This window comes from Mycobacterium sp. NGS17 (genome assembly GCF_059813205.1).
The window spans coordinates 171,525-229,195 of the sequence record NZ_JCALED010000008.1; the positions used below are offsets into that span (position 1 = coordinate 171,525).

Annotated in this window: 51 protein-coding genes, 2 tRNA genes, 3 rRNA genes and 1 pseudogene (1 of these 57 only partly in view); 14 read left to right on the forward strand and 43 right to left on the reverse strand. The window is 65.5% G+C overall.

The genetic code is table 11. From position 1 onward, the window contains the following. Positions 1–61, reverse strand: the 5' portion of a protein-coding gene (locus tag AC5Y7E_RS18520; RefSeq protein ID WP_499921343.1) for a hypothetical protein. It extends 71 nt beyond the left edge of the window; 61 of the gene's 132 nt are visible here — the first part of the coding sequence; the start codon lies at positions 59–61; the stop codon falls past the left edge of the window. A 362-nt stretch (positions 62–423) separates the two neighbouring features. On the opposite strand from AC5Y7E_RS18520, the gene AC5Y7E_RS18525 reads away from it, so the two are divergent. Together AC5Y7E_RS18525 and AC5Y7E_RS18530 are read left to right on the forward strand one after the other, a co-directional pair. Beyond that, positions 424–1,170, forward strand: a complete 747-nt coding sequence (locus AC5Y7E_RS18525) for a ubiquinone/menaquinone biosynthesis methyltransferase (protein WP_499950245.1) — start codon at positions 424–426, stop codon at positions 1,168–1,170. After that, positions 1,121–1,789, forward strand: a complete 669-nt coding sequence (locus AC5Y7E_RS18530; RefSeq protein ID WP_499950247.1) for a methyltransferase domain-containing protein — start codon at positions 1,121–1,123, stop codon at positions 1,787–1,789. The genes AC5Y7E_RS18525 and AC5Y7E_RS18530 overlap by 50 nt, the downstream gene beginning before the upstream one ends. Before the next feature lie 24 nt (positions 1,790–1,813). Here the strand turns inward: AC5Y7E_RS18530 and AC5Y7E_RS18535 are convergent. Continuing rightward, positions 1,814–1,897, reverse strand: a tRNA-Leu gene (locus AC5Y7E_RS18535). Positions 1,898–1,993: 96 nt separating this feature from the next. Here AC5Y7E_RS18535 and AC5Y7E_RS18540 point away from each other — a divergent pair. Next, positions 1,994–2,374 (forward strand): hypothetical protein, encoded by a 381-nt coding sequence (locus AC5Y7E_RS18540; protein WP_499950248.1) that lies wholly within the window; start codon positions 1,994–1,996, stop codon positions 2,372–2,374. Next, complete coding sequence (locus AC5Y7E_RS18545; RefSeq protein WP_499921335.1) at positions 2,371–2,721, forward strand: DUF3817 domain-containing protein; 351 nt, start codon at positions 2,371–2,373, stop codon at positions 2,719–2,721. The genes AC5Y7E_RS18540 and AC5Y7E_RS18545 overlap by 4 nt, the downstream gene beginning before the upstream one ends. A 170-nt stretch (positions 2,722–2,891) precedes the next feature. On the opposite strand, the gene rdgB is transcribed toward AC5Y7E_RS18545, so the two are convergent. From rdgB to clpS, 8 genes are all read right to left on the reverse strand, one after another. Next, on the reverse strand, positions 2,892–3,512 hold the full coding sequence (gene rdgB, locus AC5Y7E_RS18550) for an RdgB/HAM1 family non-canonical purine NTP pyrophosphatase (protein WP_499950318.1): 621 nt from the start codon (positions 3,510–3,512) through the stop codon (positions 2,892–2,894). A gap of 44 nt (positions 3,513–3,556) precedes the next feature. Then, a complete protein-coding gene (gene rph, locus AC5Y7E_RS18555; protein ID WP_499921332.1) occupies positions 3,557–4,336 on the reverse strand; it encodes a ribonuclease PH in 780 nt (259 codons plus the stop codon). A 42-nt stretch (positions 4,337–4,378) separates the two neighbouring features. After that, on the reverse strand, positions 4,379–5,161 hold the full coding sequence (locus AC5Y7E_RS18560; protein ID WP_499921331.1) for a cyclic nucleotide-degrading phosphodiesterase: 783 nt from the start codon (positions 5,159–5,161) through the stop codon (positions 4,379–4,381). Between the two features lie 72 nt (positions 5,162–5,233). Further along, the gene (gene murI / locus AC5Y7E_RS18565; RefSeq protein WP_499950250.1) at positions 5,234–6,049 is read right to left on the reverse strand and encodes a glutamate racemase; all 816 of its coding nucleotides are present in this window, start codon (positions 6,047–6,049) and stop codon (positions 5,234–5,236) included. Then, positions 6,046–6,729: a rhomboid family intramembrane serine protease gene (locus AC5Y7E_RS18570; protein WP_499950251.1), complete on the reverse strand. Its 684-nt coding sequence runs from the start codon at positions 6,727–6,729 to the stop codon at positions 6,046–6,048. Before AC5Y7E_RS18570 ends, murI begins: the two co-directional genes overlap by 4 nt. 62 nt (positions 6,730–6,791) lie before the next feature. Continuing rightward, complete coding sequence (locus AC5Y7E_RS18575; RefSeq protein WP_499950253.1) at positions 6,792–7,841, reverse strand: P1 family peptidase; 1,050 nt, start codon at positions 7,839–7,841, stop codon at positions 6,792–6,794. Continuing rightward, the gene (aosR, locus tag AC5Y7E_RS18580; protein ID WP_499921323.1) at positions 7,838–8,425 is read right to left on the reverse strand and encodes an oxidative stress transcriptional regulator AosR; all 588 of its coding nucleotides are present in this window, start codon (positions 8,423–8,425) and stop codon (positions 7,838–7,840) included. The genes AC5Y7E_RS18575 and aosR overlap by 4 nt, the downstream gene beginning before the upstream one ends. Positions 8,426–8,449: 24 nt before the next feature. After that, positions 8,450–8,755: an ATP-dependent Clp protease adapter ClpS gene (clpS, locus tag AC5Y7E_RS18585; protein ID WP_067127731.1), complete on the reverse strand. Its 306-nt coding sequence runs from the start codon at positions 8,753–8,755 to the stop codon at positions 8,450–8,452. A 66-nt stretch (positions 8,756–8,821) separates the two neighbouring features. Between clpS and AC5Y7E_RS18590 the strand changes: the two genes are divergently transcribed. Then, a complete protein-coding gene (locus AC5Y7E_RS18590) occupies positions 8,822–10,147 on the forward strand; it encodes a nicotinate phosphoribosyltransferase (RefSeq protein ID WP_499950254.1) in 1,326 nt (441 codons plus the stop codon). A 17-nt stretch (positions 10,148–10,164) separates the two neighbouring features. After that, complete coding sequence (locus tag AC5Y7E_RS18595) at positions 10,165–12,162, forward strand: ATP-dependent DNA helicase (RefSeq protein WP_499950255.1); 1,998 nt, start codon at positions 10,165–10,167, stop codon at positions 12,160–12,162. A 9-nt stretch (positions 12,163–12,171) separates the two neighbouring features. Here AC5Y7E_RS18595 and glgP read toward each other — a convergent pair whose 3' ends face one another. Further along, positions 12,172–14,826: an alpha-glucan family phosphorylase gene (gene glgP / locus AC5Y7E_RS18600; protein WP_499950257.1), complete on the reverse strand. Its 2,655-nt coding sequence runs from the start codon at positions 14,824–14,826 to the stop codon at positions 12,172–12,174. 223 nt (positions 14,827–15,049) lie between these two features. Here glgP and AC5Y7E_RS18605 point away from each other — a divergent pair, with 223 nt between their 5' ends. Together AC5Y7E_RS18605 and glgB are read left to right on the forward strand one after the other, a co-directional pair. After that, positions 15,050–17,143 (forward strand): alpha-1,4-glucan--maltose-1-phosphate maltosyltransferase, encoded by a 2,094-nt coding sequence (locus tag AC5Y7E_RS18605; protein WP_499950260.1) that lies wholly within the window; start codon positions 15,050–15,052, stop codon positions 17,141–17,143. 23 nt (positions 17,144–17,166) lie between these two features. After that, positions 17,167–19,362, forward strand: coding sequence for a 1,4-alpha-glucan branching protein GlgB (gene glgB / locus AC5Y7E_RS18610; RefSeq protein WP_499950261.1), 2,196 nt, complete (start codon positions 17,167–17,169; stop codon positions 19,360–19,362). Positions 19,363–19,370: 8 nt separating this feature from the next. Here the strand turns inward: glgB and AC5Y7E_RS18615 are convergent, their stop codons facing one another. Continuing rightward, a complete protein-coding gene (locus AC5Y7E_RS18615; protein ID WP_499950263.1) occupies positions 19,371–20,288 on the reverse strand; it encodes a co-chaperone YbbN in 918 nt (305 codons plus the stop codon). Positions 20,289–20,465: 177 nt separating this feature from the next. Next, on the reverse strand, positions 20,466–21,647 hold the full coding sequence (locus AC5Y7E_RS18620) for an acetyl-CoA C-acetyltransferase (RefSeq protein ID WP_499950266.1): 1,182 nt from the start codon (positions 21,645–21,647) through the stop codon (positions 20,466–20,468). Between the two features lie 89 nt (positions 21,648–21,736). Here AC5Y7E_RS18620 and mce point away from each other — a divergent pair, with 89 nt between their 5' ends. Then, a complete protein-coding gene (mce, locus tag AC5Y7E_RS18625; protein ID WP_499921310.1) occupies positions 21,737–22,204 on the forward strand; it encodes a methylmalonyl-CoA epimerase in 468 nt (155 codons plus the stop codon). Positions 22,205–22,214: 10 nt separating this feature from the next. Here mce and AC5Y7E_RS18630 read toward each other — a convergent pair whose 3' ends face one another. Both AC5Y7E_RS18630 and nucS read right to left on the reverse strand, forming a co-directional pair. Then, on the reverse strand, positions 22,215–22,523 hold the full coding sequence (locus AC5Y7E_RS18630; RefSeq protein WP_499921308.1) for an Rv1322 family protein: 309 nt from the start codon (positions 22,521–22,523) through the stop codon (positions 22,215–22,217). Between the two features lie 22 nt (positions 22,524–22,545). Beyond that, complete coding sequence (gene nucS / locus AC5Y7E_RS18635; protein WP_499950267.1) at positions 22,546–23,217, reverse strand: endonuclease NucS; 672 nt, start codon at positions 23,215–23,217, stop codon at positions 22,546–22,548. Between the two features lie 45 nt (positions 23,218–23,262). On the opposite strand from nucS, the gene AC5Y7E_RS18640 reads away from it, so the two are divergent. The 3 genes from AC5Y7E_RS18640 to AC5Y7E_RS18650 all read left to right on the forward strand — a co-directional run bounded on the left by AC5Y7E_RS18640 (position 23,263) and on the right by AC5Y7E_RS18650 (position 26,976). Further along, positions 23,263–24,873 (forward strand): adenylate/guanylate cyclase domain-containing protein, encoded by a 1,611-nt coding sequence (locus AC5Y7E_RS18640; protein ID WP_499921304.1) that lies wholly within the window; start codon positions 23,263–23,265, stop codon positions 24,871–24,873. A gap of 127 nt (positions 24,874–25,000) precedes the next feature. Next, a complete protein-coding gene (locus AC5Y7E_RS18645; protein WP_499950268.1) occupies positions 25,001–26,488 on the forward strand; it encodes an AlkA N-terminal domain-containing protein in 1,488 nt (495 codons plus the stop codon). Continuing rightward, on the forward strand, positions 26,485–26,976 hold the full coding sequence (locus AC5Y7E_RS18650) for a methylated-DNA--[protein]-cysteine S-methyltransferase (RefSeq protein ID WP_499950270.1): 492 nt from the start codon (positions 26,485–26,487) through the stop codon (positions 26,974–26,976). The genes AC5Y7E_RS18645 and AC5Y7E_RS18650 overlap by 4 nt, the downstream gene beginning before the upstream one ends. Before the next feature lie 46 nt (positions 26,977–27,022). On the opposite strand, the gene rrf is transcribed toward AC5Y7E_RS18650, so the two are convergent. The 4 genes from rrf to murA form a co-directional block, all read right to left on the reverse strand. Further along, positions 27,023–27,135 (reverse strand): 5S ribosomal RNA (gene rrf / locus AC5Y7E_RS18655). A gap of 81 nt (positions 27,136–27,216) precedes the next feature. Further along, positions 27,217–30,326 (reverse strand): 23S ribosomal RNA (locus AC5Y7E_RS18660). A 284-nt stretch (positions 30,327–30,610) separates the two neighbouring features. Next, positions 30,611–32,141, reverse strand: a 16S ribosomal RNA gene (locus AC5Y7E_RS18665). Together the 16S, 23S and 5S rRNA genes form the textbook arrangement of a ribosomal RNA operon. A 373-nt stretch (positions 32,142–32,514) precedes the next feature. After that, positions 32,515–33,768, reverse strand: a complete 1,254-nt coding sequence (gene murA, locus AC5Y7E_RS18670) for a UDP-N-acetylglucosamine 1-carboxyvinyltransferase (protein ID WP_007773898.1) — start codon at positions 33,766–33,768, stop codon at positions 32,515–32,517. Between the two features lie 68 nt (positions 33,769–33,836). Here murA and AC5Y7E_RS18675 point away from each other — a divergent pair, with 68 nt between their 5' ends. Further along, the gene (locus tag AC5Y7E_RS18675) at positions 33,837–34,421 is read left to right on the forward strand and encodes a cob(I)yrinic acid a,c-diamide adenosyltransferase (RefSeq protein WP_499921300.1); all 585 of its coding nucleotides are present in this window, start codon (positions 33,837–33,839) and stop codon (positions 34,419–34,421) included. 32 nt (positions 34,422–34,453) lie between these two features. Here the strand turns inward: AC5Y7E_RS18675 and AC5Y7E_RS18680 are convergent, their stop codons facing one another. The 21 genes and pseudogenes from AC5Y7E_RS18680 to argS all read right to left on the reverse strand — a co-directional run bounded on the left by AC5Y7E_RS18680 (position 34,454) and on the right by argS (position 56,048). Further along, on the reverse strand, positions 34,454–34,897 hold the full coding sequence (locus AC5Y7E_RS18680; protein WP_499921298.1) for a DUF2550 domain-containing protein: 444 nt from the start codon (positions 34,895–34,897) through the stop codon (positions 34,454–34,456). Positions 34,898–34,903: 6 nt separating this feature from the next. Further along, entirely contained in the window at positions 34,904–35,269 is a 366-nt protein-coding gene (locus tag AC5Y7E_RS18685) for a F0F1 ATP synthase subunit epsilon (protein ID WP_499921296.1), read from the reverse strand. A 35-nt stretch (positions 35,270–35,304) separates the two neighbouring features. Next, the gene (atpD, locus tag AC5Y7E_RS18690) at positions 35,305–36,774 is read right to left on the reverse strand and encodes a F0F1 ATP synthase subunit beta (RefSeq protein ID WP_499921295.1); all 1,470 of its coding nucleotides are present in this window, start codon (positions 36,772–36,774) and stop codon (positions 35,305–35,307) included. Between the two features lie 21 nt (positions 36,775–36,795). Then, complete coding sequence (locus tag AC5Y7E_RS18695) at positions 36,796–37,704, reverse strand: F0F1 ATP synthase subunit gamma (protein ID WP_499921293.1); 909 nt, start codon at positions 37,702–37,704, stop codon at positions 36,796–36,798. 6 nt (positions 37,705–37,710) lie between these two features. Further along, entirely contained in the window at positions 37,711–39,414 is a 1,704-nt protein-coding gene (gene atpA, locus AC5Y7E_RS18700) for a F0F1 ATP synthase subunit alpha (protein ID WP_499921291.1), read from the reverse strand. Between the two features lie 60 nt (positions 39,415–39,474). Further along, positions 39,475–40,815: a F0F1 ATP synthase subunit B/delta gene (locus AC5Y7E_RS18705; RefSeq protein ID WP_499950272.1), complete on the reverse strand. Its 1,341-nt coding sequence runs from the start codon at positions 40,813–40,815 to the stop codon at positions 39,475–39,477. 6 nt (positions 40,816–40,821) lie between these two features. Further along, positions 40,822–41,352, reverse strand: coding sequence for a F0F1 ATP synthase subunit B (locus AC5Y7E_RS18710; RefSeq protein ID WP_499921288.1), 531 nt, complete (start codon positions 41,350–41,352; stop codon positions 40,822–40,824). Between the two features lie 9 nt (positions 41,353–41,361). Then, entirely contained in the window at positions 41,362–41,607 is a 246-nt protein-coding gene (locus AC5Y7E_RS18715; RefSeq protein WP_065052998.1) for a F0F1 ATP synthase subunit C, read from the reverse strand. Positions 41,608–41,694: 87 nt separating this feature from the next. Then, positions 41,695–42,453, reverse strand: coding sequence for a F0F1 ATP synthase subunit A (gene atpB, locus AC5Y7E_RS18720; RefSeq protein WP_067137958.1), 759 nt, complete (start codon positions 42,451–42,453; stop codon positions 41,695–41,697). After that, on the reverse strand, positions 42,450–42,941 hold the full coding sequence (locus AC5Y7E_RS18725) for an ATP synthase subunit I (RefSeq protein ID WP_499950274.1): 492 nt from the start codon (positions 42,939–42,941) through the stop codon (positions 42,450–42,452). The genes atpB and AC5Y7E_RS18725 overlap by 4 nt, the downstream gene beginning before the upstream one ends. A gap of 217 nt (positions 42,942–43,158) precedes the next feature. After that, positions 43,159–44,368 (reverse strand): annotated as a pseudogene (locus AC5Y7E_RS18730) (glycosyltransferase family 4 protein); the annotation flags it as partial. Positions 44,369–44,396: 28 nt separating this feature from the next. Then, complete coding sequence (locus tag AC5Y7E_RS18735; protein WP_499950276.1) at positions 44,397–45,056, reverse strand: L-threonylcarbamoyladenylate synthase; 660 nt, start codon at positions 45,054–45,056, stop codon at positions 44,397–44,399. Then, positions 45,049–45,915, reverse strand: a complete 867-nt coding sequence (gene prmC / locus AC5Y7E_RS18740; protein WP_499950279.1) for a peptide chain release factor N(5)-glutamine methyltransferase — start codon at positions 45,913–45,915, stop codon at positions 45,049–45,051. The genes AC5Y7E_RS18735 and prmC overlap by 8 nt, the downstream gene beginning before the upstream one ends. After that, positions 45,912–46,985 (reverse strand): peptide chain release factor 1, encoded by a 1,074-nt coding sequence (gene prfA, locus AC5Y7E_RS18745; protein ID WP_499950280.1) that lies wholly within the window; start codon positions 46,983–46,985, stop codon positions 45,912–45,914. The genes prmC and prfA overlap by 4 nt, the downstream gene beginning before the upstream one ends. A 99-nt stretch (positions 46,986–47,084) precedes the next feature. After that, positions 47,085–47,315, reverse strand: a complete 231-nt coding sequence (gene rpmE / locus AC5Y7E_RS18750; RefSeq protein WP_066873624.1) for a 50S ribosomal protein L31 — start codon at positions 47,313–47,315, stop codon at positions 47,085–47,087. A 180-nt stretch (positions 47,316–47,495) separates the two neighbouring features. Next, positions 47,496–49,289 (reverse strand): transcription termination factor Rho, encoded by a 1,794-nt coding sequence (gene rho / locus AC5Y7E_RS18755; RefSeq protein WP_499950320.1) that lies wholly within the window; start codon positions 49,287–49,289, stop codon positions 47,496–47,498. Between the two features lie 330 nt (positions 49,290–49,619). Continuing rightward, positions 49,620–50,567, reverse strand: coding sequence for a homoserine kinase (thrB, locus tag AC5Y7E_RS18760; protein ID WP_499921398.1), 948 nt, complete (start codon positions 50,565–50,567; stop codon positions 49,620–49,622). A 5-nt stretch (positions 50,568–50,572) separates the two neighbouring features. Beyond that, the gene (gene thrC, locus AC5Y7E_RS18765; RefSeq protein ID WP_499921277.1) at positions 50,573–51,655 is read right to left on the reverse strand and encodes a threonine synthase; all 1,083 of its coding nucleotides are present in this window, start codon (positions 51,653–51,655) and stop codon (positions 50,573–50,575) included. Next, entirely contained in the window at positions 51,652–52,977 is a 1,326-nt protein-coding gene (locus AC5Y7E_RS18770) for a homoserine dehydrogenase (RefSeq protein ID WP_499921275.1), read from the reverse strand. Before AC5Y7E_RS18770 ends, thrC begins: the two co-directional genes overlap by 4 nt. 3 nt (positions 52,978–52,980) lie before the next feature. Continuing rightward, a complete protein-coding gene (gene lysA, locus AC5Y7E_RS18775; RefSeq protein WP_499950322.1) occupies positions 52,981–54,339 on the reverse strand; it encodes a diaminopimelate decarboxylase in 1,359 nt (452 codons plus the stop codon). A 56-nt stretch (positions 54,340–54,395) separates the two neighbouring features. Next, entirely contained in the window at positions 54,396–56,048 is a 1,653-nt protein-coding gene (argS, locus tag AC5Y7E_RS18780; protein WP_499950282.1) for an arginine--tRNA ligase, read from the reverse strand. Between the two features lie 127 nt (positions 56,049–56,175). Between argS and AC5Y7E_RS18785 the strand changes: the two genes are divergently transcribed. Continuing rightward, positions 56,176–56,251, forward strand: a tRNA-Arg gene (locus AC5Y7E_RS18785). 162 nt (positions 56,252–56,413) lie between these two features. On the opposite strand, the gene AC5Y7E_RS18790 is transcribed toward AC5Y7E_RS18785, so the two are convergent. From AC5Y7E_RS18790 to AC5Y7E_RS18800, 3 genes are all read right to left on the reverse strand, one after another. Continuing rightward, positions 56,414–56,743, reverse strand: coding sequence for a hypothetical protein (locus AC5Y7E_RS18790; RefSeq protein ID WP_499921215.1), 330 nt, complete (start codon positions 56,741–56,743; stop codon positions 56,414–56,416). Continuing rightward, entirely contained in the window at positions 56,740–56,979 is a 240-nt protein-coding gene (locus AC5Y7E_RS18795; protein ID WP_499921213.1) for a hypothetical protein, read from the reverse strand. The genes AC5Y7E_RS18790 and AC5Y7E_RS18795 overlap by 4 nt, the downstream gene beginning before the upstream one ends. A gap of 123 nt (positions 56,980–57,102) precedes the next feature. Beyond that, positions 57,103–57,603 (reverse strand): nitroreductase family deazaflavin-dependent oxidoreductase, encoded by a 501-nt coding sequence (locus AC5Y7E_RS18800; protein WP_499921211.1) that lies wholly within the window; start codon positions 57,601–57,603, stop codon positions 57,103–57,105. Positions 57,604–57,671: the final 68 nt, after the last annotated feature.

A 57,671-nucleotide genomic window follows, 5' to 3' on the forward strand; every position in this document is an offset into this window, starting at 1 on the left:
CGGTCAACACGGCGGCCAGTGCTGCGGCTTTCAGCAGCTTCTTGGTGCTCTTTGTCCTCATCGGTCGCGCCTTTCTCCGAGTTGAATCACCGTGGCTCTGAGCGCCGACGGTTATTGATGTTATATCGGTCATTGGGCGCGTGTGCAATACCCTTTAATCGGTCAAAAGACTTCAATGTCCCCGACGGTTCTGGAACGTCATAGGTGGGGTGCCTGAATCGCTGAATTCACGCCGATGGCCCGCGTGGGATTGCCAGTTTCTTGTCGGCCGCCGATAGGCACGATCCAGTGCTTCGCGCCCGCCTGCCGTCGTGACCTAGCCGAGATGGGCTACGACCAGACGCGGTAATTCCGGAATTACCGAAGTGAATAAGCATGGCAGCGCTTATGCTCCCATCGACGAATCGGGGGCAACGTCGCGATATGCGGAGGCTTCCGATGATTACACGGCGATGGAACCAGTCGGACGAGGCTAAGAGCAGGTACGTCAAGGAGCTGTTCTCGGCGCTCGCGCCGCGCTACAACGTGATGACCGATCTTTGGACGGTGGGGCTTCATCGCGTGTGGAAGCGACAGGCTATCGAACTCTGCGCCCTCCGCCCCGGCGAACGAGTGCTGGATGTCGCCACCGGGACGGGCGACCTTGCTTTGGTGGAGGACGCCGCGGTCGGCCTGGACGGCGAGGTCGTGGCCGTCGACTCCTGTGAAGCGATGCTCGACGTCGGCCGGGGCCGACAGCACGGGTCCGTCACCTTCCAGGAAGGGGACGCCACGGATCTGCGGTTCCCGGACGCACGGTTCGACGTAGTCACCATCGGCTTCGGGTTACGCAACGTCGCGGATCGCGGGAAGGCGCTACGCGAATTCCGGCGTGTCCTGCGGCCGGGTGGCCGCCTGATGGTGCTGGACTTCAGCCGGCCGAACTCGAAGCCGCTCAGAGTCATTCATGACCTGCTGTACTTCCGCGTGATGCCGGCGGCGGGGTGGGCGTTCTCCTGGCATCGCATGTTCGCTTTTTCGCCTCGCGCCGCGTCCGAGCGTCCTACGCTCGCTCCGACAGCAGAGGCAAGCAAAGGGGCGGCCGATGCGCCTCTCAGCGCGCAGTACGCAACCAGAACAATTGGACGACCAGAGCACAGACCTGGCCACCTATCACCGATGCCTGGATGAGCTTTGCGTCGTCAATCGCCTGACGCTCACCCACTACCCGACGCTTCGGTGGCTGGCGAGGGCCACTGAGGCACGCCCTGCCGACGCCACAGTCAGCGTGTTGGACGTCGCCTGCGGGCATGGCGATCTGTTGCGCGCCATCGCCGCCTGGGCGCACCAACGCGGGCTCAAAGTGCGCCTGTCGGGCATCGACGTCAATCCACGCAGTGCAGTGATCGCACGTGCGGCGACGCCTGGATGGATGGATATCGAGTACCAGACGGCGGATGTGTTTCGCTACGCCCTCGCCGCGCGGCCTGACTTCATCGTCACGTCAGACTTCACCCACCACCTCAGCGACGAGGATGTCGTCAAGTTCTTGACCTGGCTCAACGAAAACTCCAGGTACGGTTGGCATATCGTCGACCTGCAGCGCCACGCGCTGCCGTACTACAGTTTCCCGGCTCTGGCACGCCTGATGGGCTGGCATCGCATCCTGCGCGAGGACGGGGTCATCTCCATCGCGCGAAGCTTTCGCCGTAGCGACTGGCGAAGGTACCTGGACCAGGCCGGCGTGCATGCCGAGATCTCCTGGCACCTGTTCAGGCTGTGCGTCGGCCGAACCGACGGGCTGAGGTGACACGGCCTCTGTGCCGGCTCCGAGTGCGGGCGGAGGGACTCGAACCCTCACGCTCTTTCGAGCACCGGCACCTAAAGCCGGCGCGTATACCGATTTCGCCACGCCCGCGCGCCCGGCAATCGTATCGCTTGCGAAAGCCCGAAGTTGTTACGAGCGGACCCGATGAATTCGTCGGGCCCAATTCATGAGCGGTACGGTCAAGGGGTGTCCACTACGCATCGTCGCAGGCCGGCGCTGGTCGCGCTGGTGGTCGTCGCGGCGTGCGGCTGCCTGGCCCTGGGCTGGTGGCAGTGGACCAGGTTCAATTCCGTCTCCGGCTCGTTCCAGAACCTCGGCTATGCGTTGCAATGGCCGCTGTTCGCCGGGTTCTGCGTGTACGCGTACCGCAAATTCGTTCGCTACGAAGAGGAACCACCACAGCCGCGCACCACAGACGCGATGACGGAGATACCCGCCGGGTTGCTGCCCGACCGACCCAAGCCCGCGCCGCAGACATCCGATGACCCAGCGCTGCGGGAGTACAACGCCTACCTGGCCGAGCTCGCCGCGCAAGACGCCGAAAAGCAGAAGAGGACAACCGCATGACGACACCGGAGACGCCCGGAACATCGGCGCCCGCAGTCCCCGTCGACAAGATCCGCACCGCGTTGCTCGGCTACCGCGTCATGGCGTGGACGACGGGCCTGTGGCTCATCGCGTTGTGCTACGAGATCGTCTCGCACCTCGCCTTCAACCACGAGATCCGCTGGATCGAGGTCGTCCACGGCTGGGTGTACTTCATCTACGTTTTGACCGCGTTCAACCTGGCGATCAAGGTGCGCTGGCCGCTCGGCAAGACGGTCGGTGTGCTGCTATCCGGGACCATCCCGCTGCTCGGCATCATCGTCGAGCACTTCCAAACCCGGGACGTCAAGGCGCGTTTCGGCTTGTAGGCCACCTCCGCCACACCGATCCTTTTTCGGTAATGGCACCGCGAATGCCCACCTCGGAGCGCCAACGTCGGCAAGGAGAAGTTGTCGCTCGAAGGCGGGCAAAACGCCTATCAACCCGCGGAGCGTCTGATGGGGCGAAAGCGAACGACGCCTGGCCGGACCTCGCCAACCTAGCTGATTCCGGAACGCGCCAGCGTTTCCAGCGCCGGCAACAGCAGCCGCAGGGCGCGACCGCGATGCGAGACCGCATCCTTCTCCGCTGGGCTCAGTTCTGCCGCGGTGCGGTCGTGCCCATGGGGGACGAAGACCGGGTCATAGCCGAAGCCCCCGTCGCCACGCGGTTCGCGCGCGATGCTTCCCGGCCACTCGCCGCGCACGACGACCTCCCCTGCGGCCGAGACCAGCGCACAGGCGGACACGAATGCCGCGCCGCGACGCCCGTCGGGCACGTCGCGCAACTGCGCCAACAGCAGGGCGGTGTTGCCCGCGTCGTCGCCGTGCGTGCCCGACCAGCGCGCCGACAGCACACCGGGCATGCCGTTCAGCGCGGCGACCTCCAGCCCGGAATCGTCGGCCACGCTCGCCAGACCGCTCGCAGTGAACGCGTCACGCGCCTTGGCCAGGGCGTTGTCCTCGAAGGTCGCGCCGGTTTCCGGCGCTTCCTCGAACGGCGCCACATCGTCGAGCGACACCAAGCTCAACCCGGTCAGGCCGGCAGCATCGAGCACCCGGCGCAACTCGGCGAGCTTCTTCGGGTTGCGGCTGGCGACCAGCAGGCGTGCCGATCGCAACCGCGGCGAAGCCGGGGGCGGCGGGTCGTCACCATCGGGCACGGTCAGCTGCCGAACGCCTTCGGCGCCGGCGCCCCCTCGGGGAGCACGCCGGGATATGGGAGCTGGAGCGCGTCGCGCTGCGCGGCGAACAACTTGTCACATGCGGCCAGCGCCACGTCGAGTAGTTTGTCCAGCGTCGAGCGCGGGAAGGTCGCCCCTTCACCGGTCCCCTGCACCTCCACGAGGGTCCCGGTGTCCGTGGCGACGACGTTCATGTCGACCTCGGCGCGGGCGTCCTCCTCATAGGGCAGGTCGACGCGGATGCGCCCGTCGACCACGCCGACGCTGACCGCCGCGATCGCACAGGACAAGGGCCGGGGATCCGACAACTTGCCCGAGGCCGCGAGATAGGTCACCGCGTCGGACAACGCCACGAAGGCGCCCGTGATGGCCGCGGTGCGCGTGCCACCGTCGGCCTGCAAGACGTCGCAGTCGACGGCGATGGTGTTCTCCCCCAGTGCCGCGAGGTCGATGCACGCACGCAGCGACCTCCCGATCAGGCGGCTGATCTCCTGGGTGCGGCCGGACAGGCGGCCCTTTACCGATTCGCGGTCCGAGCGGGTGTGGGTTGCCGACGGCAACATCGCGTACTCCGCGGTCAGCCACCCCAGGCCCGATCCCTTGCGCCAGCGCGGCACCCCCTCGGTCACGCTGGCCGTACACATGACCTTGGTGTGGCCGAACTCGATCAATACCGAACCGGCGGGGTGGTCGGTGAAACCACGGGTGATGACAACGGGCCGGAGCTCGTCGTCGAGGCGGCCGTCTTCTCGTCTCGTCACGCCGCCAACACTAGCGGGCAATTCACCACCGCCGCGGGTGGCTCAGACCCGCTCGGAGCGGCGGATATCGAACGTCTCCCCGCACACCACCGCATGCACGGGACCATCGAACTCGGCCTTGGCCTCGCTGATCACGTCCTCACGCGAGGTCCACGGCGGAATGTGCGTCAGCAACAGTTCGTGAACGCCGGCCTCGGCCGCGGCGCGGCCGGCCTCGGTGCCCGACAGATGCAACGCGGGCGGCCGATCCGGCGAGTGCGTCCACGAAGCCTCGCAGAGGAAGACATCGGCGCCACGAGCCAGCTCGACGAGCTGATCGCACGTACCGGTGTCGCCGCTGTAGACGAACGATGCGCCGGAGGGATCGGTGATCTTCAGGCCGTAGGACTCGGTCGGATGAGCCACCACACGCGGTGTCACCGTCAGCGCGCCGATGGTCACCGGCTCACCGTCGATCCAATGCCGAACGTCGAAAATGTCTGAACAGTCGTCGATTTCACCGCCGTAGGGCGACGACGCGGCACCCAGGCGCGACCAAGTGTCCCCCGGGCCGTAGAGCAACGCCTTGCCCAGCGGACGCGTCGGGTGGTAGCGCCGCCACACGAAAAGCCCGGGCAAATCCAGACAGTGATCGGCATGCAGATGCGACAACAGCACGTGCACGGAACCGGGGTCGGCATACCGCTGTAGCGCGCCGAGGACGCCCCCGCCGAAGTCGATGACCAACGGCGGAGTGTCCGGTGCCCGGAGCAGATAACCCGACGCGGGCGAATCCGGACCGACCACACTGCCCGAGCAGCCGAGCACGGTTATTCGCACGGACACTACTGTGCCATGCCCGGTAGGACCGTGACGAAAACATCGCCGCATTGGTGTGACGAGAATCTCGTCCGATCGTCAATCAATGCGCACCCGATGAACGGGCTGGACACCGGTGACTGCGGGACCCAGGAATCGCGCCGCCAATGCGGTGAATGCGTCGGGGTCGCCGGTGGCTTCGAAAACGCGAGTCGCAGGGGGTGCGTCGTGCGGGCGAAGCACGTCCCGTTCGGTCAACACCCGAAGCACTTCCTTGGCCGTTTCCTCCGCGCTGGAAACCAGCGTCACGTGCTCCCCCATGGCCAACTGGATGAGCCCGGACAGCAGGGGGTAGTGCGTGCAGCCGAGCACCAGCGTGTCGACCTGCGCGCGCTGCAGCGGCTCGAGATACCCCTCGGCCAACCCGAGTACCTGCCGGCCGCTGGTCACGCCGCGCTCCACGAAGTCGACGAAGCGCGGGCAGGCCACCGCGGTGATCTCGGTGTCGCGGGCGGCGGCGAACGCGTCCTGATAGGCGTGCGAGTTGATGGTCGCCTGGGTGCCGATGACGCCGATGCGCCCGTTGCGGGTGGTGGCCACCGCGCGGCGCACCGCGGGCAGGATGACCTCGACGACGGGCACGTCGTAGCGTTCGCGAGCGTCTCGCAGGCACGCCGCGGATGCGGTGTTGCAGGCGATGACCAACGCCTTGACGCCGCGGCCGACGAGGTCGTCACCGATGGCCAGCGCGTGCGCGCGGACCTCGGGGATGGTCAACGGGCCGTACGGACCGTGGCCGGTGTCGCCGACGTAGATGATGTCCTCGTCGGGCAGTTGGTCGATGATCGCCCGCGCGACGGTGAGTCCCCCGACGCCGGAGTCGAATACCCCGATGGGCGCCAGTGCCGAGCTCATATCTTGGGCCGCGGCACAGCGGTGCGGGCCTTCCTCGACGTCCGGCCCTGACGCTCCGGTGCGGACAACACATAGGCCGCCACGACGCCGGCGATCGCTCCGCACAAATGGCCCTGCCATGACACGCCTCCGCATCTGCCGAGCACCGGCATGGCTCCGAGCAGGACGCCGCCATAGGCGAACATCACGATCAGGCCGATGATGATGTCGCGCATCCGGCGCACGAAGATGCCGAATACGAGCAGGAAGGCCAGCCAGCCGAAGATCAGGCCCGACGCGCCGATGTGGTCGGTGGGCCCGCAGCTGCTGCCGACGTTGCCGATGACCCAGGTGCCGAGGCCGCCGACGATCCACACGATGGCGGTCGCCCAGACGAACCGGGACAGGCCGGCCAGCGTCATCAGGAATCCGAGGATCAGCAGCGGCACGGTGTTGGCCATCAGGTGTTGCCAGCTCTCGTGCAACACCGGGGCGAAGATGACGCCCCACAGGCCGTCGGCCTCCAGCGGCCTGATGCCATTGGCGTCCAGCGAGTGCCGCGTCAGCTGGTCGATCAGCTCGACGACGTAGAGCAGGGCCACGAACGTGAGGATCGTGACGGCTCCCACGGCGGCGGCGGACCGCTTCCTCGGCTGGGCTGCAGGCGCGCCGGGGCGTCCGGTGGGAGTCCTCTTACCCATGGCTGCCCTTCCAGCGTGTTTCCAGCATCGTCAAGGCTACCGGCGCCGCGGCCGGTCGCCTCTCATCGACCGAATGCACCCGGCAGCACGTCGCGATAGCTCGGTATGCCGGCGATCGATTCGGCGGCCAGCACGCCGCCCAGCACCGCTTGCGCCAAGCAATCGGCGGCGGCGATGCCCACCTCGGTGACAAGCCGGGTCTCTGGGGAGAAGGCGGCGGGCACCGGTTTCGGACTGGCGGCCGCGCCTACCTCGACCGCCCCGGTGGCCAGCACGAACACCGTGTCACCGTCGACCGGCGTGTGCGCCGGCCGGATACTGCGGGCGAGGCCGTCGTGGGCGGCGATCGCCACCCGCCGACATGCCGCCGGACTCAGGGCGGCGTCGGTGGCCACCACCGCGATGACGGTGTTGAGCGGGTTGTCCACCGGATCCGACGGGGACGGCAACTCGGCGAGCGCCTCGATCTGCTCGGCCGGCGGCGGCCGCAGCCCGAACTGCCGGGTGAGGTCCGCCATCCACGGCAGCCCGGTGGTCCGGTCGACGACCTCGCCCGCGGAGTTCACCACGGCCACCGCCCCGACGGTCACGCCGGACGGAAGCGCCCTCGACGCGGTTCCGACTCCGCCCTTGAGCGCCCCGGCGCGCGCCCCCACCCCGGCGCCGACGGTCCCGACGCCCATCGCCGTGCTAGCTTCGGCGGCCTCGCACGCCGCGTAACCGAACTCCGCCGTCGGGCGGCACTCCCATCCCCCGACCGGCAGATCGAAGATCACCGCGCCCGGCACGATCGGCACCACGCCGCCGTCCATCGCCACACCGCGCTCGCGTTCTTCCAGGAAGCGCATGGCGCCGTCGGCGGCGGCCAGCCCGTAGGCACTGCCCCCGGCGAGCAACACCGCGTCCACGAACCGCACGGTGTTGGCGGGATCCAAGAGATCGGTCTCCCGGGTGCCGGGCGCTCCGCCGCGGCAATCCACCGCGCCGACGGTGCCGGGCGGGGTGAGCACGACGGTGACGCCGCAAGCCCAGCCGGCGCCCAGGGACGCGTCGGGATCCAGACGTTGGTAGTGGCCGACGCGGATGCCCGCGACGTCGGTGATGGCGTTCATCGGTCGCGGGGCCCCATCAGCACCAGGACCAGGTACTCCTGCAACACCGTCAGCCACTGGTACACGTCGAAGTGCACGGCCAGGGGATGGTCGGCGGGCAGGCGCTCCGGACCCTCCGGCCCGACCTCGAGCATGACTCCCAGGGTCAACCGGATGTCGTTGACCGCCGCGATCCATGCGTTCGCGTCGTCCTCGGTCAACTCGAAGCGGCCGCCATCGTCGGGAACCGTGCTCAGCAATCGGTGTGCGGCAACGCGTTTGGCGTTGACGATGTCGGGCTCGTGCAGGCTGCGCAACGCGGCGTTCAGGCTGTCCGCGGAATCGGGCGGCGCGGTGTCCTCGTCGTGATACCGGTAGAAGTCGGGCAGCAGCCGGCGCAGCGTGGGATCTTTCGGGGGATCGGCGTTGCCCGTCTTGATCCCGGTGATCTCCTCGAGTTCGTCTGCGGGCGAGGAAGATTCACGCTCGTCGAGCAGACCGATCATCGCGGTGGCCAAGTTCTTGAGCAGGGCGGCCTCGTGCGATGCCAGGGACGACCGAAAGCGAGGGCCGCTAGCGGTCTCGACCCGCTTCCATTTGCGCACAGGAAATCGCCAGCGCCTCGAGCTTCAGCGGTCCTGCTGCATCGTCGCCCAAAGACCGGCGGCGTGCAGCTTGGACACATCGGCTTCCATGGACTCACGACTGCCGGCGGACACCACGGCCTTTCCCTCGTTGTGCACCTGCAACATCAGCTTGGTGGCGTGCGGCTCGCTGTAGCCGAACAACTTCTGGAACACATAGGTCACATAGGTCATCAGATTGACCGGGTCGTCCCAGACGATCGTGACCCACGGGCTCGCCGTGGCCTCTACCGGTGCGGACTCTCGTTGTCCTGTAGTGCCCGGCTTAGTGGGCGCTGACATAACAACCATGGCCTACACGATACCGAGGGGTGCACGACGTTTCCGAGCCCCAATGGCAGCCGATACCGTTATGGAATGAACGACCCGGTCGTCACTGGGCTGCTGACCGACAAATACGAGCTGACGATGTTGGCCGCGGCGCTGCGAGACGGCACCGCGGATCGACGGACCACCTTCGAGCTTTTCGCCCGCCGGCTTCCCGACGGCCGCCGCTACGGCGTGGTCGCGGGAACCGGCCGGCTGCTCGAGGCGCTGCCACAATTCACCTTCGATGACCAGGCGTGCCAGTCGCTGGCGCAGTTCCTCGACCCGGATACGTTGCGGTACTTACGCGAATTCCGGTTCGGCGGTGACATCGACGGCTACGCCGAAGGCGAACTGTACTTCCCCGGATCCCCCGTCCTGTCGATGACCGGGACGTTCGCCGAATGCGTGGTGCTCGAGACGCTGGCGCTGTCGATTTTCAATCACGACACCGCGGTCGCGTCGGCCGCGGCGCGGATGGCGAGCGCGGCCAGGGGACGCCCGCTGATCGAGATGGGGTCACGACGAACCCACGAACAGGCCGCCATCGCCGCGGCCCGCGCCGCTTACCTGGCCGGTTTCGCGGCGTCGTCCAATCTCGAGGCGCAGCGCTGCTACGGGGTACCCGCCGAGGGCACCGCCGCGCACGCGTTCACCATGCTGCATGCTCGCGCCGACTCCCCCACGGAATCCACCGAATTGGCGGCATTTCGGGCACAGGTCGACGCGCTCGGGGTGAACACCACCCTGCTGGTGGACACCTATGACGTGACGACCGGTGTCGCCAATGCGGTGGCCGCCGCCGGTACCGGCTTGGGCGCGGTGCGCATCGACTCCGGCGAGCTGGGCGTGCTGGCCCGGCAGGTGCGTGAACAGCTCGACGAGCTGGGAGCGACCGGGACCCGCATCGTCGTCTCCGGCGACCTCGACGAGTACTCCATCGCGGCCTTGGCCGCCGAGCCGGTGGACAGTTACGGCGTGGGCACGTCGCTGGTGACGGGCTCGGGCGCCCCGACGGCGAACATGGTGTACAAACTCGTCGAGGTGGACGGGTTGCCGGTGCAAAAGCGCAGCAGCCACAAGGGATCCCAGGGCGGGCGCAAGGAGGCGCTGCGCGTGTCGCGCGATTCCGGCATCGTCACCGAGGAGGTGGTGTATCCGGCCGGTCACCGGCCCGTCGTCTCCGAACCGGCTCGGGTGCTGACCATCCCGCTGGTCCGCGGTGGCGAACTGGTGTCCAAACCGAACCTCGCCGCGGCGCGCGAGCTGGTAACTTCCGGGCTGCGCAGTCTGCCGTGGGAGGGATTGAACTTGTCGCACGGCGACCCCGCGATCACGACGACGCAGATTCCCGCCCCCGAACAGCGAAGAGGGTAGCCACGTCCGACGTTTCCGTGTCCGAGCTGCTGGCTACCGCGGTGGCCGCGCTCGGTGGCAGTGAGCGCAGCGGCCAGCAGGAGATGGCCGCCGCGGTGGCGCGCGCTTTCGACACAAACGAGCACCTGGTGGTGCAGGCCGGCACCGGCACCGGCAAGTCGCTCGCGTATCTGGTGCCCGCGATCGTCCACGCGATCGACGACGAGTCCCCCGTCGTCGTGTCCACGGCCACGATCGCTCTGCAGCGCCAGTTGGTCGACCGCGATCTGCCCAGGCTGGTCGACGCGCTGGCCGGTGCGCTGCCGCGCCGTCCGCAGTTCGCTTTACTCAAGGGCAGGCGAAACTATCTGTGCCTGAACAAGATTCACAATGGCGGGGCGGCCGACGGTGAAGAGGGCGACGACCGGCCGCAGGAGGAACTGTTCAACCCGATGGCGGTCAGCGCGCTGGGCCGCGACGTCCAGCGCCTCACCGAATGGGCGTCGAGCACCGAATCCGGTGATCGCGATGACCTCAAACCCGGCGTCGAAGACCGATCCTGGTCGCAGGTCAGCGTTTCCGCGCGGGAATGCCTCGGCGTGGCGCGCTGCCCGTTCGGCGCCGAGTGCTTCTCCGAGCGGGCGCGCAGCCGGGCCGGGCGCGCCGACGTCGTGGTCACCAACCACGCGCTGCTGGCCATCGACGCCGTGGCCGAATCGGCGGTGCTGCCCGAGCATACGCTGCTGGTCGTCGACGAAGCGCACGAGCTGGTCGATCGGGTGACATCGGTGGCCACCGCGGAGCTGACGTCGGCCTCCCTCGGCGTGGCCGCCCGGCGCATCGCCCGCCTGGTGGAGCCGGAGTTGATCCAGCGGCTGGAGGCGGCGACGGCGAACTTCGCCTCGATCATCCACGACGGCACGCCGGGCCGCATCGACCGCCTCGACGACGAGCTGGCGACCTACCTGACCGCGCTGCGCGACGTGGCGAGCGCGGCGCGCTCGGCGATCGACACCACCAACGACCCCAAGGCTGCGTCGGCGCGCGCGGAAGCCGTTGCGGCACTGAGCGAGATCTCGGACACCGCGTCGCGCGTGCTGGAATCGTTCGGCCCGGCCATCCCCGACCGCACCGACGTGGTGTGGCTCGAGCACGAAGAGATCAGGGGTTCCTCGCGCCCGGTGTTGCGCGTGGCGCCGCTGTCGGTCGCCGGGCTGCTGCGGTCGCGGGTGTTCTCGCGTTCGACCGTGGTGCTGACGTCGGCGACGCTGACCATCGGCGGCTCGTTCGACGCCATGGCCGCGGCCTGGGGACTGACGGCCGAGGAAGGCGACGACGCGCGCTGGCGCGGCGTCGACGTAGGTTCGCCGTTCCAGCACGCCAAGGCCGGAATCCTCTACGTGGCCGCGCACCTGCCGCCACCGGGACGCGACGGCACCGGCTCTGCCGAGCAGCTGAACGAAATCGCCGAACTCATCGCCGCGGCCGACGGACGCACCCTGGGGTTGTTCTCGTCGATGCGGGCGGCCCGGGCGGCGGCCGAGGCCATGCGCGGGCGGCTGTCGACGCCGGTGCTGTGTCAGGGCGACGACAGCACTTCGGCGCTCGTCGAGCAGTTCAGCGCCGACCCGCAGACGTCGCTGTTCGGCACGTTGTCGCTGTGGCAGGGCGTCGACGTGCCCGGGCCGTCGCTGTCATTGGTGCTGATCGACCGCATCCCGTTCCCCCGGCCCGACGACCCCCTGCTGGGCGCGCGGCAGCGCGCGGTCGCCGCGCGCGGCGGCAATGGTTTCATGGCCGTCGCCGCCAACCACGCGGCACTGCTGCTGGCGCAGGGCTCGGGGCGGCTGTTGCGGCGCGTCAGCGATCGCGGTGTGGTTGCTGTGCTCGACTCCCGCATGGTCACCGCCGGCTACGGCGGCTACCTGCGGGCCTCCTTGCCGCCGTTCTGGCAGACCACCAACGGCGACCAGGTGCGCCAGGCGCTGCAGCGGCTGCGCACCGCGGCGCCTTCGGAAGAGGGCCTGTCGGCCTGACTGACCCGGCTATCGCGCCAGCGTGACCAGGCCAAGCTCGGTGCTGGCCGCCAGCATCGGGTTGTGCGGCAGCACGCGCACGGTGTAGCCGACCGATCCCGCCAGCGGCAGCGGCGTCGTCGTGGAGAAGACCTGGTTGCCGCCCTCGGCGGTACCCGTGTAGGACATCTCGACGGTGATCGGCTCCAGCAGGGCATCGCTGGCGTCGACCCGGCCCACCAGCGCCTGGACCGTGACCTCGTCGGTCGCCAACCCGGCCAGCGCGACGGTGGCGGTCAGGGTCAGCTTCGAGCCGAGCACCGGACTGTCCGGCAGGCCGGTGCTGTCGACATCGGTGATGACGATCTTGGGCCAGGCCTCCTGGGCACGCCGGCGGTAGGCGGCCAGCTCACGGGCCGCGCCGAACTCGCCGCCGCCCGCCGCGTCTTCGGCACCGTCGGCCGGTGCGATCGTCTTGCGCAGCGACTGTGCGGCCGGGGTGTAGTACTGCTCGACGTAGTCGCGCACCATGCGGGACGCCAACACCTTTGGTCCGAGCGTCTGCACGGTGTGGCGCACCATCTCGATCCAGCGCGGCGGCACGCCGTGTTCGTCGCGCTCGTAGAACTTCGGTGCGACGGCTTCTTCCAGCAGTGTGTAGAGCCCACTGGACTCCAGGTCGTCGCGCCGGTTCTCGTCGGTCACGCCATCGGCAGACGGTATCTCCCAACCGTTTTCGCCGTCGTACCATTCATCCCACCAGCCGTCGCGGATGGACAGGTTCAGCCCGCCGTTGAGTGCGCTCTTCATTCCCGAGGTGCCGCAAGCCTCCAACGGTCGCAAGGGGTTGTTCAACCACACGTCGCAGCCCCAGTAGAGCAGCCGCGCCATGGACATGTCGTAATCGGGCAGAAAAGCGATGCGGTGGCGCACCTCTGGCCGGTCGGCAAAGCGCACCACCTGCTGGATCAGCGCCTTGCCGCCGTCGTCGGCGGGGTGCGACTTCCCCGCGACGATCAGCTGAATGGGCCGCTCCTGGTCGAGCAGCAGGTGTTCCAGCCGATGCGGATCACGCAGCATCAGCGTCAGCCGCTTATACGTCGGCACCCGCCGAGCGAAACCGATGGTCAGCACCTCTGGATCGAATGCCGTTGCGATCCAACCCAATTCGGCGTCCGAGGCGCCACGTTCCAGCCATGACCGACGGAGCCGCTGCCGGACGTCGTCGACCAGGAGGGATCGCAGCTGCGAGCGGATCCACCACAGATGGCCCGCGTCGACCTGCTTGAGGCGCAGCCAGACCCCCGGATCGCTGAACGAATCCGAACCGGCCAGCTCGCGGCCCAGCTGCAGCCACTGCGGCGCCGCCCAGGTGCGGGCGTGAACTCCGTTGGTAATCGAGCCGATCGGCACCTCGCTCGCGTCGAAACCGGGCCACAGTTCGTTGAACATGGATCGGCTCACCCGTCCGTGCAGCGACGACACCCCGTTAGCGCGCTGGGCCAGCCGTAGGCCCATGTGCGCCATGTTGAATTTGGTGGGGTCGTCCTCGGCGCCGAGCGCCAGGATGCGAGCCGTCGGCACACCCGGCAGCAGCACCGGCGAGGCGTCGGACGTCGCGGCCTTACCGGCGGGTTCGGCTTCGTCGCCCGCGTGGTCGTCGAAGTACAACCGCACCATGTCGATGGGGAACCGGTCGATCCCGGCGGGCACGGGCGTATGCGTGGTGAACACCGTGCTGGAGCGCACCACCGTCAGCGCCGTGTCGAAGTCCAGCCCGGAGCCGGTCATCAGTTCGCGGATGCGTTCCGCTCCGAGGAAGCCCGCGTGGCCCTCGTTCATGTGGAACACCTCGGGCGCGGGCAGTCCGTGAATGTCGGTGAAGGCACGGATCGCCCGCACCCCGCCGATGCCCGCCAGGATCTCCTGCCGCATTCGATGTTCTTGATCACCGCCATACAGGCGATCGGTGACGCCGCGCAGATCGTGCTCGTTCTCCGGGACGTCGGAATCCAGCAACAGCAACGGAACCCTGCCCACTTGAGCGACCCAGATCCGGGCGTGCAGCTGCGCGGAGTCCGGCAGCATCAACTCAACCAGCGCGGGTTCGCCGGTCGCATCGGTCAGCAGCCGCAGTGGCAGGCCTTGCGGGTCCAACGACGGGTAGGTCTCGTTCTGCCAGCCGTCGGCCGTCAGCGACTGACGGAAGTATCCGGAGCGGTAGTAAAGGCCCACCGCTACCAGCGGGACACCCAGATCGGACGCGGACTTCAGGTGGTCGCCGGCGAGGATGCCCAAGCCGCCGGAGTAGTTGGGCAGCACTTCGGCGATGCCGAACTCCATCGAGAAATAGGCGATCGCGGCCGGCATTTCGGCGCTGCGCTCCTGCTGTTGCTGGTACCACAGCGGGCGACTCAGGTAATCGTTCAAATCGGCGGTCAACGCATCGAGCCGGCCCAGGAACACCTCGTCGAGCGCCAACTCGTCGAGGCGCGCCGGCCTCACCGCGCCCAGCAACGCGACTGGATCGCTGCTGCACCGCTCCCACAGCTCGGGGTCGATAGTCGCGAAAAGCTCTTGGGTGGGCTTGTCCCACGACCATCGCAGGTTGGTCGACAGCTGGTCCAGCGCGGTCAAACGCTCCGGAAGGTGAGCACGGACGGTAAACCGGCGGAGGGCTTTCACGCGTTAATACCTTACTGAGGTTCTGCGCCGCCGCACGGCGGACAGGATCGCTTTCCTCACCGGTGTGTGACCGGAGACTAGGGTGGGTATCGGGTAGTTACCGGGGTCGCAACGATGCCTCCCCGCACAGAAAGTTCCCCACGACAGGAAGTTTCCCGACGAGCGGCAATCCGCACGGAACACATCGCGGGGGTTGGCCGCACACAATCGGAACGGAGTGCTGGTGCCCGGTCGTGTCGAGATCGATAACGTCCAACCGGTCGTTTCCTGTGGCGCGTATCCCGCGAAAGCAGTGGTCGGCGAAGTCGTACCGGTCAGCGCCGCGGTATGGCGCGAGGGTCACGAGGCCGTCGCGGCCACCTTGGTGGTGCGCTACCTCGGCACCGGCTATCCGCAGGTAACCGAGACCCGCCGGATCAGGGCGGTTCAGGCGCCGGCAAAGCCGGTCACGGAACGCGACGGCAAGGTCAATCAGCAACGGATCAAGCCGCTGTCGCTGCCGATGACGATGGGTCTCGAGCCCTATGTCTTTCATGGTCAGTTCACCCCCGACCAGGTCGGTTTGTGGACGTTCCGGGTCGACGGGTGGGGCGACCCGATTCATTCGTGGCGACACGGGTTGATCGCCAAACTGGACGCGGGTCAAGGCGAAACCGAACTGTCCAACGATCTGTTGGTCGGCGCCGGGTTGTTCGAGCGCGCGGCCACGGGCGTGCCGCGCCCGCTGCGCGAACCGCTGCTGACCGCCGCGACTGCGCTGCGCAAGCCCGGCGATCCAGTCACCCGAACCGCGCTGGCGCTGGGACCGGAGATCGAAGAGATTCTGGCCGACTACCCGCTGCGCGATCTGGTGACCCGCGGCGAGCAGCACGGCGTGTGGGTGGACCGGCCGCTGGCGCGGTTCGGCTCCTGGTACGAGATGTTTCCCCGCTCGACCGGCGGATGGGATGCCGACGGCAACCCGGTGCACGGCACCTTCGCGACCGCCGCCGCCCAGCTTCCGCGCATCGCGGCAATGGGATTCGACGTCGTCTACCTGCCGCCGATCCACCCGATCGGCAAGGTACATCGCAAGGGGCGCAACAACTCCCCGACCGCCGCGCCCGGCGATGTGGGTTCTCCCTGGGCGATTGGCAGTGACGAGGGCGGCCATGACGCCATCCATCCGGACCTGGGCACCATCGAGGACTTCGACGCGTTCGTCGCCGCGACGCGCGAGCTGGGCATGGAGGTGGCGCTGGACCTCGCCCTGCAATGCGCGCCGGATCATCCGTGGGCGCGTGACCACCGCAACTGGTTCACCGAATTGCCCGACGGCACCATCGCTTACGCGGAAAACCCACCCAAGAAGTACCAGGACATCTATCCGATCAACTTCGACAACGACCCGGCCGGCCTCTACGACGAGGTGCTGCGCGTGGTCCGGTATTGGATCGACCACGGCGTCAAGTTCTTTCGCGTCGACAACCCGCACACCAAGCCGCCGGATTTCTGGGCCTGGCTGATCGCCACGGTCAAGGCCGCCGATCCCGACGTCCTGTTCTTGTCCGAGGCGTTCACGCCACCGGCGCGGCAGTACGGTCTGGCGAAACTGGGGTTCACCCAGTCTTACAGCTACTTCACCTGGCGCACGGCGAAGTGGGAATTGACCGAATTCGGCAACGACATCGCCAGCCTCGCCGACTTTCGCCGCCCCAACCTGTTCGTCAACACCCCCGACATCTTGCACGCCGTCTTGCAGCACAACGGGCCCGGAATGTTCGCCATCCGTGCGGTGCTGGCTGCCACCATGGGGCCGGCTTGGGGCGTGTATTCGGGTTACGAACTGTTCGAGCACCGCGCGGTGCGGGAGGGTAGCGAGGAGTACCTGGACTCCGAGAAGTACGAGTTGCGGCCCCGTGATTACGCGGGCGCCCTCGCCGAGGGACGATCGCTTGAGCCATTCATCACACAGCTCAACGCAATTCGCCGACTTCATCCCGCCCTGCAGCAACTGCGCACCATCCATTTCCACGGCGTGGACAACGACGCGATGCTGGCCTACTCGAAGTTCGACCCGGCGACCGGCGACTGTGTGCTGGTGGTCGTGACGCTCAACGCGTACGGAGCCGAGGAAGCGACCCTGTTTTTAGACATGGCCGCTTTGGGTATGGAGCCCTACGAGCGGTTTTGGGTGCGCGACGAGATCACCGGCCAGGAATTCCAATGGGGGCAGGCTAATTACGTTCGCATCGACCCCGGTCAGGCCGTCGCGCACATCATCAATATGCCGCTCATACCGCATGACGCACGCATGACCCTGATACGCAGGCGATGAAACGGACCGGAGGTGAAAGGGACATGAGCCAAGCCGACCAACTCGCTCGGACACACTTGGCGCCCGATCCGGCCGACCTGTCGCGCCTGGTCGCCGGCACACACCACAACCCGCACAGCATTCTTGGCGCTCACGAGTACGGCGATCACACCGTCATCCGGGCGTACCGGCCGCATGCGGCCGAAGTCGTCGCGCTGGTCGGTGACGACCGATTCCCTATGCAGCACATCGATTCCGGTCTTTTCGGCGTGGTCTTGCCGTTCGTCAACTTGATCGACTATCGGCTGCAGATCACCTATGAAGGTGCCGAGCCGTACGTCGTCGCAGACGCGTACCGTTTTCTGCCGACTTTGGGCGAGGTCGACCTTCACTTGTTCGGGGAGGGACGCCACGAGCGGCTCTGGGAAGTCCTTGGCGCACATCCCCGCTCATTCACCACGGCCGACGGCGTCGTCACCGGCGTGTCGTTCGCCGTGTGGGCGCCCAACGCCAAAGGTGTCACTCTGATCGGTGAGTTCAACGGCTGGACCGGCACCGAAGCCCCGATGCGGGTGCTGGGGTCATCGGGCGTCTGGGAGTTGTTCTGGCCCGGGTTCCCGCTCGAGGGGCTGTACAAGTTCCGCGTGCACGGCGCCGACGGCGTGGCGACCGACCGCGCCGACCCGATGGCATTTGCCACCGAGGTGCCGCCGCACACCGCATCGCGGGTCACCCGCAGCCAGTACACCTGGGAGGACGCTGACTGGATGACGGCACGCGCGCAGCGCAACCCGGTGTTCGAGCCGATGAGCACTTATGAGGTCCACCTGGGTTCCTGGCGTCCCGGCCTGAACTATCGGCAGTTGGCCCGTGAGCTCACCGATTACGTGGTGGAGCACGGGTTCACCCACGTCGAGCTGCTGCCGGTCGCCGAGCACCCCTTCGCGGGATCGTGGGGCTACCAGGTGACGTCGTATTACGCTCCGACGTCGCGCTTCGGGACACCGGACGAGTTCCGGGCGCTGGTCGACGCATTGCACCAGGCCGGCATCGGCGTGCTGGTGGACTGGGTGCCGGCCCACTTCCCCAAGGATGCCTGGGCGCTGGGCCGCTTCGACGGCACGCCGCTGTATGAGCACTCCGATCCCAAGCGGGGCGAGCAACTCGATTGGGGCACTTACGTATTCGACTTCGGTCGACGGGAGGTCCGCAACTTCCTGGTGGCCAACGCACTGTTCTGGCTCGAAGAGTTCCACGTCGACGGCCTGCGGGTGGACGCGGTCGCCTCGATGCTCTACCTGGATTACTCACGCCCGGAAGGCGGTTGGACCCCCAACATCTACGGCGGACGGGAGAACCTCGAGGCCGTGCAGTTCCTGCAGGAGATGAACGCCACGGTGCACAAGACCGCCCCGGGCATCGTCACCATCGCCGAAGAGTCGACTTCGTGGCCGGGGGTCACCCGCCCGACAAACCTTGGCGGTCTGGGCTTCTCGATGAAGTGGAACATGGGTTGGATGCACGACACGCTCGACTACATCAGTCGCGATCCGATCTACCGCAGCTTCCACCACCACGAGATGACGTTCTCGATGCTGTACGCGTTCAGTGAAAACTATGTGCTGCCGATCAGCCATGACGAGGTGGTCCACGGCAAGGGCACGCTGTGGGGCCGGATGCCGGGCAACAACCACGTCAAGGCGGCCGGGCTGCGGAGCCTGCTCGCCTACCAGTGGGCGCACCCGGGCAAGCAATTGCTGTTCATGGGACAGGAATTCGGGCAGCGCGCCGAGTGGTCGGAGGAGCGCGGCCTCGATTGGTGGCAGCTCGACGAGCAAGGGTTCTCCAACGGGATCCTGCGCCTGATCGGCGACATCAACGGTGTCTACCGCAGTCACCCGGCGTTGTGGAGCCAGGACACCGTGCCCGACGGATACTCCTGGATCGACGCCAACGACTCGGGTAACAACGTGTTGAGCTTCCTGCGTTACGGCAAGGACGGCTCGGTGATGGCGTGCGTGTTCAACTTCGCGGGCGCCGAGCACGGCGGATACCGGCTGGGTCTGCCACAGGCGGGGCGCTGGCGCGAGGTGCTCAACACCGACGCGACGGTCTACAACGGTTCGGGTATCGGCAATATGGGCGGCGTCGACGCTACGGAAGACCCGTGGCATGGCCGGCCGGCGTCGGCGCTGTTGGTGCTGCCGCCCACCTCGGCGCTGTGGCTGGAACCCGAGTAACGGCCGCGTCAGTACAGCGCGTTGGCGAGATTACGCCGGCCGGCGACAACCTCTGGATCGGCGGGGTCGAAGATCTCGAACAGCTCGACCAGCCGGGTGCGCACCAGGGTGCGATCGTCGCCGGATGTGTTGCGCACCAAGGCAATCAGACGGTCGAAGGCGGCTGCGACATCCTGATTCAAGATTTGCACGTCGGCCGCGGCGAGGGCGGCTTGGATGTCGCCGGGCGCGGCGTCGGCAGCCGCGACGGCATCCGGGGGTTGCGCGGTTGCGCGCGTGAGGAATTCGATCTGGCGGATCGCACCCTTGGCTTCGGCGTTGGCGGGGTTGGCGTCCAGTATCGACTGATACGACGACTTGGCCGCTTCGAAGTCGCCGTCTTCCAATTGCTGACGGGCCGCGGCCAGCTCCGGATCGACGGCCTCCGTCTCACCGGGACCCGTTGAGCCTCTGAGCTTTCCGGCGGTCGCCGAGAGAATCTGGTCCAACCAGCCGCGCAACTGCTCCGCCGGCTGCATTCCCTGAAAACTCGATATCGGCTGACCGGCGGCCAGCGCCACGACGGTGGGGACCGCGTCGACGCCGAATATTTGCGCGACCCTCGGCGCGACGTCGACGTTGACCGTCGTCAGCGACCACCTGCCGTTGTCCTGCGCTGCCAGGCCGGCGAAGGTGTCGAGCAGCTGCACGCACGCGTCGCTGCGCGGTGACCACAGCAGCACCACGACGGGGACTTCCTCGGAGCGGAGCAGCACCTCGGCCTCGAAGTTGGCCTCGGTGACCGCGATGATTCCGGTGTCGCCCTCGCCGGCCGACGGCGCCGCCCCCGCGGGAGGGCCGCTCGCCGGCTGGGGCCGTTGCTTGAGACCGGAGAGATCGACCGCACCAGCCAGGGCGGGGCCGATAGAGGGTCGCGGACGCGTCACGCCGTCAAGTTTGTCATGCGCCCGGGCTGCCCATCCACCCGGTCGCGACCGCGTCAGGCGGCGCCACGACCGGGCGAAAAGGGCCCCGGGCGGGGTCGTCAACAGCAAATATGACGAAGATCACAATTATTCATCGGCGCGTCGTCCCAGCAACGTCCGATAAGCCCCTGACTGCGGCTAGCCCGCGCGCAGAATCAGGGCGTCGCCCTGCCCGCCGGCCCCGCACAGCGCGGCGACGGCGTACCCGGAGCCGCGTCGGGACAGCTCCAGCGCGGCGTGCAGCGTGATCCGCGCCCCGGACATCCCGATGGGGTGCCCGACGGCGATCGCGCCGCCGTTGACGTTGACGAGGTCGGGGTTGACGCCCAGTTCGCGGGTGGACGCCAGCGCCACCGCGGAGAACGCCTCGTTGATTTCGATCACGTCGAGCTGGTCGACGGAGATGCCCTCACGGCCGAGCGCCTTCTTGATCGCGTTCGCCGGCTGCGACTGCAGGGTGGAGTCCGGGCCGGCCACCACGCCGTGCGCGCCGATCTCGGCCAGCCAGCTCAGCCCCATTTCCTGGGCCTTGGCCTTGCTCATCACCACGACGGCGGCCGCGCCATCGGAGATCTGCGAGGCCGAACCGGCGGTGATGGTGCCGTCGCGGCGGAATGCCGGCTTGAGGCCGGCCAGCGACTCGGCGGTGGTGTTGGCCCGGATGCCCTCGTCCTCGGTGAACTGCAGCGGATCACCTTTGCGCTGCGGGATGTTGACCGGCACCACCTCGTCGGTGAACACGCCGTCCTTCCATGCCGCGGCTGCCTTCTGGTGGGACCGCGCAGCGAACTCGTCCTGCTCCTGCCGGGTGAATTCGTCGACGTCGTTGCGCTGCTCGGTGAGCGCCCCCATCGGCTGGTCGGTGAACACGTCGTGCAGGCCGTCGTAGGCCATGTGGTCCAGCACCGTCACGTCGCCGTACTTGTAGCCCGAGCGGCTGTCCATCAGCAGGTGCGGCGCCTTGGTCATCGACTCCTGGCCGCCGGCCACCACCACGTCGAACTCCCCGGCGCGGATGAGCTGGTCAGCCAGCGCGATGGAGTCGATGCCGGACAGACACATCTTGTTGATGGTCAGCGCCGGAACATCCCACCCGATGCCGGCCGCCACGGCCGCCTGGCGCGCCGGCATCTGACCGGCCCCGGCCGTGAGCACCTGGCCCATGATCACGTAGTCGACCGCGGAGGCCGGAACCTTGGCCTTTTCCAGTGCGCCCGCGATCGCGATCGCCCCCAGATCGCTGGCGGAAAAGTCCTTCAGCGAACCCATCAACTTTCCGATGGGTGTCCGTGCTCCAGCAACGATCACCGACGTCGTCATGACTATCTCCTAAGGCCTGCTAGGCGCTCCCTCGATGGCCGTTTGGGCCTCCCGGAGAAGCGCAATCTTTGCCGTCAGGTTACCGTTATGTGATGACGACCGATCAAGTTGACGCCCGTCAGATCCTGGCCACCTCACTGGTGACGGCGATCGATCACGTCGGCATCGCAGTCGCCGACCTGGACGCCGCAATCACCTGGTACCACGACACCCTCGGCATGATCCTGGTGCACGAGGAAGTCAACGAGGAGCAGGGAATCCGCGAAGCCATGCTGGCCGTGCGCGGCGCCCCGGCGGGCACCGCACAGATCCAGTTGATGGCCCCGATCGACGAGTCCTCGACGATCGCGAAGTTCCTCGACAAGCGCGGGCCGGGCATCCAGCAGATGGCCGTTCGGGTCAGCGACCTCGACACCCTCGCCGAACAGCTCCGCGAGCAGGGCGTGCGCCTGATCTACGACGCACCCCGACGCGGCACGGCAAACTCCCGGATGAACTTCATCCACCCCAAGGACGGCGGCGGCGTTCTCATCGAACTCGTCGAACCGGGCGCCTGAAACCGGCTTTTCAAGACCACTTCCTGGTTGGACCGCGCGTAGCGCGGTGCGCCCAGCACGGCGTGTGCCAATGGCGGCGGTCCTCGACTTGACCGGGGCCTGCCCCGAGTGTCGAATCGATCGGCCATACCACCAGATGTGCTGAGCCGGAGCGTATTTCGTGGTCGCAACCGGGGCACCTATACGTTTTGACCGCACGGGCAGCCGCGACGGGACGCACTTCGTACTCGTGGCCGTCGGGCCCGAGTTCCACCCGCCGCGGCGCCGGCGGCGGCGCCAACGGCCGCTGCCGACGTGGCGGGGTACGGCGCCGAGCCATGGGCGCAGTCTAGTGCGAGCCGTCAGAACAGCCGGTACTCGTCACTGTCCATCCCGCGCATCTTGTCGTAATCCAATGTCAGACAACGGATTCCGCGATCGGTGGCCAGTGTGCGGGCCTGCGGCTTGATCTGTTGGGCGGCGAACACGCCTTTCACCGGCGCGAGCACCGAGTCGCGGTTGAGCAGCTCCAGATACCGGGTGAGCTGTTCGACGCCGTCGATCTCGCCGCGACGCTTGATCTCCACCGCCACCGAGCCACCGCGTTCGTCACGGCAGAGCAGATCGACCGGGCCGATGGCCGTCATGTACTCGCGGCGAACCAGCGTGTACCCCTCGCCCAGCAGTTGCACGTGCTCGGCGAGCAGCGCCTGCAGGTGCGCCTCGACGCCGTCCTTGACCAGCCCCGGATCGACGCCGAGCTGGTGGCTGGAGTCGTGTTCGATCTCCTCGACGGTGATGCGCAACTGTTCGCCCACCTTGTTTTCAACCACCCACACCGGGGCCCGATCACCGGTCTCTTCGGTCAGCCAGCACGGCGGGCTCATCCAATTCAATGGCTTGTAGGCGCGGTCGTCGGCGTGCACACTGACCGATCCATCGGCCTTGAACAGCAGCAACCTGCGGGCGGATGGCAGATGCGCGGTGAGCCTGCCGACATAGTCAACCGTGCATTGAGCGATCACTAGACGCACCCGACTCACCTTAGAGCCTGGCCGACGACATAGGCTGACGCCACCATGTTGGCCAGTCAGACGATGGCACGACGTATAGGGCGGGTGCTAGAGAGAGTCACCCGTCAGAGCGGACGTCTGCCGGAAACACCTGCATACGGGTCGTTCCTACTCGGGCGGGTCTCGGAGAGCCAACACCGCCGCCGCATCCGCATTCAGGTCATCCTGACCGTGCTGGTGCTGGGCGCAAACCTGATCGGCATCGGCGCCGCGCTGCTGTTGGTGACGGTCGCCATTCCCGCACCGAGCGTGTTCAACGACGCGCCCTGGTGGGTCACCTTCGGCGCCGCGCCTGCCTATGTCGCACTGGCCCTGACCATAGGCGTCTACTGGATCACTCGCCGGACCGTGCTCGCATTGCGGTGGGCGATCGAGGAGCGCGCGCCGACCCCTGAGGACGAGCGCAACACGTTCATCGCCCCGTGGCGAATCGCATTGGTCGACCTCGTTTTGTGGGGCGTCGGGGCGGTAGTGCTCACAGTCCTCTACGGCCTGGTCAACACCTTGTTCATCCCGCGGTTCCTGGTGGGGGTTGGCTTCTGCGGGGTTCTGGTGGCCACCGGGAGCTATCTGCTCGCCGAGTTCGCGCTGCGGCCGGTGGCCGCCCAGGCGCTCGAGGCGGGGCCGCCGCCACGGCGACTGACGGCCGGCATCATGGGCCGGACCATGACGGTGTGGTTCCTCGGGTCGGGTGTGCCGGTCATCGGCATCGTCGTCCTGACCGCCTTCCAGCTCCTGATGAAAAACTTGACCGAGACCGAGTTCGCGGTCGCTGTGCTGATGGTCTCGTTTGCGACGCTGATCTTCGGATGCATCTTGATGTGGATCCTGGCCTGGCTGACGGCGACACCGGTGCGCGTAGTCATGGCGGCGTTGCGGCGCGTCGAGCGGGGAAACCTCCGCGGCGATCTGGTGGTGTTCGACGGAACGGAACTCGGTGAGCTGCAACGCGGTTTCAACGCGATGGTCGACGGCTTGCGCGAACGCGAGCGCGTGCGCGATCTTTTCGGCCGGCATGTGGGGCGCGAAGTCGCCCTGGCCGCCGAACGCGAGCGGCCGAAGCTCGGCGGCGAGGAACGCCACGTCGCGGTCGTATTCATCGACATCATCGGCTCCACGCAGTTGGTGACGAACAGCCCACCGGCCGAAGTCGTCAGTGTGCTCAACCAATTCTTCGCCATTGTCGTCGAAGAGGTGGATCGACATTGCGGACTGGTCAACAAGTTTGAAGGCGATGCGTCGCTGGCCATCTTCGGAGCACCGAACCGCCTGGACAGCCCGGAGGACGCGGCGCTCGCCGCCGCCCGCTGCATCACCGAGCGGCTGGCCAATGAAATGTCCGAGCTGTCGGCCGGCATCGGTGTCGCGGCGGGTCGCGCCGTCGCCGGAAACGTCGGCGCCAGGGAGCGTTTCGAATACACCGTGATCGGTGAACCGGTCAACGAAGCGGCCCGGCTGTGCGAGCTTGCCAAGTCACACTCGAGCCGACTTCTCGCGACGGCCGACGCGATCGAGGGCGCAAGCGAAAACGAGCGGGCGCGTTGGTCGTTGGGCGACACCGTGACCCTGCGCGGGCATGAGCGTCCCACTCAGCTGGCGTCGCCCGTCGACCCATGAATATTCAATGCGTCGGTCATCGCGACTAAGACCGGCTACCTGGGATGGCGAGTCGGCTTGTCCCAGCTTCCACGACGATGTCGCTTTTCCGCCAGTTTTGTCGGCGCGCGGGTGTAAATCTGGAAACGTGCACGACGATTTCGAACGCTGCTACCGCGCCGTCCAGTCCAAGGACGCCCGGTTCGACGGATGGTTCGTCACCGCGGTGCTGACCACCCGCATCTACTGCCGGCCCAGCTGCCCGGTGCGGCCACCGTTCGCGCGTAACGTGCGGTTTTACCCGACGGCGGCGGCCGCTCAGCGAGCGGGCTTTCGAGCATGCAAGCGGTGCCGCCCTGACGCGTCCCCGGGTTCTCCCGAGTGGAATGTGCGCGGTGACGTCGTGGCGCGAACGATGCGGCTGATCGCCGACGGGACGGTGGACCGCGAAGGTGTCGGCGGTCTGGCCGCCCATCTCGGTTACACCACCCGGCAGCTGGAACGGCTGCTACAGGCCGAGGTCGGGGCCGGCCCGCTCGCCCTGGCCCGCGCCCAACGGGCTCAGACCGCCCGGGTGCTGATCGAAACCACGGACCTGCCCTTCGGCGATGTCGCCTTCGCCTCCGGCTTTTCCAGCATCCGTCAGTTCAACGACACCGTGCGGTCCGTCTTCGAGAACACACCGCGCGCGCTGCGCCAGCGCGCGACCACACGCTCCGGTTCGAGCCCGAAATCCACTGGCACCGTGTGTCTTCGGCTTCCGGTGCGCACACCCTTCGCCTATGGCGGTGTCTTCGGTCACCTGGCCGCGAGCACGGTCCCCGGTTGCGAGGAAGTCCGCGCTGGCGCCTACCGACGCAGCCTGCGCCTCCCGTTCGGCAACGCAATCGTCACCCTGACACCCGCCGACGATCATGTCCGGTGCGTGCTCGTACTCGACGACTTTCGGGATCTGACAACGGCTATCGCGCGCTGCCGGCGGCTGCTGGACCTCGACGCCGACCCGGACGCGGTCGACGAAGCGCTGAGCGACGACGCGGAATTCTGCGCCGTCGTCGCCAAGGCGCCGGGCCAGCGGATCCCGCGCACGGTCGACGAAGCCGAACTGGCGGTGCGCGCGGTGCTGGGCCAGCAGGTGTCCACCAAGGCAGCGCGCACTCACGCGGGCCGACTGGTCGCCGCCTACGGGCAGCCGATCAATGATCCCGAGAAAACGTTGACCCACACCTTCCCATCGGTCGAGCAACTCGCGGACATCGACCCCATCCATCTGGCGGTGCCCAAGGCCCGGCAACGGACGCTGAGCGCTCTGGTCGCCGGCCTCGCCGCCGGAAGTGTCGAGTTGGGTGCCGGATGCGACTGGGAAAGCGCCCGAACACAATTGCTGGCCTTGCCGGGTGTCGGTCCCTGGACCGCGGAAGTGATCGCGATGCGCGGCCTGGGCGACCCCGACGCATTCCCGGCCAGCGATCTGGGCCTGCGCCTGGCCGCCAAACAGCTGGGTCTGCCGTCCGCCGAACGCTCGCTCGTCGCGCGCAGTGCGCGGTGGCGACCCTGGCGTTCCTATGCCACCCAATACCTTTGGACCACTCTCGAGCATCCGGTAAATCAATGGCCGCCACAGGAGGTCGCATGATCGAGTACCGCATTATCGACAGCCCGATCGGACTGCTGACCCTGGCTGGTCGCGGCTCGGTGCTGACGAATCTTCGCATGGTCGACCAGACCTACGAGCCGAGCCGCACGGACTGGTCGCCGAACCCGCAGGCGTTCGGCGAGGCGGTCGAGCAACTCGGCGCGTATTTCGCCGGCGAGCTGACGCATTTCGATGTTCAGCTCGACCTGCGGGGCACCGAATTTCAGCGTCGCGTATGGCAGGCCCTGCTGACCATTCCGTACGGCGAAACCCGCTCGTACGGTGACATCGCCGAGCAGATCGCGGCACCGGGCGCCGCCCGTGCCGTCGGGTTGGCCAACGGGCACAATCCGATCGCCATCGTCGTTCCCTGCCATCGCGTCATCGGCGCCAACGGCAGCCTCACCGGATTCGGCGGCGGGCTCGGCCGAAAGCGCACGTTGCTCGAATTAGAAAAGCAACGGGAGAATATGACGCTATTCGATTGATTGCGAATGCAAAAACACCCCCGTTACCGGGGGTGTTTTTGTGTATGTTCGGCGGTGTCCTACTTTTCCACCCGTATGGGCAGTATCATCGGCGCTGACAGGCTTAGCTTCCGGGTTCGGAATGGGACCGGGCGTTTCCCTGTCGCTGTGGCCGCCGTAACTCTATTTAAATTTGTTTGGTGGGGGGTGTGGCGTTACACGACATTGCTGCCGTGAACTGGACTGTGGTTGCGATTGTGTGTTGGTAAGTTTTCGGCCGGTTAGTGCCAGTTCCCTGCACCCATTACTGGGCTTCCAGGTCTGGCCTATCGAACCCGTAGTCTGCGGGGGGCCTTATCCCTCTAAAAGGGTGAGAAACCTGATCTTGGAGAAGGTTTCCCGCTTAGATGCTTTCAGCGGTTATCCTGTCCGAACGTGGCTATCCAGCCGTGCCCCTGGTGGGACAACTGGTATACCAGAGGTTCGTCCGTCCCGGTCCTCTCGTACTAGGGACAGGTTTCCTCAAGTTTCTGACGCGCGCGGCGGATAGAGACCGAACTGTCTCACGACGTTCTAAACCCAGCTCGCGTGCCGCTTTAATGGGCGAACAGCCCAACCCTTGGGACCTGCTCCAGCCCCAGGATGCGACGAGCCGACATCGAGGTGCCAAACCATCCCGTCGATATGGACTCTTGGGGAAGATCAGCCTGTTATCCCCGGGGTACCTTTTATCCGTTGAGCGACACCCCTTCCACTCAGAGGTGCCGGATCACTAGTCCCGACTTTCGTCCCTGCTTGACTTGTAGGTCTCGCAGTCAAGCTCCCTTGTGCACTTACACTCAACACCTGATTGCCGTCCAGGTTGAGGGAACCTTTGGGCGCCTCCGTTACATTTTAGGAGGCAACCGCCCCAGTTAAACTACCCGCCAGGCACTGTCCGTGAACCCGATAAGGGTTCGACGTTAGGTGTCCAATACGATCAGAGTGGTATTTCAACAACGACTCCATACAAACTGGCGTCTGTACTTCAAAGTCTCCCACCTATCCTACACAAACCGTACCGAACACCAATACCAAGTTGTAGTGAAGGTCCCGGGGTCTTTTCGTCCTGCCGCGCGTAACGAGCATCTTTACTCGTAGTGCAATTTCGCCGAGTCTATGGTTGAGACAGTTGGGAAGTCGTTACGCCATTCGTGCAGGTCGGAACTTACCCGACAAGGAATTTCGCTACCTTAGGATGGTTATAGTTACCACCGCCGTTTACTGGGGCTTAAATTCTCCGCTTCACCTTACGGTTAACGGGTCCTCTTAACCTTCCAGCACCGGGCAGGCGTCAGTCCGTATACATCGTCTTGCGACTTCGCACGGACCTGTGTTTTTAGTAAACAGTCGCTACCCACTGGTTTCTGCGGCCGAATCCCGCTCCCACCGCAAGGGTGTTCACGGTATTCCGGCCCCCCTTCTCCCGAAGTTACGGGGGCATTTTGCCGAGTTCCTTAACCATAGTTATCTCGTACGCCTTGGTATTCTCTACCTGACCACCTGTGTTGGTTTGGGGTACGGGCCGTGTATGTGCTCGCTAGAGGCTTTTCTTGGCAGCAGAGGATCACCGAATTCGCCTCAATCGGCTATGCATCACCTCTCAGGATCAATGAGCGACGGATTTGCCTATCGCTCTCCCTACAGGCTTGCCCCAGTATTACCACTGACTGGTACGGCTACCTTCCTGCGTCACCCCATCGCTTGACTACTACCAGCGAAGGTCCCACGCAGCCCCGAAACTCCATGCCCCCGAAGGGGAATGGTCGATCCGGTTTTGGGTGGTTAGTACCGCTGATTCATCAGGGACGCCTATACACGGGTACGGGAATATCAACCCGTTGTCCATCGACTACGCCTGTCGGCCTCGCCTTAGGTCCCGACTCACCCTGGGCGGACTGGCCTGGCCCAGGAACCCTTGGTCTTACGGCGGGCAAGGTTCTCACTTGCCTTATCGCTACTCATGCCTGCATTCTCACTCCCCCACCCTCCACCACCGGTTACCCGGCGGCTTCGCTGAATGGGGGACGCTCCCCTACCCACATCCACGTAAACGTGAATGTGCCGCGGCTTCGGCGGTGTGCTTGAGCCCCGCTACATTATCGGCGCATAATCACTTGACCAGTGAGCTATTACGCACTCTTTCAAGGGTGGCTGCTTCTAAGCCAACCTCCTGGTTGTCTTTGCGACTACACATCCTTTTCCACTTAGCACACGCTTAGGGGCCTTAGCCGGCGATCTGGGCTGTTTCCCTCTCGACGTACGGAGCTTATCCCCCGCCGTCTCACTGCCACGCTTTACACCACGGCATTCGGAGTTTGGCTGACGTCAGTAACCTAGTAGGGCCCATCGGCCATCCAGTAGCTCTACCTCCGTGGTGAACCACGCAACGCTGCACCTAAATGCATTTCGGGGAGAACCAGCTATCACGGAGTTTGATTGGCCTTTCACCCCTACCCACAGCTCATCCCCTCAGTCTTCAACCTAAGTGGGTTCGGGCCTCCACGCGGTCTTACCCGCGCTTCACCCTGGCCATGGGTAGATCACTCCGCTTCGGGTCCAGAACACGCCACTACACCCCAAAGGGGATGCGCCCTATTCAGACTCGCTTTCGCTGCGGCTACCCCGCACGGGTTAACCTCGCGACGTGTCCCTGACTCGCAGGCTCATTCTTCAAAAGGCACGCCATCACCCCACGAGGAGGCTTTGACGGATTGTAGGCACACGGTTTCAGGTACTATTTCACTCCCCTCCCGGGGTACTTTTCACCATTCCCTCACGGTACTAATCCGCTATCGGTCATCGAGAAGTATTTAGGCTTACCGGGTGGTCCCGGCAGATTCACAGCAGATTCCACGGGCCCGCTGCTACTCGGGAACTGATACAAGGTAGGTGACGGGTTTTCGCGTACCGGGCTCTCACCGTCTACGGCAGGCCATCCCAGGCCATTTCTGCTAACCACGACACTTTCTGACTACCCCTCAGCCAGGTAGAGCTGAGACATATCACTCCCACAACACCGCGCACACAACCCCTACCCGGTTATACATGCGTGCGGTTTAGCCTGTTCCGCGTTCGCTCGCCACTACTGACGGAATCACAATTGTTTTCTTCTCCTACGGGTACTGAGATGTTTCACTTCCCCGCGTTACCTCCCGCACCCTATATATTCAGATACGGGTAACACGACATCACTCGTGCTGGGTTTCCCCATTCGGAAATCCTCGGATCAATGCTCGGTTGACAGCTCCCCGAGGCATATCGCAGCCTCCCACGTCCTTCATCGGCTCTCGATGCCAAGGCATCCACCATGCGCCCTTAAACACTTACTTACACACAAGAGTTAATCAAAGAAATTACACATTTCGATGAACACGCCGGCCCCGAAGGACTACGCGTTCATCTAGATGCTCGCAACCACTATCCAATACTCAAACACCACACCCCACCACCAAGATGGAGGGACTCCACACGGATCGACCGAGTGTTGTCTCAGGGCCCAATAGTGTGTCTGGCAATCATTTGCTGCTGTGCACCCGGTTTTCGTCCACTACAGACGAGAACCCCTCACGGCTCGCACCCCACCAATTGGAGTGCTTTTCGTGGTGCTCCTTAGAAAGGAGGTGATCCAGCCGCACCTTCCGGTACGGCTACCTTGTTACGACTTCGTCCCAATCGCCGATCCCACCTTCGACAGCTCCCTCCCAAGGGTTAGGCCACTGGCTTCGGGTGTTACCGACTTTCATGACGTGACGGGCGGTGTGTACAAGGCCCGGGAACGTATTCACCGCAGCGTTGCTGATCTGCGATTACTAGCGACTCCGACTTCATGGGGTCGAGTTGCAGACCCCAATCCGAACTGAGACCGGCTTTAAAAGGATTCGCTTAACCTTACGGCATCGCAGCCCTTTGTACCGGCCATTGTAGCATGTGTGAAGCCCTGGACATAAGGGGCATGATGACTTGACGTCATCCCCACCTTCCTCCGAGTTGACCCCGGCAGTCTCTCACGAGTCCCCGGCATTACCCGCTGGCAACATGAGACAAGGGTTGCGCTCGTTGCGGGACTTAACCCAACATCTCACGACACGAGCTGACGACAGCCATGCACCACCTGCACACAGGCCACAAGGGAACGCCTATCTCTAGACGCGTCCTGTGCATGTCAAACCCAGGTAAGGTTCTTCGCGTTGCATCGAATTAATCCACATGCTCCGCCGCTTGTGCGGGCCCCCGTCAATTCCTTTGAGTTTTAGCCTTGCGGCCGTACTCCCCAGGCGGGGTACTTAATGCGTTAGCTACGGCACGGATCCCAAGGAAGGAAACCCACACCTAGTACCCACCGTTTACGGCGTGGACTACCAGGGTATCTAATCCTGTTCGCTCCCCACGCTTTCGCTCCTCAGCGTCAGTTACTGCCCAGAGACCCGCCTTCGCCACCGGTGTTCCTCCTGATATCTGCGCATTCCACCGCTACACCAGGAATTCCAGTCTCCCCTGCAGTACTCTAGTCTGCCCGTATCGCCCGCACGCTCACAGTTAAGCCGTGAGATTTCACGAACAACGCGACAAACCACCTACGAGCTCTTTACGCCCAGTAATTCCGGACAACGCTCGCACCCTACGTATTACCGCGGCTGCTGGCACGTAGTTGGCCGGTGCTTCTTCTCCACCTACCGTCAATCCGAGAAAACCCGAACCTTCGTCGATGGTGAAAGAGGTTTACAACCCGAAGGCCGTCATCCCCCACGCGGCGTCGCTGCATCAGGCTTGCGCCCATTGTGCAATATTCCCCACTGCTGCCTCCCGTAGGAGTCTGGGCCGTATCTCAGTCCCAGTGTGGCCGGACACCCTCTCAGGCCGGCTACCCGTCGTCGCCTTGGTAGGCCATCACCCCACCAACAAGCTGATAGGCCGCGGGCCCATCCCACACCGCAAAAGCTTTCCACCAAAAGACATGCGTCTAAAGGTCCTATCCGGTATTAGACCCAGTTTCCCAGGCTTATCCCGAAGTGCAGGGCAGATTGCCCACGTGTTACTCACCCGTTCGCCACTCGAGTACCTCCGAAGAGGCCTTTCCGTTCGACTTGCATGTGTTAAGCACGCCGCCAGCGTTCGTCCTGAGCCAGGATCAAACTCTCCAAACAAAAACTCCTCGTAGAAACGAGGTGAATTCACAATCAGAGAAAATCTGACCTAACAAAAAGACACCAATTAACTGGCATCAAAATAACGACCACACCCACACACGGGGGGTGTTAGGTATGGTCAAAAAACAACAACAAATAATAAACACCAAACACACTATTGAGTTCTCAAACAACACTTGTTTCGCCCGTTTTGGGGCAACCCTGCCAGCTTAATACAGGTCCGGCAGGTTAGTCAACTCCCAGTTTTGATCTTCGAGAGACCGTGTCGGGAGCAGCCGTGCCAGGCTAGTACCAATCCAGCGAGGGAGTCAAGGCCCCGCTTTCGTTCACCTTCGCGTTGGTGACCGCGCTTGTGGGGCACTGACTTTGGTTACTGTACCCGCTCGATCTCCGCTCCCAAAATCGCCAGGTTTTCCACGAACAGCGGGTAACCGCGATCGATGTGGAAGACGTCGTGGACCTCGGTGTCTCCGTCGGCGACAAGCCCGGCCAACACCAGGCCGGCGCCCGCCCGAATGTCCGAACACCACACCGGTGCACTCGACAATTGCGGCAGGCCCCGAACGACGGCGTGATGCCCGTCGGTTCGGGCGTCGGCACCGAGGCGGATCATTTCTTCGACGAAACGAAAGCGCGCCTCGAATACGTTCTCGGTGATCATCGACGTGCCGTCCGCGATCGAGGCCAGGGCGATAGCCATCGGCTGCAGGTCGGTGGGAAATCCGGGGAACGGCAGGGTCGCCACGTTGACGGCCTTCGGGCGCTCGTACTGCGCGACCCGGAAACTGTCATCGGTCTGCGTGACGGTGGCGCCCGCGTCGTGCAGCTTGTGCAGCACCACCTGCAGGTGCGCCGGGTCAATACCGGTCACCGTGATGTCGCCGCGGGTTATCGCGGCGGCGATTCCCCAGGTGGCGGCGACGATGCGATCGCCGATCACGCGATGTTCGGTCGGGTGCAACTTCGGAACGCCGGTGATGGTCATCGTCGGCGAACCGGCGCCCTCGATCTGCGCGCCCATCTGGTTCAGCATCGTGCAGAGATCCACGACGTCCGGCTCGCGCGCCGCGTTGTGGATGGTGGTGACCCCCTCGGCCACGACCGCGGCCATCAAGATGTTCTCGGTGGCACCTACCGAGGGGAACTCCAGCTGAATCTCCGCGCCGCGCAACGTATCGGCTTGTGCCACTACGCATCCGTGCTCGATGTTGCATTGCGCACCGAGTTGTCGCAGGCCGGCTTGATGCATGTCCAGCGGACGTGATCCGATCGCATCGCCGCCCGGCAGCGCGACCCGGGCGCGCTTGCACCGGCCGACCAGCGGTCCCAGCACGCACACCGATGCCCGGAACTGCCGTACCGCGGCGAAGTCGGCGTCGTATTTCGGTTCGTCCGGAGAGGTGATGCGGGCGACGTCGCCGTCCAGTTCGACGGTTGCGCCCAGGCCGCGCAGCACCTCGGCCATCAGCGGCACATCCAGGATGTCCGGACAGTTGGTGATCGTGCTGGTGCCTTCGGCCAACAGTGTCGCGGCCATCAGCTTGAGAACGCTGTTTTTGGCGCCCCCTACTGCGACTTCGCCTGACAACCGGTTGCCACCGGTCACCACGAATCGCTCAGCCACCCGCGTCAGTCTAGTGAAGCGGTATCGGCTTGTCAGTCGGCCGAGCCACACCCGAGTACGGTTTGCTCATGGCTGTACACCTGACTCGCATCTACACCCGAACCGGCGACGACGGCACGACGGGATTGAGCGACTTCTCGCGGGTTTCCAAGAACGATCCTCGGCTGGTGGCCTACGCCGATTGCGACGAAGCCAACTCCGCGATCGGGGTGGCGGTCGCCGTCGGTCAGCCCGACGAGAAGCTCGCGGGCGTGCTGCGGCAGATCCAGAACGACTTGTTCGACGCCGGCGCGGATCTGTCGACTCCTGTTGTCGAGAACCCCGAGTATCCGCCGCTGCGCGTCACCGAGCCCTACATTGACCGGCTCGAGAAGTGGTGTGACGCGTACAACGAGCCTTTGCCCAAGCTGAATTCGTTTGTGCTGCCGGGTGGTTCGCCGTTGTCGGCGCTGCTGCACGTCGCCCGGACCGTGGTCCGTCGAGCCGAACGCTCGGCGTGGGCGGCCGTCGATGCCGCCCCCGGCCAGGTCAACGTGCTGCCCGCGAAATACTTGAACCGCCTGTCGGATCTGCTTTTCATCCTGTCGCGGGTGGCCAACCCCGATGGCGACGTGCTGTGGAAGCCGGGCGGCGAGAACGCCACCACGAGTTAGCCGAGCGCTGTTCGACCGGCGACTCACGCGGTCTACAGGCTGCGCCGGCGGGACCGCGGCGACGGCCGCGACTCCAGCCAGGACAGGAACGCGGTCAACGCGCCTTTGTCCAAAGCGATCTCGTAGCCGGACCTGCGGTCCTGGGTCGTATCGCGCAGCTCGATGACGACGATCTCGTCGCTCATGATGTCGAACTCGTCGCCGCGCGGTGCCCGCCTGGAAACGATCTCGACGCCTCGGCGGCTCAGCCGCCGGTCGGGCCACAATCGCAGGCTGGAGAGACGGTAGAACGCGGCTTCGCCACCGCGGTAACGGATCACGCCGTGGCGCCAGCCGTGGCCTCCGACCGCGGGAATGTCTCGCATGATCCCCGCCGTGCCGCCCTGACGCAGCTTCCACAGCCGATAACTCAGCGCAATGACGGCGGCGGCCAGCACGACGACGAGCACGACCATGCCGATCATGGGCGCGCTCATCGGCGGTTAGTCGATCGCGCCGACGGCACGCAATCTCGCGCGCCCCTTGGCGGCGATACGCGGGTCGTCAGACTCAGCAGCCTCTCTGGCGGCGCTCTCGTCGATCTCCGATTCGAACTCGGCGGATTCGGCGAGGATCGTCACTGATTCCTCGGTGACAGACAGAAATCCGCCATCCACCGCGATTCGCAGATCGTCTTCGCCCTCTCTTTCGACGCGCACCATTGCGTCGTCGACCAACTGCGCCACCAGCGGGATGTGCCGCGGCAGGATGCCGATCTCACCGACGGTGGTGCGGGTGAACAGAAACGTTGCCTCACCCGACCAGATCTTTCGGTCGACGGCGACTATCTCGACGTTCAATTCCGCCATACCACAGAGCCTTTCAGAGCCTGTTCGCTCATGCCTCAGGAATCAAGTTTGGCGCCAAAGCTTTCGGCCTTCTTAGCCAGGTCATCGAGGCCACCGATCAAGAAGAACGCCTGCTCTGGGATGTGGTCGAAATCGCCCTTGGTCAGCCGGTCGAATGCCTCGATGGTCTCCTTCAGAGGCACGGTCGAACCGGGCTGGCCGGTGAACTGCTCGGCCGCCATCATGTTCTGCGAGAGGAACCGCTCGATGCGCCGTGCGCGCTGCACGAGCTGCTTGTCCTCTTCCGAGAGCTCGTCGATACCAAGGATCGCGATGATGTCCTGAAGGTCCTTGTACCGCTGCAGGATCCGAATGACTTCCTGGGCCACCCGGTAGTGCTCGTCACCGACGACGCTCGGGTCCAGGATGGTCGAGCTTGACGCCAACGGGTCCACCGCGGGGAAGATGCCCTTGGAGAACACGTTTCGAGAGAGCTCGGTGGTGGCGTCCAGGTGCGCGAAGGTCGTTGCCGGTGCCGGGTCGGTGTAGTCGTCGGCGGGAACATAGACGGCCTGCATCGACGTGATCGACTTGCCTCGCGTCGAGGTGATGCGCTCCTGCAGCTCGCCCATCTCGTCGGCCAGCGTCGGCTGGTAGCCCACCGCGGACGGCATACGACCGAGCAGCGTCGACACCTCCGAACCGGCCTGGGTGAATCGGAAGATGTTGTCGATGAACAGCAGCACGTCCTGGCCGGCCTCGTCGCGGAACCACTCGGCCATGGTCAGCGCGGACAACGCCACCCGCATACGGGTGCCGGGCGGCTCGTCCATCTGACCGAACACCAGCGCGGTGTCCTTGAGCACGTCGGCTTCCTTCAGCTCGACCCACAGGTCGTTGCCCTCACGGGTGCGCTCCCCCACGCCGGCGAAAACCGAAGTGCCACCGAAGTTTCGGGCGATACGGTTGATCATCTCCTGAATCAGCACCGTCTTGCCCACACCGGCACCACCGAACAGCGCGATCTTGCCACCGCGCACGTACGGGGTGAGCAGGTCGACGACCTTGAGGCCGGTCTCCAGCATCTCCGTGCGGGGCTCGAGCTCTTCGAACGCCGGCGGCTTGCGGTGAATCGACCAGTGGTCGAACTCCTCGCCGTACCCGGGCTTGTCCAGGCAGTCGCCCAGGGCGTTGAAGACGTGGCCCTTGACGCCCTCGCCGACCGGCACCGAGATCGACCTGCCGGAGTCGGTGACCTCTACGCCGCGCACCAAGCCGTCGGTGGGCTGCAGCGAGATGGCTCGAACGAGGTTGTCGCCCAAGTGCTGCGCAACCTCGAGAGTCAGGGTCTTCTTCAGCTCCTCAAACGTGATCTCCGCGTTGAGCGCGTTGAACAGCTCGGGTACCGAGCCGCGCGGGAACTCGACGTCGACGACGGGGCCGGTCACCCGTACGATGCGGCCGCTGGTGTCGCCATTGGTCGAGCTCTTGTCGGTCTTCTCGGTGCTTTTGGTAGTAGCAGCCATATTTTTCTTCTTCCTCGTGTGCTACTGAGCGTCAGCGAGCGCATTTGCGCCGCCGACGATTTCGCTGATCTCTTGGGTGATCTGGGCCTGGCGCTCGCGGTTTGCCATCAACGTCAGCTCTTTGATCAGGTCGTCGGCGTTGTCGGTCGCCGACTTCATTGCTCGTTGACGCGACGCGAGCTCCGATGCCGCCGACTCGAGCAAAGCGGCATACACCCGGGTCGTCACGTACCGCGGCAGCAGCGCCTCGAAAAGCGTTGTGGCGTCTGGTTCGAACGAGTACAGGGTGTGGAGCTCGTCGGTGTCCTCGACGTATTCCATGACCAGCGGAGCGATGCGGTGGGCAACCGCGGCCTGGGACATCATCGACTTGAACTCCGAGTACACGATGTGCAGTTCGTCGACGCCCTCGTCGTCCTGTGACTCGTCATCGCCGACCCCGGCCATGAAACTGTCGACCAACGTGGACGCGATCTCCCGGGCGTTTTCCACCTGGGGCTGCTCGGAGAAACCCGTCCACGATTCGGTGATGTCCCAGTTGCGGAACTTGAAGTAGTTCTGCGCCTTTCGGCCCACCGTGTAGACGACGGGTGTCTTGCCTTCCTCTCGCAGCAGGGAGAACAGCTCCTCGGAGCGGCGGAAGATGCTCGAGTTGTACGCCCCGCACAGACCACGGTCCGAAGACACCACCAGGACGCCCGCGCGCTTCGGCTCGTCTCGCTCGACCAGGAGTGGATGGTCCAACGCGGCTTCGGAGGACAAAGTGGTGAGCATCGACGTGATCTGGAATGCGTAGGGCCGGGCCGATTCCAGCCGGGCCTGCGCCTTGCCGATGCGCGAGGTCGCGATCATCTCCTGGGCCTTAGTGATCTTTTTGATCGACCCGGCCGATCGGATCCGGCCTCGTAATTCGCGAAGTGTTGCCGCCATCGGTAGCTACTTCTTGTCCTTGCCGGAGGCCTTGGCGGATTCCTTCTTGGTGTCCTTGGACTGCTTTGTGTCCTTCGGCTTGTCCTTCTTGACCTGCACGGACTCCTTTTCCAGATCCTCTTCGTCCAAGGCCTCGACGTGCTCGTCAGGCACCACCGATCCGCCGCCCGTGGCCGCGAAACCCTTCTTGAACTTGTTGATGATCTCGGTGAGCTGGTTTTCGCCTTCCTCTGACAGCTTCCCGCTGTCGCGCACACCACTGAGGAACTTCTCCTCCGAGGCCCGCATGTGGTCGAGCAGCTCGGTCTCGAAACGCCGGACGTCCTCGACCGGCACGGAGTCCAGGTGACCGCCGGTGCCCAGGAAGATCGAAACCACCTGCTCCTCAACGGGCATGGGCTGGTACTGCGGTTGCTTCAAGAGTTCGACCAGCCGCTCGCCGCGCTCCAACTGCGCCTTGGAGGTGGCATCCAGGTCCGAGGCGAAGGCGGCGAACGATTCCAGTTCGCGGTACTGCGACAAGTCGAGTCGCAGCGAGCCGGCCACCTCCTTCATGGCCTTGATCTGCGCCGCACCACCCACGCGGGACACCGACACACCGACGTTGATGGCCGGCCGCACACCCTGGTTGAACAGGTCGGACTCCAGGAAGCACTGCCCGTCGGTGATCGAGATGACGTTGGTGGGAATGTAGGCCGAAATGTCGTTCGCCTTGGTCTCGATAACCGGCAGACCGGTCAGCGAACCGCCGCCGAGATCGTCGGACAGCTTGGCGCAACGCTCCAACAGACGCGAGTGCAGGTAGAACACGTCGCCGGGGTAGGCCTCGCGACCCGGCGGGCGGCGGAGCAGCAGGGAGATGGCACGGTAGGCCTCGGCCTGCTTGCTCAGGTCGTCGAAGACGATCAGCACGTGCTTGCCTTCGTACATCCAATGCTGCGCGATCGCCGAACCGGTATACGGCGCAAGCCATTTGAAACCGGCGGAGTCGGACGCCGGCGCCGCCACAATGGTGGTGTAGTCCATCGCGCCGCCCTCGTCGAGCGCACGTCGCACCGAGGCGATCGTGGTGCCCTTCTGGCCGATGGCCACGTACACGCAGCGCACCTGCTTGCGTTCGTCGCCGCTCTCCCAGTTCTCCCGCTGGTTGAGGATGGTGTCCACGCAGACGGCGGTCTTGCCCGTCTTGCGGTCGCCGATGATCAGCTGGCGCTGGCCGCGCCCGATCGGGGTCATCGCGTCGATGGCCTTGATCCCGGTCTGCAGCGGCTCGCTCACGCTCTGCCGTTGCACCACCGACGGCGCCTGGATCTCCAGCGCGCGGCGAATGTCGGTATCGATGTCGCCCTGGCCGTCGATCGGCTGGCCGAGCGGATTGACCACGCGCCCGAGGAACGCATCGCCTACGGGCACCGACAGGACTTCGCCGGTGCGCTTGACCTGTTGGCCTTCTTCGATTTTCTCGAAGTCACCCAGGATCACCGCGCCGATGTCGTGTTCATCGAGGTTCAGGGCGACACCGAGGACGCCGCCGGGGAACTCGAGCAGCTCCTGGGTCATGACGGAGGGCAAGCCCTCGACGTGCGCGATGCCGTCGCCGGCCTCGATGACCGAGCCGACCTCCTCGCGGGCGGTATCGGAGGTGAAGGAGCCTACGTACTCCTCGATGGCGCTCTGGATGTCCTCAGCGGAGATGGTCAACTCGGCCATGGCTTTTCGTCTTCCTACTTGATCTTGGTTCGCGTGTGATTGTGATTGGTCGAATGGTGGTCAGTCGGGCAATTGAGCCTGGGCCGCGGCAAGTCGAGAAGCGAGCGTCCCGTCGATCACTTCGTCGGCCACGGAGATGAGCAGCCCGCCCAATAGGTCGGCATCGATCTGGAGCTGCACCGCCACCGGGTGGTCGTAGATGCGGCCGAGCACGTCGATGAGGCGGGTGCGCTGCGCATCGCTGAGTTCGGCTGCCGCGCTGACCTGCGCCACGATTTCGCCGCGGCGCGCCACCGCAACCTTGGCCAGGAACTGAATGGCCTCATCGGCGTTCTGGCCCCTCAGCAGCTCCACAGTCTGGGCCAGCAGTGCCATCGTGATCGGATTGACCCGGCCGCTCGCGGTGTCAAAAACCTTGCGCAGGAGGCCGACTCGCCCCTCCACCGGAACGGAGTAGTCGCCCAGCAGGATCGCCAACCGCGGCTCCGCGTCGAGGGCGCGGGAGAACCGGAACAGCTGCTCTTCGACCTCGTCGACCTTGTCCTCACGTTCGGCTACTTCGAGCAGCGCCTGCCGAGACACGTGTTCGATGGCGTCGATGAGGTCGGAGTTGGCCGACCAACGCTCCGATACGGCCGAGCGCAGCACGTCGAGGGTGACGTCACCGACCTTGCCGGAGAGCAGCCGCTCGATCAACTGGACCCTGGGGGCTCCATCCTCGGCCGGAACGGTCAGATAGCGCGTGACGACGATCTCGCGGTCCAGCATCTGAGCAACTTCTACCAGTTCACTGGAGACGGCCGAAAGCCCCTTGTTGTCAAGGTCTTTGGCTAGGGCGCTGAACTTGTCCGACAAGTTGCCCAGTGCGACGCGACTCGACGAACGCATCTTGGTCATCAGCGGATACTGGACGTCGGCCGCAACGGGCGCCATCTCATCGAGTTCGTCGAGGAACCGGTCGACGGTGGCCGACTGCTGCTCGGAGTCGGCGACGTAATTGCGCACCAACTCGCCCGCCTGGCGCACCGCTTCATGGCCGAGTTCCAACCGGAGCTGCCGGCTCAACTGGGTGCGCAAGAGATCGACTTGACGGCTGCCCTGTGCGGTGATGCGTTCGGACTCGACATCCGCCTGCGCCCGCAGCTGCTCGACGATACGGCCCGCGTCCGTCTGGGCCTCCTCGACGACCCGTTCGCCCTCTGTCTTCGCGTCTTCCACGGCCTTGTTGTGCGCCGTGGTCGACTCGGTCAGCCGATCACTCGCCGTCGCAGCATCTTTCAGCTGTTGACGCACGGCCTCTTGCCGCGCGGCCATCAGCCGACGCACTGGCGGCACGACGTAGCGCACCACCAGGAACACGATGGCCGCGAAGCCCACCAACTGGCCGATGAAAGTCGACATACGTGTTTACCGTCCGGATGTCTTGGTTGCGGATGTGGTGGCGGCGGGGGCGACGTCGACGCCGAGGATGCGGCTTGCCAACGTCGCCGACATCGACGCCACGTTGGCACGCAGATCGAGTTCCACGGCGTCCCTCTCCCGCTTCAATTGCTCGGATGCCATTTGCAACGTCGACATCACCTGTTGTTCGGCACGGGCGCGCGCGTCTTCGACCACCTTACGACCTTCGGCGCGGGCATTGTCGCGCAACGACGACGCCTGAACCCGCGCCTCGCTCAGCGCTTCTTCGTAATCGGCCTTTGCCGCTTCGAATTGCTCGGTCGCCTTCTTGTTGTCGGCGGCGGTCTTGGCGACCATGGCCTCGCGCTCGTGCAGCACTCTCATCACCGGCGGCACGACGAATGTGCCGATGACGGCCAGCACGATCAGGAAGATGGCCAGCACGAAAAAGAAGGTGCCGTTAGGGACGAGGAAGTTGTTGCCGCCCTCGGCCACCACCTGGCTGGATGCCAAAATGCTCAGACTCGCGTCACGCATTGCGGCGAATTACTTGACCGGGGTAGCGAAGACGAACAACGCCATGAACGCCAGGTTGATGAAGTAGGCCGCCTCGACCAGACCGACCGTGATGAAGAACGGCGTGAACAGCCGGCCCTGCGCCTCGGGTTGGCGGGCGATGCCCGAAACCAGCGCGTTACCGGCAATGCCGTCACCGATGCCGGCGCCGATCGCGCCGCCACCCATGATCAGGCCACCGCCGATGAGAGCGGCGGCAGCGATTTGGGGGTCCATGCCTGCCATTCGTTTCCTCCTTGATAACTGGTAGGGGTCTACCAGGCCCTTGTAATGGTGCGTGGGACAAAACACTTCATCTGCGACTCAGTCATGGTGATCCTCGATCTCCATGGCTTGGCTGAAGTACAAGATGGTCAGGATCGAGAAGATGAACGCCTGGATCGCGCCGACGAAAAGGTCGAAGGCCTTCCAGATCGCGTTGGGTGCCCACATGATGTACGGCGGGAAGAGCGCGATCAGCGCGACCAGGATGCCGCCGGCGAAGATGTTGCCGAAGAGTCGCAGCGACAGCGAGATGGGTTTGGCGAGCTCTTCAACGAGGTTGATCGGCGCCAGGAACGCCACGTGACCCTTGACCACGGCGAGCGGGTGCCCGATTATGCCGCGGCGCCAGATGCCGGCCACGTGATAGCAGACGAACACGAAGAGGGCCAGCGCCAGAACGTAATTGATGTCCGCCGCCGCCGACTTCAGCAGCTCGGAAGCGTGCCCGGATTTGTCTTTGTACTGCAGCGGGAGCACCGACAGCCAGTTGGAGATCAGAATGAACACGAAGATCGTGACCGCCAACGGCAGCACGAACGGGGCGATCCGCATGCCGATAGCGCTCTCGATCTGCCCGCGCATTTGTTCGGTGATCGCCTCCCAGAACAACTGAACGCCACTGGGCACGCCCTTGGAAGTGATCTTCGCGCGCAGGAAGAAGGCCAGCCCGAGCACGATCACCGCGGCGATCGCGGTCGACAGGATCGTGTCGGTGTTGACGGTCAGGCCAAGCCAGGTGGCTTTGTTGTGCTCGCCAACCTCGATTGCCGACTCGGCCAGGAACGTCGTCCCAGTCATCGTTGCTGTTCCTTACCTTCCGTTCCGTCGGACCCCGCGATCACGCCGCCTGCGGCACCGTCCGAAGGCTCCGCCCAGTCGCCGGCGCGCAGCTTCTTCCACACCGGAAGCGCTGTCGAGAACACCAGCAGGACTTGGAAAAGCGCCAATCCGAACACGACGCCCAGGCCGGCGGGCCGAAAGACGTAGGCGATGATCAGCCCGACGATCGTGATGAGCGCCAGCCGTGCCGCGGAGTTGACCGCCATCGACCTTTTCAGCGGGTGATCCTTGGCGGTGATCGATTCAACCGAGCGACGCACCAGCACCGCATTGAGCAAACCCAGGAGAAGTCCGACACCGAAGAAGACTCCAACCATCAGGTGACCGGACAGTCCGGCGGCGAGCACCGCCACCGCGGTGATGGCAACGCTGATCGCGAGGAGCCGAACCGGACGGAAAGCAACAGAGGGAAACACCAACGGCGCGTCCTGCGCTGGTGTCGTCACTGCAGCACCTCAATCCCAGGTTGGTAAAACGGGAACCCCCCCGACCGACTGATCGGTGGTCCGCCGAGCGTATCGCACGTCACAGTTGAATCACCCAAGGGGTATATCCCGAGGCCGGTCTTGATCCAGCCCGGTCGGATCAGCCTCCGATGGACCGGTAGCCTGCGCGGCTTTTTGGGGTTCTACCAGCACCGTACCACACGGGCGACCCCCACTACTACTCCTCGTCGTAGTACTCGTCGCGGCCACGCAGAAGCGGTATCGCGGTCGCGATTCCGGCCACCACGATGGCGCCCAGCATTACCGCCGCGGTATCGCGTGGGCGGAAAAAGATCGTGCTGGCCGCACCGAACGCGACAATCCCGACCCACAGATAGATCAGCAACACCACGCGGCGGTGCGAATGGCCGATCTGCAGCAACCGGTGATGCAAGTGCATCTTGTCCGGGCTGAACGCGCTGCGGCCCGCGCGGGTGCGGCGCACGATCGCCAACAGCAAATCGAGCATCGGCACAAAGATGACGGCGGCCACCAGCAGGAAAGGGGAGAGCAGCACGAACACGTCACGGGCACCGTAGGCGTTCTGGGAGACCGGGCCCGCGGCCGTCGTCGACGCGGCCGAGAGCATCAGACCGATCAGCATGGACCCGGAGTCGCCCATGAAGATCTTGGCGCGATGAAAGTTGTGCGGCAGAAAGCCCAGACAGGCGCCTGCGAGCACCACCGAAATCACCGCGGGCGGGTAGAACAGGACGTCACCGCCGTGGTCGCGCAGCAGGCCGACCGAGAACATGCAGATCGCCAACGCGGTGATCAACCCCAGGCCTGCGGCCAGACCGTCGAGCCCGTCGACGAAGTTCATCGCGTTGACGACCGACACGGTCAGCGCCAGGGTCAGCAGGATCGACGATGCCTGGTCGAGCACGATGGTGCCGACGCCACCGATGGGGATGTACAGGACGCTCCACGCCACGCCCATGGTGACCAGCACGCTGGCCGCCGTGATCTGACCGGCGAACTTGGTCAAGGCATCGAGACCCCAACGGTCGTCGATGAGGCCGATGCCCATGATGACCGCACCGGCCACCAGGACCGCGGGCATGCCGGTGGAGTAGACGAACCCGCGGGTGAGCGCCGGAAGTTGGGACGCCAGAAAGACGGCAGTGATGACGCCGAGAAACATCGCCAGCCCGCCCATCCGGGGGGTCGGCGTGACGTGGACGTCGCGTTCCCGCGGATAGGCGACCGCGCCCAGCCGGGTGGCCAGCACCCGCACCGGCCCGGTCGCGAAGTACGTGATGATCGCCGCGGTCAACCCGACCAGCGCCAGCTCACGAAGCGGAACGCCGGCACCGCGGTCTCCCAGCGCGAGCAACCCACCGGCAAGGTTGGTCACGTCGCTGGACATCACCGAGACCGTACTGGACAAAGCTGGCACCTCGACACCCGCTCCAGTCAGGCCGGGGCGGTCAAGCTCTCCGGATCGACCGCGAGTACTTCCGCGATCCGTTCCGCGCTCACCGGACCCGGCCGCAGAATTCGCGGCGAGGCACCGGTCAGATCGACGATCGTGGAGGCCGCCCCTTGATCGGACGGGCCCGCCTCCAGGTAGACGTCCACCAGATCGCCGAGTTGGCTGCGCGCCTCGTCGGCGTTCACGGCGGCAGGACGGCCGGAGACATTGGCGCTCGAGACCGCCAGCGGCCCGACTTCGCGCAACAGTTCAATGGCGACGGGGTGCAGGGGCATCCGCAACATCACCGTGCCGCGGGCATCGCCGAGGTCCCACTGCAGTGACGGCGCCTGGCTCACCACGAGGCTCAACGCGCCCGGCCAGAAGGCGCGGATCAGGTCGCGGGCCCCGTCCGGCATGGTGTAAACGAGTCCCTCGATGGTGTGCCAGGAGCCGACCAGCACACCCACCGGCATGTCGCGCCCCCGGCCTTTTGCCGACAGGAGGGCGGCGACCGCGGCGCTGTTGAACGCATCGGCACCGATGCCGTACACGGTGTCGGTCGGCATGACGACCAGGCGGCCGCCCTTGAGCGCCCCCGCGGCCGCGGCGATCCCGAGGGAGCGCTGACCGGGATCCGCACAGTCGAAGACGTCAGTCATTGGCGCCGTTCTCCCCCGGTGCCGCTGCCCTGCGGGCCGTCACGAATCGCGGCCGGCCGGTCAGATCGCGCCGCGCCCGGACGTCTTCGAAAGACCCTGTGCGATCGAACAAATCCACCGTCTGCGCCGACGTCGTGTCGTCGTGCTCGACGGCGATCAGTCCGCCCGGGCGCAGCCAGCGACCGGCGAGGCGGACGAGCGGGGCGATCACCGCCAATCCGTCCGGACCGCCGAAGACGGCCTGGCGCGGATCGTGTTGGGTGACTTCGGGATCCAACACGGCATCATCGGGAACATAGGGCGGGTTGGCCACCACCATGTCGACTCGAGCATTCAGTTCGGCGAGCAGTCCCGGCTCGGTGACGTCGGCGCGCAGCAGTTCGATCGCGGTGCCCTGCGTATTGCGACGCGCGTAGTCGAGCGCGGCGTCGGAGTTATCGATGGCGATGATTCGCGCGTCAGGCAGGTGGTGAGCGAGCGCCACGGCCAAAGCACCGGAACCGGTGCACAAGTCGACGATGACGGGCCGCGGCGCGAGTTGTTGCGAGGTGGCCCATTCCAGCAGGGCCTCGGTCTCGGGACGGGGTATGAAAACCCCGGGACCCACGTCCAGCATGACGGGGCCGAATGCCGCGGTCCCCAGCAGATGTTGCAACGGCACCCGTCGCGAACGCACGGCCACGACTTCGCGGTAGCGCCCTAGGAAGTCGTCGTCGGGGGCCCGAAGCAGGCCCAGGCGTCCGCGATCGGTTCCCGCCAAGTGTGCGGCCAGCTCCTCGGCATCCCAACGCGCAGAATCGATTCCCGCTTCGGCGAGGGTGGCCGCAGCATCGTCGATCGCGCGCCGCAGGGCGTTCATGCCTGTTGCAGCCGGGACTGCTTGTCGGCGGCGGCCAGAGCGTCGAACAAGGCGTCGAGGTCGCCGTCGAGAACCTGATCCAGGTTGTGCGACTTGAAATTGATGCGGTGATCGGCGATCCGATTCTCCGGGAAGTTGTAGGTGCGGATGCGCTCGCTGCGGTCCACCGTGCGGATCTGACTGGCCCGGTCCGCCGAGGCATCGGCCAGCGCCTGCTCTTCGGCCAGGGCCTGCAGGCGGGCGGCCAGGACCTGCAGGGCGCGCGCCTTGTTCTGCAGCTGCGAACGCTCGTTCTGGCAGGTGACGACGATGCCGGTGGGCAGGTGCGTGATGCGCACCGCGGAGTCGGTGGTGTTGACGCCCTGGCCGCCTTTGCCCGACGACCGGTAGACGTCGATGCGCAGGTCCGACTCGTCGATCTGCACCTCCCCGACTTCCTCGGGTTCGGGATACACCAGCACGCCGGCCGCCGAAGTATGAACGCGGCCTTGGGATTCCGTCACCGGGACACGCTGCACCCGGTGAACTCCGCCCTCGAACTTCATCCGCGACCAGACCCCGTCGGCGCTGTCGCCCTTGCTGGCGATGGCCAGCGTCGCGTCCTTGTAACCGCCGAGGTCCGAAGTGGTTTCGTCGAGCACGGTGACGGTCCAGCCGTGCCGTTCCGCGTAGCGGATGTACATCCGCGCCAGGTCGGCGGCGAACAACGCCGATTCTTCGCCGCCCTCACCGGATTTCACTTCGAGCACGATGTCGTCGGGGTCATGCGGGTCGCGCGGTGCCAGCATGTCGGTGAGCTGGGTGTCCAACTCGGACACCTGGGTCTCCAGGTCGGTCACCTCGGCCGCGAATGAGGGGTCGTCGGCGGCCAACTCGCGCGCCGTTTCCAGGTCGTCGCGCGCGGCCACCAGCTTGCGGTAGGTGCCCACAATCGGGGCCAGCCTCGCGAACCGCCGCCCGGCCCGGCGGGCCTCGTCGGGATTGCTGTGCAATTCGGGGTCCGCCAGCCGGCGCTCGAGGTCGGCATGCTCGGCCAGCAGCACGTCAATGGTCTGTACCGGCTTGGTCACTGCCGCACCTCCTGCCCCGCTTCGCCTGTCATCACCGCAAACGCAAACCGACGCCCGGCCCGTGCGACGGTGCGCACAGTTCGGGCGTCGGTATCCGAGCTATTTGTCGGCCGCAGCGCCGGCGTTGCGCTTGCCGTACCGCTTCTCGAAGCGGGCCACGCGGCCACCGCTGTCGAGGATCTTCTGCTTGCCGGTGTAGAAGGGGTGGCACTGCGAGCACACCTCGACGACGATGCGCCCGCCGTCCTTGGTGCTGCGCGTCTGGAAGGTGTTGCCACACCCGCAGAGCACCGTGGTCTCCGCGTAGGCGGGGTGAATGTCAGCTTTCATGATGTCCTCTTCGGTCTTGTCGAGCGTGATTATGCCAGGTCAACCACTGTCCTCCCAAAACACGGGGGCGCCCCTGGGCATTCCCGCCGCGTGGGCGGCCTGCGCGAGACATAAACCACGGCGATCTCACGCGGCGTGTCGTGTGCGTGGTTTAAGTGTCGCGGCGGCCGGCGGACCGGGCTAGTCGTTGTCCATCGCGCCGGGCGTCGTCTTGGACACCTGGACCAGGAACTCGTAGTTGTTCTTGGTCTTGCGCAGCTGCGACATCAGCAGGTCGATGGCCTGATGCGAGTCCAGGCCCGACAGCACGCGGCGCAGCTTGTGCACGATGCCGAACTCATCCGGCGACAGCAGCAGCTCGTCCTTACGCGTACCCGACGGGTTGACGTCGACAGCCGGGAAGACCCGCCGCTCGGAGATCTTGCGGTCGAGCTTGAGCTCGGCGTTACCGGTGCCCTTGAACTCCTCGAAGATGACCGTGTCACCGGTGGACCCCGTCTCGACCATCGCGGTGGCGATAATCGTCAGCGACCCGCCTTCCTCGATGTTGCGGGCGGCGCCCAAGAACCGCTTCGGCGGGTACAGCGCGGTCGAGTCGACACCACCGGACAGGATCCGCCCCGACGCGGGCGACGCGTTGTTGTAGGCGCGCCCGAGGCGGGTGATCGAGTCCAGCAGCACGACGACGTCCTTGCCCTGCTCGACCAGCCGCTTGGCCCGCTCGATCGCCAGCTCGGCGACCGAGGTGTGGTCCGACGGCGGCCGGTCGAAGGTCGAGGCGATGACCTCGCCCTTGACCGAGCGGGTCATGTCGGTGACCTCCTCGGGGCGCTCATCGACGAGCACGACCATCAGGTGGCATTCGGGATTGTTCCGGGTGATCGCGTTCGCGATGTCCTGCAGGATCGTCGTCTTACCGGCCTTGGGCGGCGACACGATCAGCGCGCGCTGGCCCTTGCCGATCGGCATGATCAGGTCGATGACGCGGGTGGTCAGCCGGTCGCTGGTGGTTTCCAGACGAAGCCGCTGGTTGGGGTACAACGGCGTCAGCTTGGAGAAATCGGGCCGCTTCTTGGCGTCCTCGACCGAGCCGCCGTTGACGCTGTCCAAGCGCACCAACGGGTTGAACTTCTGCCGCTGATTGGGCTGTTCGCCGTCCTTCGGCACGCGGACGGCGCCGGTAACGGCGTCACCACGACGAAGGCCGTTCTTGCGCACCATGTTCATCGACACGTAGACGTCGTGCGGGCCGGCCAGGTAGCCGGAGGTGCGGACGAAAGCGTAATTGTCGAGGACGTCAAGAATGCCGGCTACCGGCTGAACGACGTCGTCTTCGCGCAGCTCGGTGTCGCCACCCTCACCGGATCGCTCGCCCCGGCGGCGCCGGTCACGGAAGCGGCGGCCCCGCCGGCCCTGACGGCCCTCGCCGTCGTCGTCCTGCTGGTTCGCGCCGCCGCGGCCCTGCTGGCCACCGGAGCTTTGGTCCTGGTCGCCGCCACCGTCTTGGCCGCGGTCGTCATTCTGGTTGTCTTGCTTGGCTTTCTCGCGGCGGTCCGCCTCACTAGGAGCGGCGCCCTCGCGGCTGCCTGAGCTCTCGCGGTCGGCCTCGTCGTTGCCGCGGGCCGAGGATCCCGCTTCGCGGGAAGCGCCGCGTCGTTCGCGGCGGGGCGCCTCGGTCGTCGCACCGTTCTGGCCGCGCTCGGCCGCCGGCGCTTCGGCGCTGGTGTTGTCGTTCTTGTCGGACTCTTGGTTGTCCGACTTGCCGCTGTCCTCAGTGGACTTCGTGCCGTTGGCGGGGGCGCCGTTGGCCTGGCCCCGGACTTCCTTGATCGCGGCGATCAGTTCGTTCTTACGCATACCCGACGTCCCTTTGACGCCAACTTGATTGGCCAGCGCGCGCAGCTCGGGCAGCACCATCGTGGACAGTGCACCGCCCGAGACGTTGGGTTTCGCGTCTGGAGTGTCTGCGCTCACGGCATTCGGTAGTTGATTGGCGTCAGTGTTTTCGCCAGCCGTGAACAGGTCCGTATCAGTCACGGATTTCCTTTCTTCCCCCGCTGATCAGGTCATACGGGGGGTTCGTTGCATTCAGGCAAATTGCCGAGTGCGCCCAATCATCGACATTGCAACGGTGATCGCCTGGATCGGCGGAGTAAGCGGCGAACCTCGTCCACAAGAAGAATTGGTGTTGTCCTAGCGGCAAGGCAGTATGGATGCAGATGCAGATGCTGCGATTGCTGGACGGCTCCGAGGATAGCCCCCATCCCTGCTGGAAGCAAGCAAACCCTCCGGCCACGCCATGGATCAACCGACGACGGTGACTCCCGGGCTCCAGCGCGCTGGTTCGCCAGCGGTCATCTCGGTGATGGTAAAGCCGATCGTGGCTCCATAGTCCATGACTTCCGCGGGCAACTCCGGCGCTGTGGTCAGCGCAATCAGCGAAGGACCCGCCCCGGAAAGCGTCGTCGCGATGTTATGACGCCGCAGCAGTCGCAAATATTCCGCCGAGGCCGGCATGGCCGGTGCGCGCTCCGACTGGTGCAACACGTCTTCGGTGGCCGCCATGAGCAGATCCGGGCGTTCGGTGAGTGCTACCACCAGCAACGCGGCGCGGCTCACGTTGAACCGCGCGTCCTCGTGGCTGATCTGCTCGCGCAGCAGGATGCGGGTGTCCGCGGTGAGTGAGCGCTCCTCGGGAATCGCGCAGTACAGGTGGATATCGGGGTGCAGCCGCAGCGGCACCGCCGCGTACTGCGGGTGGGTACCGCTGCGGTCAGCCCACGCGACGACCGCACCGCCCAAAACGGCGGCCGCCGCGTTGTCGGGATGACCCTCGAACTCCGAGGACAGCTGGATCAGTTGAGTGTCGCTAAGCGGCGTCCAATCCGTTTGTGCGACAAGGCCGTTCGCGCCCGCCAGGCCACCGACCACCGCCGCCGCGGAGGAGCCGAGGCCACGCGAATGGGGAATGGCGTTGCGGCAACGCACTATCAGGCCCGGTGCGCGGACCCCCATGGCGCGCAGCCCGCAGTCCAGGGCACGAACCACCAAGTGTTCGGGCCCCACCGGCAACTGACCTGCGCCCTCACCCTCGACCAGCACAACGAGTCCGGATTCCGTTGTCTCGACGATGATTTCGTCGTAGAGGCTCAACGCCAGACCGAGGGTGTCGAAGCCGGGGCCAAGGTTGGCGCTGGACGCCGAGACCACAGCGCTGGCCACCAACCCGACAGGGAGTGTCGGGGTCGCAATCGCCACTAGGCCAGCCCCAGCTTCTCGACCACGAGTACCGGGTCCACCGGCACCGGGGTCACGGTTGGCATATCGCGCAGCGCGGTGTCGGGATCCTTGAGGCCGTTGCCGGTCACCGTGCACACGACGGTCGACCCGCGAGCCACCCAACCGTCGTCGACGGCCTTGAGCAGGCCGGCGATGCTGGCCGCCGAGGCGGGCTCGACGAACACGCCTTCGGACTCGGCCACCAGGTGATAGGCGGCCAGGATCTCTTCGTCGGTTGCGGCCAAGAATCGCCCGTTCGATTGCCGCTGCGCGTCAACGGCCGCCGTCCACGATGCCGGCGCGCCGATGCGGATGGCGGTGGCGATCGTCTCCGGGTTCTTGACCGGGGCGCCGCGCACCAGCGGGGCCGCGCCGGCCGCCTGGGTGCCCAGCATGCGCGGCAACTTCTCGATCAGGCCCTCGTGGTGATACTCGGTGTATCCTTTCCAGTACGCGGTGATGTTTCCGGCATTGCCGACGGGCAACGCGTGCACGTCGGGTGCGGCGCCAAGCGCGTCGACAATCTCGAACGCCGCAGTCTTCTGGCCCTCGATGCGCACCGGGTTGACGGAGTTGACCAAGGCGATCGTCGGAAAGTCGGCCGCCATCTTGCGGGCCAGCTCCAGGCAATCGTCGAAGTTGCCGTCGATCTGAATGATCTTGGCGCCGTGCATGACCGCCTGCGCCAGCTTGCCCATCGCGATCTTGCCCTGCGGTATCAGCACCGCACAGGTGATGCCGGCACGCGCCGCATATGCCGCCGCGGACGCCGAGGTGTTTCCGGTCGACGCGCACAACACAGCTTGCTGGCCACGGGCCAACGCGTCGGTGACCGCCATTGTCATGCCCCGGTCTTTGAAAGAGCCGGTGGGATTGAGGCCTTCGACCTTGAGATGCACGTTGCAGCCGGTCTTTTCCGAGAGCCGGCCCGCCGCGATTAGCGGTGTACCGCCCTCGAGCAGGGTGACCGGGGTCCAGTCGTCGCCGACCGGCAACCGGTCGCGGTAAGCCTCGATGAGGCCGGGCCACGGCTGATGAACGGCGGTGCGAGGGGCGCTCATAGGGTGGTCCCTTCCAGTCGCAGCACGCTGGTCACGCTCTGCACGGCGTCCAAATCGGCCAGCGCATCCACGGTTTCAGACAGCGCGGCGTCCGTGGCGGTGTGGGTGACGACGACGATGCGGGCCCCCACCCGTCGTCCGTCTTCGTCCGCGACGCCTTCCTGACGGACCTCGGCGATGCTCACCTCGCGCTTGGCGAATTCGGCTGCCACCGAGGACAGCACGCCGGGCTTGTCGGCGACGTTCATGCTGACGTAATAGCGCGTGGAGATGAAACCCATTGGAGCGACGGGGAGTTGGGCGTATCTGGATTCCCTGGGCCCGCGACTGCCCAGTACCCGGTTGCGTGCCGCCATCACCATGTCGCCGGCCACCGCGGACGCGGTCGGGGCGCCGCCGGCACCCTGGCCGTAGAACATCAACCGGCCGGAGGCCTTACCTTCGACCACCACCGCGTTGAAGGCGCCGTTCACCGTGGCCAGCGGGTGCGACAACGGGACCAGCGCCGGATAGACGCGCGCCGAAACTCGCTCTTGTCCATCGTCGGTCGTGATGCGCTCGCAGATGGACAGCAGCTTGATGGTGCAGCCCAATGCCTGGGCCGACTCGAAGTCGGCGGGGGTGACCTTGGTGATGCCTTCGCGGTAAACGTCGTCGGCGGTCACCCGGGTGTGAAAGGCGATGGACGCCAGAATCGCAGCCTTGGCGGCCGCGTCGTACCCCTCGACGTCGGCGGTGGGGTCGGCCTCGGCGTAACCCAGCGCGCTCGCCTCGGCCAGCGCGGTGTCGTAGTCGGCGCCGGTCTCGTCCATCGCGGACAAGATGTAGTTGGTGGTGCCGTTGACGATCCCGGCCACCCGTAACACCGTGTCGCCGGCCAACGACTGCGTCAGCGGACGGATCACCGGGATGGCACCGGCGACGGCCGCCTCGAAATACAGGTCGACATGCGCACTTTCGGCCGCCTGCGCCAGCTCGCCGGTGGAGGTGGCCAGCAGCGCCTTATTCGCGGTGACGACCGATTTACCGTGCTCGAGCGCGCACAGGATGGCCTTGCGGGCGGGCTCCACCGGCCCCATCAGTTCCACGACGATGTCGACGTCCTCGCGCGCGGCGAGTTCCTCGATGTCGTCGGTGAGCAACTCGACGGGGACACCGCGGCCCTCGGCGACGCGGCGCACTCCGACGCCGCGTAACACCACGGGTGCGCCGACACGAGCGGCGAGGTCGTCAGCGCTGTCCTCGATGATTCGGACAACTTCGCTGCCGACGTTGCCCAACCCGAGTACCGCTACACCGACCGGCTTTTCGTCACGGGGCACAGTTCACCTCACTTCCAGACTCAATAGATCGTCGACCGTCTCACGGCGCAGGACCAGACGCGCGCGCCCGTCGCGCACTGCGACGACCGCGGGGCGGCAGATCATGTTGTAACGACTCGACAAGGAATAACAGTAAGCACCGGTGGCGGCCACCCCGATCAGGTCGCCCGGTCGCAGATCCCCGGGGACCCAGGTGTCGCGCACCACGATATCGCCGCTCTCGCAATGCTTTCCGACGATGCGAGCCAGCTCGGCCGGTGTATCGCTGAGCCGCGAGACCAGACGGGCGTCGTACTGCGCGTCATAGAGTGCGGTCCGGATGTTGTCGCTCATGCCGCCGTCGACGCTGACGTAGCGGCGGTTCGCGGTGGCGCTCACGTCGACGTCCTTGACGGTGCCCACCTCGTAGAGCGTGATGGTGCCGGGCCCGGCGATGGCGCGCCCCGGCTCCACCACCAGCCGCGGGGTCGGCAGCCCGACCGCCGCCGACTCGTTGCGCACGATCTCGCTCAGCTTGGCGGCCAGCTCGCCCATCGGCGGCGGATCGTCGGCGGCGAGGTAGGAAATGCCCAGTCCGCCACCCAGATCCACGGTGGAGATCTGCGTGGTCTTCTCGACACCGAATTTTTCGACGGCCTGGTGCAGCAGACCGATGACCCGGCGCGCGGCGAGTTCGAAGCCGGCGACGTCGAAAATCTGCGAGCCGATATGGCTGTGCAGACCCACCAGCCGCAGGTGCTGCGTTTCGAATACGCTGCCGACGGCGTCCAAAGCCGCACCGCTCGCCAACGACAGGCCGAACTTCTGGTCCTCGTGCGCGGTGGAGATGAACTCATGGGTGTGCGCCTCGACACCGACCGTGAGACGGACGAAGACATCCTGGACGACGCCCGCCTCCCCCGCGATGGCATCGAGCCGCTCGATCTCAACCATCGAGTCCAACACGACGTGGCCGACACCGGCTTTGACCGCTGCCGTCAGCTCGGCAATGGATTTATTGTTGCCGTGGAAGGTGATTCGCTCAGGCGGGAAGTCAGCGTGCAGCGCGACAGCCAGTTCACCGCCGGTGCACACGTCGAGTGACAGGCCTTCTTCGTCGATCCAGCGCGCTATTTCGGTGCACAGGAACGCCTTGGCGGCATAGTGGACGTTTTCGCCGCCACCGAAGGCCGACGCGATTTCTTTACAGCGGGAACGGAAGTCGTCCTCGTCGACGACGAACAGCGGGGTACCGTACTCCTGGGCGAGGTCGGTCACCGTGACCCCCGCGATGCTGGCGATTCCGGCTTCGTCGCGAGCGACGTTGCGGGGCCACACGTTCGGCGCCAGCAGCAGCAACTCCTCGGGGGATTGCGGGCGCAGTGGGCTTTCGGCGTGGCGGGTCTCTTCGGCGTGCCGAGGACCGGCGGGGTGAACGTTCACATTCGCTCCGGGGCGGTGACGCCCAGTATCGCCAGCCCGTTGGCGATCACCTGGCGGGTCGCCTGGCACAGCGCCAGGCGCGCGGTGTGCAGATCGGTCGGCTGCTCGTCGCCCTGCGGCAAGACCCGGCACGAGTCGTAGAACCGGTGGTAGTCGCCGGCGAGGTCTTCCAAGTACCGGCACACCCGGTGGGGTTCGCGCAGCGTCGCCGCCGTGTCGAGCACCCGGGGGAATTCGCCGATGGTGCGCAGCAGCGTCCCCTCTTTGTCGTGGCTGAGCACCTCGAGGTGCGCAGTGTCGGGGATCAGCCCGAGTTCGGCGGCGTTGCGGGCCAGTGCCGAGAGCCGGGCATGCGCGTATTGCACGTAATAGACCGGGTTTTCATTCGACGCCGAGGACCACAGCGCCAGGTCGATGTCGATGGGGGTGTCCACCGAGGAACGGATCAGGCTGTAGCGCGCGGCATCGACGCCGATCGCCTCGACGAGGTCGTCCAGCGTGATCACGGTTCCGGCCCGCTTGCTCATCCGGACCGGCTGGCCGTCGCGGACCAGGTTGACCATCTGGCCGATGAGCACCTCGACGTGAGCCGGGTCGTCGCCGAAGGCCGCCGCCACGGCCTTGAGCCGGGCGATGTAGCCGTGGTGGTCGGCTCCCAGCATGTAGATGGCCAGGTCGAAGCCGCGCTGCCGCTTGTCCAGGTAGTAGGCGATGTCGCCCGCGATATAGGCCGGCTTGCCATCGCTTTTGATGACGACGCGGTCCTTATCATCACCAAAGGCGCTGGTGCGCAACCATGTTGCGCCGTCCTTCTCGTAGATGTTGCCCGTCTCGCGCAGCCTGGCGATGGCCTGGTCGACCCGACCGCTGGTGTGCATCGAGTCTTCGTGGGTGTAGATGTCGAAGTCGGTGCCGAACTCGTGCAACGACTCTTTGATATGGCTGAACATCAGATCGACACCGATTTCGCGGAAGGTCTCCCGCATCTCGTCGTCGGGCAGACTCAGCGCCTCCGGCGCCTTTTGCAGCACCTGGGCGGCGATGTCGTTGATGTAGGCGCCGGCGTAGCCGTCTTCGGGTGTGGGCTCGCCCTTGGCCGCGGCGATCAGCGAGCTGGCGAACCGGTCGATCTGGGCGCCGTGATCGTTGAAATAGTATTCGCGCACCACGTCGGCGCCCTGGGTGGACAACAGCCGGCCCAACGCGTCGCCGACGGCGGCCCAGCGGGTGCCGCCGATGTGGATCGGCCCGGTGGGGTTCGCCGACACGAATTCCAAGTTGATGTGGCGGCCGGCCAGCGCGTCGGAGTGGCCGAAACGGTCGCCCGCGTCGATGACGTTGGTGACGACGACGGCTTGCGCCGATGCCTCGAGGCGCAGGTTGATGAAGCCGGGTCCGGCGACCTCCGCCGACGCGATGCCGGCGGCCCGCGACAGCGCCTCGGCGAGCCATCCGGCCAGTTCGCGGGGGTTGGCGCCGACCTTTTTGCCCAGCTGCAGCGCCAGGTTGCTGGCGTAATCGCCGTGCTCGGGATTGCGGGGCCGCTCCACCGTGACCGTCTGCGGCAGCGAGGCGGCATCCAGCCCGCGCTCAACCAACACCGCGGCGGCGGTGGTCTTGAGCAGCTCAGCGAGGTCAGCGGGGGTCACGAACGTTCATCCTATTGGCTGGGGTGCCCCCGCCCCGAATCCATTGCGGTGGCAGGGCGGGAAGTTCAATGCGTTAGTCTGTCCGTGCTTGTTCGAAAGCCCCATGGCGCAACAGGTATGTCGGTGCGCCCCCGTAGCTCAGGGGATAGAGCGTCTGCCTCCGGAGCAGAAGGCCGCAGGTTCGAATCCTGCCGGGGGCACCATCTGACCAGTACGGGCACAAGTCCGCGCAACGCGGTGCCGTTACTCCCAGATTGTGATCACCGGTCCTGCTCGGCCGTTTTCGCCGAGCTAATTCGACGACACATGCGCGATCCGGATTTCATAAGCGAAATTCGGATGCGGCCGCTGGCACATTCCTCACGTCATTTGGGGATATTCGCGTAGTCCCCGGTATGGCGTGAATATCTGCGCTTAATGCTAACCGCCGATTTGAAAAGCGACCATTGCCGCTTGGCGGGTTTGGGTTCCTCGTCGATATGGTCTGAACCGTTGCGATCGGGCGTGCAGGGGAAGAAGTTCACCCTGCTGTGCAGAAGTACTGGCTCCGCCCAATAGTTCCTGTCCACCTTGTCGATGAACCGTTGGGCGGCATGCAAATCCTCCATGACCTCTACCACCCGCTCGTTGCGGATATTGGTGTGCTCGACGGCCCATACCTCCGTGGGCCACTCCGTCGCGAACAACACCGTCATGGCGTTGGGCCGATCGCCACCGACTCAGCGCGCAGGCTCGCCGATTCGTCCGGATTGCTGTCTAAAGGTGATTGGCATGCTTTGTCGTAGCATGTCGAAGTTGTCGGGATGCCGAAGAAACCCAGCATAAGCAAAGTGGGCATCTCCTGGTGGGGATAACCGGATGCTATGGACGCCGCTGAAATCACGGTCGCGAACCCTAGAGCGCCCGTCATCGCCATTTTCGTAACGTTCATTCGCTAACTGTAAGGACATATATCGCCAGACTCGCTGGCCGTGTTTTTTTCGTGACTTATTCGGAATGCTTCTTAGACACACGTATAGCGGCTGTGCAAAAACCGGGTTTGCCGCCCGTCACTTCAGCTTCGTGCCAGCACGAACGCCTCGATGCGTCGATCTTTGGCCCGCGCTTCGTACTTCCGCCAGCCCGGATACATCTCGACCCCTTTGGCCCAGATCTCGTCGCGCTCGCGTGGCGTCGCGAGCCGTGCGGTGGCAGGCCAGGTATCGCGGCCGATGGTGACGGTCGCTTGCGGATGGGCTTTCAGATTGTGGTACCAGGCCGGATGCCTGCTGCCACCGAAGTTGGAGGCGATGAGGCCCACGCCGTCCGGATGCGGGATGCCGTAGACGGCGACGGTGCGTGGTTCCCCGGTTTTGGCGCCCGTGGTGGTGAGCATGACGACGGGGACCCCGGTCGCGACCTCTGCGAAGCTGCGCCTACCACCGGTGGCCTTGGTGATGAGGCGGTCGAGGTGGTGCGCGGTCGGGCGAAGCAGCGCCACACCCACGGTCGTGGAGGCGAAGCGGCGCATCGCTCGATGGAAGGCATTTGCGTCGTCAAACGATCGCTCGGCCATGCTGCCATTGTGGTGCCTGCGCCCGATAGTGGACAAGCAATCCGAAAAACGCACCCCACGCGTCACAA

Coding starts and splice junctions, on each gene's coding strand:
- AC5Y7E_RS18735 (WP_499950276.1), bottom strand. CDS start 45,056: ATGACTGACGTCTTCGACTGTGCGGATCCCGGTCAGCGCTCCCTCGGG.
- AC5Y7E_RS18575 (WP_499950253.1), bottom strand. CDS start 7,841: ATGAACGCCATCACCGACGTCGCGGGCATCCGCGTCGGCCACTACCAA.
- atpD (WP_499921295.1), bottom strand. CDS start 36,774: ATGGCTGCTACTACCAAAAGCACCGAGAAGACCGACAAGAGCTCGACC.
- glgB (WP_499950261.1), top strand. CDS start 17,167: ATGAGCCAAGCCGACCAACTCGCTCGGACACACTTGGCGCCCGATCCG.
- AC5Y7E_RS18675 (WP_499921300.1), top strand. CDS start 33,837: ATGGCTGTACACCTGACTCGCATCTACACCCGAACCGGCGACGACGGC.
- AC5Y7E_RS18630 (WP_499921308.1), bottom strand. CDS start 22,523: ATGGCTCGGCGCCGTACCCCGCCACGTCGGCAGCGGCCGTTGGCGCCG.
- AC5Y7E_RS18650 (WP_499950270.1), top strand. CDS start 26,485: ATGATCGAGTACCGCATTATCGACAGCCCGATCGGACTGCTGACCCTG.
- rpmE (WP_066873624.1), bottom strand. CDS start 47,315: ATGAAAGCTGACATTCACCCCGCCTACGCGGAGACCACGGTGCTCTGC.
- AC5Y7E_RS18620 (WP_499950266.1), bottom strand. CDS start 21,647: ATGACGACGTCGGTGATCGTTGCTGGAGCACGGACACCCATCGGAAAG.
- AC5Y7E_RS18685 (WP_499921296.1), bottom strand. CDS start 35,269: ATGGCGGAATTGAACGTCGAGATAGTCGCCGTCGACCGAAAGATCTGG.
- AC5Y7E_RS18640 (WP_499921304.1), top strand. CDS start 23,263: ATGTTGGCCAGTCAGACGATGGCACGACGTATAGGGCGGGTGCTAGAG.
- prmC (WP_499950279.1), bottom strand. CDS start 45,915: ATGAACGCCCTGCGGCGCGCGATCGACGATGCTGCGGCCACCCTCGCC.
- AC5Y7E_RS18525 (WP_499950245.1), top strand. CDS start 424: ATGCGGAGGCTTCCGATGATTACACGGCGATGGAACCAGTCGGACGAG.
- AC5Y7E_RS18695 (WP_499921293.1), bottom strand. CDS start 37,704: ATGGCGGCAACACTTCGCGAATTACGAGGCCGGATCCGATCGGCCGGG.
- AC5Y7E_RS18800 (WP_499921211.1), bottom strand. CDS start 57,603: ATGGCCGAGCGATCGTTTGACGACGCAAATGCCTTCCATCGAGCGATG.
- AC5Y7E_RS18715 (WP_065052998.1), bottom strand. CDS start 41,607: ATGGACCCCCAAATCGCTGCCGCCGCTCTCATCGGCGGTGGCCTGATC.
- AC5Y7E_RS18790 (WP_499921215.1), bottom strand. CDS start 56,743: ATGACGGTGTTGTTCGCGACGGAGTGGCCCACGGAGGTATGGGCCGTC.
- clpS (WP_067127731.1), bottom strand. CDS start 8,755: ATGGTTGTTATGTCAGCGCCCACTAAGCCGGGCACTACAGGACAACGA.
- atpB (WP_067137958.1), bottom strand. CDS start 42,453: ATGACTGGGACGACGTTCCTGGCCGAGTCGGCAATCGAGGTTGGCGAG.
- murI (WP_499950250.1), bottom strand. CDS start 6,049: ATGAGCTCGGCACTGGCGCCCATCGGGGTATTCGACTCCGGCGTCGGG.
- thrC (WP_499921277.1), bottom strand. CDS start 51,655: ATGAGCGCCCCTCGCACCGCCGTTCATCAGCCGTGGCCCGGCCTCATC.
- AC5Y7E_RS18795 (WP_499921213.1), bottom strand. CDS start 56,979: ATGAACGTTACGAAAATGGCGATGACGGGCGCTCTAGGGTTCGCGACC.
- AC5Y7E_RS18710 (WP_499921288.1), bottom strand. CDS start 41,352: ATGCGTGACGCGAGTCTGAGCATTTTGGCATCCAGCCAGGTGGTGGCC.
- AC5Y7E_RS18680 (WP_499921298.1), bottom strand. CDS start 34,897: ATGAGCGCGCCCATGATCGGCATGGTCGTGCTCGTCGTCGTGCTGGCC.
- AC5Y7E_RS18705 (WP_499950272.1), bottom strand. CDS start 40,815: ATGTCGACTTTCATCGGCCAGTTGGTGGGCTTCGCGGCCATCGTGTTC.
- atpA (WP_499921291.1), bottom strand. CDS start 39,414: ATGGCCGAGTTGACCATCTCCGCTGAGGACATCCAGAGCGCCATCGAG.
- AC5Y7E_RS18570 (WP_499950251.1), bottom strand. CDS start 6,729: ATGGGTAAGAGGACTCCCACCGGACGCCCCGGCGCGCCTGCAGCCCAG.
- AC5Y7E_RS18590 (WP_499950254.1), top strand. CDS start 8,822: ATGAACGACCCGGTCGTCACTGGGCTGCTGACCGACAAATACGAGCTG.
- AC5Y7E_RS18545 (WP_499921335.1), top strand. CDS start 2,371: ATGACGACACCGGAGACGCCCGGAACATCGGCGCCCGCAGTCCCCGTC.